Origin of the sequence: Cognatundibacterium rugosum, assembly GCF_014284365.1 — a bacterium.
GTDB classification, from domain to species: domain Bacteria; phylum Pseudomonadota; class Gammaproteobacteria; order Burkholderiales; family Burkholderiaceae_D; genus Undibacterium; species Undibacterium rugosum.
This window is the reverse complement of the sequence record NZ_JACOGG010000017.1, coordinates 1-57,671: the sequence shown is the minus strand read 5'-3', so window position 1 is coordinate 57,671 and position 57,671 is coordinate 1. Positions and strand designations below refer to the sequence as shown.

The 57,671-nt window shown below is 51.2% G+C and carries 49 protein-coding genes (1 of these 49 running past the window's edge); 30 read left to right on the top strand and 19 right to left on the bottom strand.

The genetic code is table 11. From position 1 onward, the window contains the following. Positions 1–187: the beginning of an HlyD family secretion protein gene (locus tag H8K47_RS14835; RefSeq protein WP_186882184.1), read on the bottom strand. It extends 926 nt beyond the left edge of the window; only the first 187 of its 1,113 coding nucleotides appear in the window; it begins with the start codon at positions 185–187; the stop codon falls past the left edge of the window. Between the two features lie 17 nt (positions 188–204). Next, complete coding sequence (locus H8K47_RS14830) at positions 205–1,554, bottom strand: TolC family protein (RefSeq protein WP_186882183.1); 1,350 nt, start codon at positions 1,552–1,554, stop codon at positions 205–207. A gap of 216 nt (positions 1,555–1,770) precedes the next feature. On the opposite strand from H8K47_RS14830, the gene H8K47_RS14825 reads away from it, so the two are divergent. Next, positions 1,771–3,591, top strand: a complete 1,821-nt coding sequence (locus tag H8K47_RS14825; protein WP_186882182.1) for a PHA/PHB synthase family protein — start codon at positions 1,771–1,773, stop codon at positions 3,589–3,591. Between the two features lie 82 nt (positions 3,592–3,673). Here H8K47_RS14825 and H8K47_RS14820 read toward each other — a convergent pair whose 3' ends face one another. From H8K47_RS14820 to dnaE, 7 genes are all read right to left on the bottom strand, one after another. After that, positions 3,674–4,618, bottom strand: coding sequence for a DUF808 domain-containing protein (locus H8K47_RS14820; RefSeq protein WP_186882181.1), 945 nt, complete (start codon positions 4,616–4,618; stop codon positions 3,674–3,676). A 97-nt stretch (positions 4,619–4,715) separates the two neighbouring features. After that, entirely contained in the window at positions 4,716–6,776 is a 2,061-nt protein-coding gene (locus tag H8K47_RS14815) for an ABC transporter substrate-binding protein (protein ID WP_186882180.1), read from the bottom strand. Between the two features lie 143 nt (positions 6,777–6,919). Further along, a complete protein-coding gene (locus tag H8K47_RS14810; RefSeq protein ID WP_186882179.1) occupies positions 6,920–7,513 on the bottom strand; it encodes a Crp/Fnr family transcriptional regulator in 594 nt (197 codons plus the stop codon). Next, positions 7,510–8,559: a lipopolysaccharide heptosyltransferase II gene (waaF, locus tag H8K47_RS14805; protein ID WP_186882178.1), complete on the bottom strand. Its 1,050-nt coding sequence runs from the start codon at positions 8,557–8,559 to the stop codon at positions 7,510–7,512. Before waaF ends, H8K47_RS14810 begins: the two co-directional genes overlap by 4 nt. A 78-nt stretch (positions 8,560–8,637) precedes the next feature. Beyond that, positions 8,638–10,386, bottom strand: a complete 1,749-nt coding sequence (gene msbA / locus H8K47_RS14800) for a lipid A export permease/ATP-binding protein MsbA (RefSeq protein WP_186882177.1) — start codon at positions 10,384–10,386, stop codon at positions 8,638–8,640. A gap of 204 nt (positions 10,387–10,590) precedes the next feature. Continuing rightward, a complete protein-coding gene (locus H8K47_RS14795; protein WP_186882176.1) occupies positions 10,591–11,895 on the bottom strand; it encodes an O-antigen ligase family protein in 1,305 nt (434 codons plus the stop codon). Beyond that, a complete protein-coding gene (gene dnaE, locus H8K47_RS14790) occupies positions 11,888–15,406 on the bottom strand; it encodes a DNA polymerase III subunit alpha (RefSeq protein WP_186882175.1) in 3,519 nt (1,172 codons plus the stop codon). Before dnaE ends, H8K47_RS14795 begins: the two co-directional genes overlap by 8 nt. A 465-nt stretch (positions 15,407–15,871) precedes the next feature. Here dnaE and H8K47_RS14785 point away from each other — a divergent pair, with 465 nt between their 5' ends. Next, a complete protein-coding gene (locus tag H8K47_RS14785; protein WP_186882174.1) occupies positions 15,872–17,617 on the top strand; it encodes a glutamine--tRNA ligase/YqeY domain fusion protein in 1,746 nt (581 codons plus the stop codon). A gap of 77 nt (positions 17,618–17,694) precedes the next feature. Here H8K47_RS14785 and H8K47_RS14780 read toward each other — a convergent pair whose 3' ends face one another. Genes H8K47_RS14780 through H8K47_RS14770 form a run of 3 tightly spaced genes read right to left on the bottom strand, consistent with a single transcriptional unit; the run spans position 17,695 to position 20,689 of the window. Continuing rightward, positions 17,695–18,924, bottom strand: a complete 1,230-nt coding sequence (locus H8K47_RS14780; RefSeq protein WP_186882173.1) for an NAD(P)/FAD-dependent oxidoreductase — start codon at positions 18,922–18,924, stop codon at positions 17,695–17,697. 21 nt (positions 18,925–18,945) lie between these two features. Beyond that, the gene (locus H8K47_RS14775; protein WP_186882172.1) at positions 18,946–20,328 is read right to left on the bottom strand and encodes a cytochrome P450; all 1,383 of its coding nucleotides are present in this window, start codon (positions 20,326–20,328) and stop codon (positions 18,946–18,948) included. Between the two features lie 40 nt (positions 20,329–20,368). After that, positions 20,369–20,689 (bottom strand): 2Fe-2S iron-sulfur cluster-binding protein, encoded by a 321-nt coding sequence (locus H8K47_RS14770; RefSeq protein ID WP_186882171.1) that lies wholly within the window; start codon positions 20,687–20,689, stop codon positions 20,369–20,371. Between the two features lie 211 nt (positions 20,690–20,900). On the opposite strand from H8K47_RS14770, the gene H8K47_RS14765 reads away from it, so the two are divergent. The 10 genes from H8K47_RS14765 (at position 20,901) to H8K47_RS14720 (ending at position 38,577) form a co-directional block, all read left to right on the top strand. Further along, a complete protein-coding gene (locus tag H8K47_RS14765) occupies positions 20,901–21,968 on the top strand; it encodes an AraC family transcriptional regulator (RefSeq protein WP_186882170.1) in 1,068 nt (355 codons plus the stop codon). A gap of 709 nt (positions 21,969–22,677) precedes the next feature. Further along, the gene (locus H8K47_RS14760; protein ID WP_186882169.1) at positions 22,678–26,667 is read left to right on the top strand and encodes an FAD-dependent oxidoreductase; all 3,990 of its coding nucleotides are present in this window, start codon (positions 22,678–22,680) and stop codon (positions 26,665–26,667) included. Between the two features lie 361 nt (positions 26,668–27,028). Then, positions 27,029–29,176, top strand: a complete 2,148-nt coding sequence (locus H8K47_RS14755; protein ID WP_186882168.1) for a multicopper oxidase family protein — start codon at positions 27,029–27,031, stop codon at positions 29,174–29,176. A 118-nt stretch (positions 29,177–29,294) separates the two neighbouring features. Next, the gene (locus tag H8K47_RS14750; protein WP_186882167.1) at positions 29,295–30,950 is read left to right on the top strand and encodes a tyrosinase family protein; all 1,656 of its coding nucleotides are present in this window, start codon (positions 29,295–29,297) and stop codon (positions 30,948–30,950) included. A gap of 84 nt (positions 30,951–31,034) precedes the next feature. Next, positions 31,035–31,325: a hypothetical protein gene (locus tag H8K47_RS14745; RefSeq protein ID WP_186882166.1), complete on the top strand. Its 291-nt coding sequence runs from the start codon at positions 31,035–31,037 to the stop codon at positions 31,323–31,325. A gap of 47 nt (positions 31,326–31,372) precedes the next feature. Then, positions 31,373–33,526: a LodA/GoxA family CTQ-dependent oxidase gene (locus H8K47_RS14740; protein WP_186882165.1), complete on the top strand. Its 2,154-nt coding sequence runs from the start codon at positions 31,373–31,375 to the stop codon at positions 33,524–33,526. A gap of 5 nt (positions 33,527–33,531) precedes the next feature. Then, positions 33,532–34,689 (top strand): tryptophan 7-halogenase, encoded by a 1,158-nt coding sequence (locus H8K47_RS14735; protein WP_186882164.1) that lies wholly within the window; start codon positions 33,532–33,534, stop codon positions 34,687–34,689. A 218-nt stretch (positions 34,690–34,907) separates the two neighbouring features. Further along, positions 34,908–36,257, top strand: a complete 1,350-nt coding sequence (locus tag H8K47_RS14730; RefSeq protein ID WP_230405030.1) for a sulfatase family protein — start codon at positions 34,908–34,910, stop codon at positions 36,255–36,257. A gap of 281 nt (positions 36,258–36,538) precedes the next feature. Further along, positions 36,539–36,874 carry an energy transducer TonB gene (locus tag H8K47_RS14725; protein ID WP_186882162.1) on the top strand — a complete coding sequence of 112 codons (336 nt, stop codon included), beginning with the start codon at positions 36,539–36,541 and terminating at the stop codon, positions 36,872–36,874. Between the two features lie 227 nt (positions 36,875–37,101). Further along, complete coding sequence (locus tag H8K47_RS14720) at positions 37,102–38,577, top strand: aminoacyl-histidine dipeptidase (protein ID WP_222612805.1); 1,476 nt, start codon at positions 37,102–37,104, stop codon at positions 38,575–38,577. Between the two features lie 69 nt (positions 38,578–38,646). Here the strand turns inward: H8K47_RS14720 and H8K47_RS14715 are convergent, their stop codons facing one another. After that, entirely contained in the window at positions 38,647–38,814 is a 168-nt protein-coding gene (locus H8K47_RS14715; RefSeq protein WP_186882161.1) for a hypothetical protein, read from the bottom strand. 135 nt (positions 38,815–38,949) lie between these two features. Here H8K47_RS14715 and H8K47_RS14710 point away from each other — a divergent pair, with 135 nt between their 5' ends. Beyond that, a complete protein-coding gene (locus H8K47_RS14710; protein ID WP_186882160.1) occupies positions 38,950–39,330 on the top strand; it encodes a c-type cytochrome in 381 nt (126 codons plus the stop codon). A 91-nt stretch (positions 39,331–39,421) separates the two neighbouring features. Then, positions 39,422–39,925 (top strand): hypothetical protein, encoded by a 504-nt coding sequence (locus H8K47_RS14705; protein WP_186882159.1) that lies wholly within the window; start codon positions 39,422–39,424, stop codon positions 39,923–39,925. A gap of 90 nt (positions 39,926–40,015) precedes the next feature. Here the strand turns inward: H8K47_RS14705 and H8K47_RS14700 are convergent, their stop codons facing one another. After that, positions 40,016–40,597 carry an outer membrane beta-barrel protein gene (locus H8K47_RS14700; RefSeq protein WP_186882158.1) on the bottom strand — a complete coding sequence of 194 codons (582 nt, stop codon included), beginning with the start codon at positions 40,595–40,597 and terminating at the stop codon, positions 40,016–40,018. 394 nt (positions 40,598–40,991) lie between these two features. Further along, complete coding sequence (locus tag H8K47_RS14695) at positions 40,992–41,579, bottom strand: outer membrane beta-barrel protein (RefSeq protein WP_186882157.1); 588 nt, start codon at positions 41,577–41,579, stop codon at positions 40,992–40,994. A gap of 436 nt (positions 41,580–42,015) precedes the next feature. On the opposite strand from H8K47_RS14695, the gene H8K47_RS14690 reads away from it, so the two are divergent. The 3 genes from H8K47_RS14690 to H8K47_RS14680 all read left to right on the top strand — a co-directional run bounded on the left by H8K47_RS14690 (position 42,016) and on the right by H8K47_RS14680 (position 45,204). Then, entirely contained in the window at positions 42,016–42,768 is a 753-nt protein-coding gene (locus H8K47_RS14690; RefSeq protein WP_186882156.1) for a response regulator, read from the top strand. A gap of 406 nt (positions 42,769–43,174) precedes the next feature. Continuing rightward, positions 43,175–43,696 carry a TonB family protein gene (locus H8K47_RS14685; RefSeq protein ID WP_186882155.1) on the top strand — a complete coding sequence of 174 codons (522 nt, stop codon included), beginning with the start codon at positions 43,175–43,177 and terminating at the stop codon, positions 43,694–43,696. Between the two features lie 245 nt (positions 43,697–43,941). Further along, positions 43,942–45,204, top strand: coding sequence for an MFS transporter (locus H8K47_RS14680; protein WP_186882154.1), 1,263 nt, complete (start codon positions 43,942–43,944; stop codon positions 45,202–45,204). Between the two features lie 91 nt (positions 45,205–45,295). Here H8K47_RS14680 and H8K47_RS14675 read toward each other — a convergent pair whose 3' ends face one another. Further along, the gene (locus H8K47_RS14675) at positions 45,296–45,700 is read right to left on the bottom strand and encodes a PilZ domain-containing protein (RefSeq protein ID WP_186882153.1); all 405 of its coding nucleotides are present in this window, start codon (positions 45,698–45,700) and stop codon (positions 45,296–45,298) included. Positions 45,701–45,890: 190 nt separating this feature from the next. Here H8K47_RS14675 and H8K47_RS14670 point away from each other — a divergent pair, with 190 nt between their 5' ends. Next, positions 45,891–46,337, top strand: a complete 447-nt coding sequence (locus tag H8K47_RS14670) for a hypothetical protein (RefSeq protein WP_186882152.1) — start codon at positions 45,891–45,893, stop codon at positions 46,335–46,337. 5 nt (positions 46,338–46,342) lie between these two features. Here H8K47_RS14670 and H8K47_RS14665 read toward each other — a convergent pair whose 3' ends face one another. Then, positions 46,343–46,708: a nucleotide pyrophosphohydrolase gene (locus H8K47_RS14665; RefSeq protein ID WP_186882151.1), complete on the bottom strand. Its 366-nt coding sequence runs from the start codon at positions 46,706–46,708 to the stop codon at positions 46,343–46,345. Between the two features lie 71 nt (positions 46,709–46,779). On the opposite strand from H8K47_RS14665, the gene H8K47_RS14660 reads away from it, so the two are divergent. The 9 genes from H8K47_RS14660 to H8K47_RS14620 all read left to right on the top strand — a co-directional run bounded on the left by H8K47_RS14660 (position 46,780) and on the right by H8K47_RS14620 (position 53,955). Then, positions 46,780–46,935, top strand: coding sequence for a hypothetical protein (locus tag H8K47_RS14660; protein ID WP_186882150.1), 156 nt, complete (start codon positions 46,780–46,782; stop codon positions 46,933–46,935). A 103-nt stretch (positions 46,936–47,038) separates the two neighbouring features. Further along, the gene (locus H8K47_RS14655) at positions 47,039–48,094 is read left to right on the top strand and encodes a phasin family protein (RefSeq protein ID WP_186882149.1); all 1,056 of its coding nucleotides are present in this window, start codon (positions 47,039–47,041) and stop codon (positions 48,092–48,094) included. Positions 48,095–48,312: 218 nt separating this feature from the next. Continuing rightward, entirely contained in the window at positions 48,313–49,200 is an 888-nt protein-coding gene (locus H8K47_RS14650) for a ParB N-terminal domain-containing protein (RefSeq protein ID WP_186882148.1), read from the top strand. A 6-nt stretch (positions 49,201–49,206) separates the two neighbouring features. Then, complete coding sequence (locus tag H8K47_RS14645; protein ID WP_186882147.1) at positions 49,207–50,136, top strand: fused MFS/spermidine synthase; 930 nt, start codon at positions 49,207–49,209, stop codon at positions 50,134–50,136. A 142-nt stretch (positions 50,137–50,278) separates the two neighbouring features. Then, positions 50,279–50,650, top strand: coding sequence for a hypothetical protein (locus H8K47_RS14640; protein WP_186882146.1), 372 nt, complete (start codon positions 50,279–50,281; stop codon positions 50,648–50,650). Between the two features lie 259 nt (positions 50,651–50,909). After that, positions 50,910–51,266: a LiaF transmembrane domain-containing protein gene (locus H8K47_RS14635; RefSeq protein WP_186882145.1), complete on the top strand. Its 357-nt coding sequence runs from the start codon at positions 50,910–50,912 to the stop codon at positions 51,264–51,266. 60 nt (positions 51,267–51,326) lie between these two features. Beyond that, the gene (locus H8K47_RS14630; RefSeq protein WP_186882144.1) at positions 51,327–52,019 is read left to right on the top strand and encodes a LiaI-LiaF-like domain-containing protein; all 693 of its coding nucleotides are present in this window, start codon (positions 51,327–51,329) and stop codon (positions 52,017–52,019) included. Between the two features lie 195 nt (positions 52,020–52,214). Next, the gene (locus H8K47_RS14625; protein WP_186882143.1) at positions 52,215–53,195 is read left to right on the top strand and encodes a sensor histidine kinase; all 981 of its coding nucleotides are present in this window, start codon (positions 52,215–52,217) and stop codon (positions 53,193–53,195) included. Continuing rightward, positions 53,188–53,955, top strand: coding sequence for a LytR/AlgR family response regulator transcription factor (locus tag H8K47_RS14620; protein ID WP_186882142.1), 768 nt, complete (start codon positions 53,188–53,190; stop codon positions 53,953–53,955). Before H8K47_RS14625 ends, H8K47_RS14620 begins: the two co-directional genes overlap by 8 nt. 39 nt (positions 53,956–53,994) lie before the next feature. Here the strand turns inward: H8K47_RS14620 and H8K47_RS14615 are convergent, their stop codons facing one another. Beyond that, a complete protein-coding gene (locus H8K47_RS14615) occupies positions 53,995–54,846 on the bottom strand; it encodes an HDOD domain-containing protein (RefSeq protein ID WP_186882141.1) in 852 nt (283 codons plus the stop codon). Positions 54,847–55,052: 206 nt separating this feature from the next. Between H8K47_RS14615 and H8K47_RS14610 the strand changes: the two genes are divergently transcribed. Beyond that, complete coding sequence (locus H8K47_RS14610) at positions 55,053–55,328, top strand: hypothetical protein (RefSeq protein ID WP_186882140.1); 276 nt, start codon at positions 55,053–55,055, stop codon at positions 55,326–55,328. Positions 55,329–55,353: 25 nt separating this feature from the next. On the opposite strand, the gene pyrF is transcribed toward H8K47_RS14610, so the two are convergent. Then, a complete protein-coding gene (pyrF, locus tag H8K47_RS14605; RefSeq protein WP_186882139.1) occupies positions 55,354–56,181 on the bottom strand; it encodes an orotidine-5'-phosphate decarboxylase in 828 nt (275 codons plus the stop codon). Between the two features lie 188 nt (positions 56,182–56,369). Between pyrF and H8K47_RS14600 the strand changes: the two genes are divergently transcribed. Both H8K47_RS14600 and H8K47_RS14595 read left to right on the top strand, forming a co-directional pair. Next, positions 56,370–56,831 carry a MarR family winged helix-turn-helix transcriptional regulator gene (locus tag H8K47_RS14600; RefSeq protein WP_212680452.1) on the top strand — a complete coding sequence of 154 codons (462 nt, stop codon included), beginning with the start codon at positions 56,370–56,372 and terminating at the stop codon, positions 56,829–56,831. A gap of 226 nt (positions 56,832–57,057) precedes the next feature. After that, entirely contained in the window at positions 57,058–57,477 is a 420-nt protein-coding gene (locus H8K47_RS14595; protein ID WP_186882138.1) for an organic hydroperoxide resistance protein, read from the top strand. The last annotated feature ends 194 nt before the right edge of the window (positions 57,478–57,671 follow it).

The following is a 57,671-nucleotide window of genomic DNA, read 5'->3' as shown; positions in this document are numbered from 1 at the left end:
CCTTCAGCACCCGGCCAGGATATTTAGCGGCTGCGATGATGCGCTCACCCTCTACCCTGCCACTCGCTACGATTAAACCATCCGGCATCGGCCGGCTGCTGCTGAAGTAATACGCGAGACCGGCTACGATCGCCACGCCAGCCACACCCAGCAAGGCCGGGCCCAGATTTTTTTGTTTGCTTTGCATCGTCGTTCCTTGCAGATTTATTGGTGGTGAGCAGCCAGCAGACCGGCGGCATAGAGCAGTTGCAGGCGTGCCAGTTCATGGTCGTAAATGGCGTTATCGCGGTTGGAATAGGCTTGCAGGCGGCGCGTCTCGGCATCCAGCACATCACTGTTTGGTGCCAGCCCTGAGCGGTAACGTTCACGCGCGAGGCTCAGCACTTCGTCAGCCTGTTCGACCGCAGTGGCCACCAGCCCCAGCCTTTGCCGGGTTTCCTGCTGATTCATCCAGGCCTGTCTGACCTGTAGCTGGATTTTTTCCTGATGGTCCTGCGCCAGTTCAGCCACGGCACGTGACTGCGCAGACAATTGCGAGGATTGCTGGCGTACCTGACCGCCATCGAATAACTCCCACTTCATCACCAGTCCAGCCCACCAGCCCTTGTCCTGTGCCAGATAGCGGTTCTCCAGTTTGTTATAACCCGCACTGACGCCTAACTGCGGCAAGTGACTGGCCTTCACGCTGGCGGCCTGATGTTGTAAAGCCTGCGACTGTTGACGCAGTGCCTGCAATTCAGGACGCTGCTCTTGCGCAGCCAGCAGATAGGCGCTCAAACTCTGATGCAGATCACGCTGCTCATGACCAGGATCAGTGACCAAATCCTGTAATTCGACCTTGTCGTCATAGGCGCGACCCAGCCAGCGGTTGTAGGCGGCACGCGCCAGCGACAAGCCATTCTCTGCCTGTAATTGCCATTGCAAGGCATTAGCCAGCGCGACTTCAGTGGCCAGCACATCATGTCTGGCCACATAACCACGTTCATGCAAAGCCTGCACGTCCGTGCGGTGTTTTTGTACGGCCTGTACATGGCTTTGGCTGACCTGCAGCGCATGCTCAGCGCGTAGCACCTGTACATAGGATTGCGCAATCGCGAGTTTCAGTTCGCTGTAAGTCAGCCGGGTTTGCGCGGCACTGGCCTGCTGTTGTGCCTCCGCAGCTGCCACGCCTTGCGCGATACGGCCACTGGTGAACAAGGGGGCACTGACTGTCACGCCACCGAAATAACTGGCATCCTGCGCAAAGGGCAGCGACGCGCCTTTCAGCATAGGCAGTGCCGGAATACTGATCTTGGCTGCCGGTTCGCTTTCTGTGCGCAAATAACCGGTTTCCAGCGCCAGCTTGGGAAAGTAAGTCGCTTTGGCGGCAGCCAGTTGCGCTTCCGCTGCCTCCTGTCTGGCGGCAGAAGATGCGAGTAAATGGTCGCGCTTTAAGCCCTGTTCCCAGGCTTGTTGCAGGCTTTCAGCTGCGATCGTCAGTGGACTCAGCAACAAGCCATTGATGCAGATCAAACCAGTTACAATTAAGTGAGTAGCACCGCGATGACGCCACATTTCAGCGCAATGACACGGCACAGATCTTTTATGCGGCAGCGCAAAATATTGTCGGATTCTGTCAGCCTGCAGAGTGAAAACGGAATTTTTCATGGGACTATCCAGGAATGTTTTTTACAGTGTATTGCTGCAAATGCACTATCCAATTGATTCGAATCAATCGGGATCACTGCAGGCTTCGCCACAATGAAACCACAGCAAGAAACCGGAGCCACTATGAATCAGTCCACCATAAACCAATCCACTTCAAGCGCGCCACCCACACCAGCTCAGCCTGACAGCATCTGTTATCTGACCCGGGAGGCATCGGTGCATCCGCTAGACCTGGCTTTGCAAAATCAACTTGCACAATGGACTGGTGGCATTTCTCCGGCCAGCGTGATCCTGGCCTGGCTGGACTGGGGCTTACATCTGTCCTTTGCACCTGGCAAGCAAATGGAGTTACAACGCTCGTGGCAGCAGCAGATGGCGGAATGGCCTTTATTCCTGGGTCAGGCGCTACAGAACGGCCTGCCTCAGTCCGAGACAGGCGACGATAAACGCTACACGCATCCGGGCTGGTCGACCTGGCCATATAACGCGTTCGCAAAGAGTTTCTTGCAGACTCAGTCATGGTGGGACAGCGCGACCACCGGTGTACGCGGCGTACAAAGCCATCATGAAAACGTCGTCAGCTTTATGGCGCGCCAGTGGCTGGATATCCTCTCACCGGTGAATTACCCTGCTCTCAATCCTGAAGTGCTGGAAGTGGCACGCAACACCCAGGGCGGCAGTCTGCAGCATGGCATGCAACACTGGATGCATGATGTGACGGAAGCCGTGCAGCAAAAGCTGCACGCAGATGCCAAAGTCAAGGATTTGCCTTACCAGCCAGGGCGGGATGTGGCACTCACGCAAGGTAGTGTGGTCTTCCGCAATCATCTGATAGAACTGATCCATTACCAGCCACTGAGCCCAAATACCTATGCCGAACCGGTGCTGATCGTGCCCTCCTGGATCATGAAGTATTACATTCTTGATCTGTCGCCGCACAACTCCATGGTGCGCTATCTGTTGGAACAGGGGCATCAGGTATTCGTGATTTCCTGGAAAAATCCGGATGCGGCTGACCGTGATCTGGGCATGAATGATTATCTGGAATCTGGCTTGTTTGCAGCCTTACAGCAAGTCAGCGAAATCACCCAGCATGCAGCGATCCATGCCACTGGTTACTGTCTGGGCGGCACCTTGCTCGCCATTGGTGCGGCCGCGCTGGCAAAGCAGCAAACGGACGACAACGCATCTGCCATCCCCAGACTCGCCAGCGTCAGTCTGCTGGCAGCTCAAACTGACTTTAGCGAGCCCGGCGAACTGGGTCTGTTCATCGATGAAAGTCAGCTCGCCATGCTGGATGCGTTAATGTGGAAACAGGGTTATCTGGATGGACAACAGATGGGCGCCTCGTTCCAGCTATTGAATTCACGCGACCTGATCTGGTCACGCATCATGCGTCATTACATGCTGGGCGAAGAAGAATCAGCAAACGATCTGATGTCCTGGAATGCCGATACCACCCGCATGCCCTACCGTATGCACAGCGAGTATCTGCAGCATCTGTTCCTGCACAATGATCTGGCGCAAGGTCGCTATCAATATCAGGGGCAGGCGCTGCATCTGCAGGACATACAAGTGCCACTGTATGTGGTAGGTACGCGCAAAGATCATGTCTCCCCCTGGAAATCTGTGTTTAAAATTCATCAGCTGACCGACACACCAGTAGATTTCATCCTCGCTTCCGGTGGGCATAATGCGGGTATCGTCTCGGAACCCGGACATTCCCATCGCAGCTATCAGCTAGGCACAAGCAGCGTTCCGGGGGAGATAAAACCTGATGCAGAAAGCTGGTTAAACACTGCAGTAACGGTGCAGGGTTCATGGTGGGAGCACTGGCATCTGTGGCTGGCGAAAAATAGCAGCTCAGCAAAGATTGTCGCCCGCCAGCCTGACACGGTCGCCAGCCTGGGTGCCGCGCCTGGCAGCTATGTGATGATGCGTTGACTGCATAATGAGTAAAAAAAGGAGTCACTCAAATGGGGACTCCTTTTTTATTCGAGACACTTGACGAGACGTATAGTCGTCTTCAGGTACGGCTACCACGAATTTTACTCACAACACTGACCCCGGCTAACACTAAGGCACCGGCAATCACACCCAGCACCGTATCAAAACTCATCGGTGTGATCGCCACCAACAGTGGGCCACCAGGCAATCCTTGCGCCAGATGGGTCAGTTCTTCGCTCCAGTGATGCGCAAACGGCAGGCCGTGGGTCAGGATGCCACCGCCGACCATGAACATGGCAACCGTCCCAATCACCGTCAGCGATTTCATTAGCAAAGGAGCGAAGGCCAGCAAGCCGCCACCGATCAGTTTTTGTACACTGCCCAACCCACCGGTAGCAGCATGGCGTTGCAGGTACAAGCCCATGTCGTCGAGCTTCACAATCGCCGCCACCAGTCCATATACACCGACCGTCATCACGACTGCGATCAGCGACAGCACTGTCAGTTGCGACATGAAGGGCGCGGTGGCGACCGTGCCCAGCGTGATGATCATGATCTCCGCACTGAGCACAAAATCGGTACGAATTGCACCTTTAATTTTTTCTTTTTCTAATGCCAGGATATCCAGATCCTCCCTAGCCACAGCCGCCAGCAACTCATCCTGTTCCTGCTGCTCTTCGGCATCGCTATGTAAAAATGAATGTGCAATTTTTTCAAAGCCTTCGTAGCACAGATAAGCGCCGCCTATCATCAGCAAAGGCATCACCGCCCATGGTGCGAGTGCATTGAATAACAAAGCCAGCGGCAACAGGATCAACTTATTCCGTATCGAGCCCACAGCAACGGCCCAGACCACCGGCAATTCACGCGCAGCACGCACTCCAGACACCTGCTCAGCATTCAGCGCCAGGTCATCACCGAGTACACCCGAAGTTTTTTTTGCGGCGATTTTCGTCATGGCAGCGACATCGTCCAGTACGGTCGCAATATCATCAAACAAAGTCAATAAGCTGGCACCAGCCATAAATCACTTTCTGTCATCAATTAAATAATAAATATCAGGCACACTGGAATCACCAGCGATACGCTGATCGCAGCTGGTAGCTATGTGAGGCCTGAAGTCATTGCGGGGACGCGACGGGCAGTATGCGGGTTTCTGTATCAGCCAGCAAATAATTATCCTTCATGTGCGTTTCGAAAACGCGGACTGCGTTACGGCCGCCTGCTTTGGCATGGTACATAGCAATGTCTGCAGCACGCGATAAACTGCGCTCATCTTCGCCATGATAAGGATACAGGGCGACACCAATGCTGGCTGTGATCTCATGCTGTACCCCGGCAAAATCAAACGGAAGGCTAAGGGCATGGCAAATTTTGGTCGCCAGTTGCTCAGCAATGGCAACCGATCCCACATCCATCATCAGGCCGACAAATTCGTCACCGCCTATACGGCCTATCGTGTCGGATTCGCGTAACAACTCAGACATACGACGGGCAGCCTCCTGCAAAATTGCATCACCAACTGCATGGCCGTAATTATCATTGATGGGCTTAAAGCGATCCAGATCGATGAACATCAGTGCCAGCTGACTTTGCTGACGGCGCGCAAGCACCAGACCGTACTGCACACGTTCAAAAAATAACACCCGGTTAGGTAAATTGGTCAGGCTGTCGTGATGCGCCATATGCGCGAGTTTTTCATCAACCCGTTTACGCTCCGTGATATCACGTTTTACCGCGACAAAATGCGTGGTCTCGCCTTGTTGATTACGTACTGGCGCGATCAGTGCTTCTTCCCAATAAATCTGACCTGACTTGCGGCGATTAATTAACTCGCCTGACCATAATTTACCCTGATTCAGATTGGCCCACATAGAAGCATAGGTATGCGGGCTGGTCATGCCAGACTGCAGCAGCTTCGGCGTTTTACCAAAGACCTCATCTGCACTATAGCCGGTCTCCTTGGAAAACTGCGGATTCACATACTCAATACGGGTATCCGGCCCGGTAATCAAGACCGATGCCGGACTGTTTTCAACCGCCATAGAAAGCAGTTTTAAGCGCAGCGACTGATCTTTGAATTCCTGCATACTCTTAGCCAGCCGACGGTTAACGCGGTAGATGTATAGGGCAAGCGTCGCTATCGCAACCGCGATGAGTAAAGTCAGGGATATCCAAACGTATACCAGTTGATTGTTGCGCTCTTGCGGCACCTGGTACAAAAAGCCGTCACTGGTGTAGCCCTCGGGCAGCATGCCTATGCTGGCATAGGTTTCCGCAATATGACGCCAGCGTCCCGGATGCATGTAGCCAATCGCGACTAAGTCTGTCCGCAACAAAGCCTGCATTTGCTGAGCCTCAAACTGGAGTGCAGCCTGTGCCTGAGGGCTAGCAAAACGTTGCGGATAATTACGTAAAATGAGGGCAATGATTTCTGCAGGATGCGCCATCGCGTATTCCCAGCCACGCAGACTGGCTTCCCGAAACGCTTGCACACGCTCAGGATGTTGTTTGATTTCCTGTTCTGTGGTGAACAGATTGTCACCATAAAAATCGATACCCACCGAACGCGGCGTATAGATCTGATAGTCAACATGGGACTGATTCAGATAAAAAGGCTCATTGGTGACATAAGCAGACATCACGTCGACTTTGCCCTCGATAAAATCCTGAGTGGAAAAACTATGCCCGACTGTTTTCATGCTGGCATCGGCCATGCCTATGCTGCGCAGATAGGCAATCAGCTCATCTGACTGTGGCTCCAGCATCAAACGCTTACCACTTAAGTCATGGACGGTTTGTAAATCTGATTTTTTTCTTGCGACCAGGATTTGAGGTGAGTGCTGGAAAATCACCGCCAGCGCTACGACGGGTTTGCCCGCCTTTCTTTCCAATAGCAGGCTGCTGGTACCGACCCCAAACTGGGCACGTCCGCTGACGACTTCGTCAATCACGCTAAAGCCACTAGCCTGCGGATTCACTTCCCGCACGTCGACTTCAAGACCTGCCTGTTGATAATACCCCTGCTGTTGCGCAGCGTAATAGCCTGCAAACTGAAATGCATGCGTCCATTTCAATTGCAAAGCTACTTTTTCCAATGCATGCGCATCTCTGCTTAGCATTGGGGACAGTTGACTGGCTATGCACAAAAAACACAGCAGCACACGAAATTTCAAGCTCATAGCACGTCACCCCAAGCCTGTATAGCTATAGAAAAAAGGTGGAGCAAGTTTCAGAGAGATTAAAAAGGTAATTGAAATTTTATAATGATTATGTCATGCATTGTACAGCAATGTGATCGAAAAAATTCTGAGTTTCATCGTGTTCAGCGATGCAAACGCTTACGTATCCGGCTCAACGCTTCTGGTGTCACTCCCAGATAATGGGCCAGATCACGTAATTGTACGCGTGCAGCAATCTCAGGATAATGTTGCAAAAATGACAGATAGCGTGCATCCGGCGTCATGGTCAGCAATTCGCGCTCGCGTTGTTCTTTTCTGACGATGTGGGACTCCAGCAAACCGCGTATCGCTTTTTGCCATTCAGGATGCATCTCCGCCAGGTTTTTTAGCAGCGCATAATCAACTTGCTCGATCTGACTGTCCTCAATCGCTGTCACGAAAAAATCTGTTTTCAAGCCGCTGATAAGCACATTCGGGCAGGCAAAAAAGCCCGCCTCACCGATAAAGGACTTAATCCACTCCTGCCCGCTTTCAGACAGATAAGTCAGTTTAAAAATGCCTTTTCTGACCACATACACATAGGGCTGCCATTCACCGGCAGCAAATACTTGCTGGCCTTTCTGGATTTTTCTAAGGCTGACCGCCTGTTGCAACTGTGCGCCAGCCGGTAAGGCGCAACCTGCCGCCTGTTCCATCAGCCACAATAGCTGACCTTTCTCCTGCAAGGCTTCAGTCATGCGGTCTCCCTTGCCTGCAGTATCTGCTGCAAAGGCTGCCAGAGCTGATCTGGCAACAGCTTTTGCATGCAATCCTGATGACCGAGCGGACAAACGCGCTGACGGCAAGGTGCGCAATCCAGACGCAGAGAGAAAGAATGCGCCACGCTGGAAAATGGCGGCGCGTGATCGGGATCGGTTGGGCCGTAGATCGCGAGTACCGGCCGGTTAAACGCAGAAGCGATATGCAGCAAGCCGGAATCATTACTCACCACCGCCGTTGCCGCCGCGATCAGCGCGACTGCCTGATACAGGCTGGTTTTACCCGCCAGTTGTGTCACCTGCGGTGCCAGCGCTGCGATGCTATCGCAGACTTCAACATCTTTGCCGGAACCCAGCAATACGACCTGAACCTCCTTGTCGCTTTGCTGTATCTGCTGCGCCAGCGTCGCGAAATGTTGTTCCGGCCAGCGCTTGGCCGGGCCAAATTCGGCACCGGGTGCCATCACGACCAATGGCTTACCGGCGTCCAGCTTAAGCTCAGCCAGTACTGCAGCGATACTCGCGGCATCCAGCGTCAGCTGAGGTTGAGGCGGCTGTGCTGGCAATTCCCGAGAGGGTGAAAAAGCCAGAGCAGCATAAAACGGCACCATGGGACGCGGCGCCGATTTATCGTCATAGTGCATGCGGTTGATCAGGCCATAACGGCTTTCACCACGATAACCGACGCGCAGCGGAATACCCGCCATCCAGGGAATCAGCGCAAATTTAATCGTATTTGGTAAAACATAGGCGGCGCTATAGCTACGCGCGCGCAACTGCTGCGCAAAACGCCAGCGCTCTTTCAGCTGTAGAGCCCCATGCTGGAACGGGGTCTGTATGATCTCATTAATTTCCGCCATGGCGCGCAACACCGGAGCGACCCAGGCTGGTGCCAGCACATCGATGATGGCGTCCGGCTGCTGCTGCCTGAGTAGCTGCAATAAGGGCTGCGCCATCACGGCATCGCCTATCCAGTTCGGTGCGATCACCAGCAGGCGCGGGGCAAGGCTATGTTTCTGTTTCATGCGGCTGCATACCGGATGCGCATCGCCAAAGACTGCATATAGGCGATGGGCATCCTGATCTCCTGTTGAGTAATCTTGTCAGGCTGCAAATTGTAAGCGATGCAGATTCGCATATACAGCTTCTTTTTTCAGTAACTCTGCGTGAGTACCTACTTCAACAATCTGCCCTTCCACCATCACCGCGATGCGGCTTGCACGTTCTATCGTCGACAGACGGTGAGCAATCACTAAGGTAGTACGACCCTGCATCAGCTCATCCAGCGCAGCCTGTACGGCGCGCTCAGATTCGTTGTCCAACGCAGACGTGGCTTCATCCAAAATCAGGATAGGCGCGTCTTTGTAAATCGCGCGCGCGATCGCCAGACGCTGACGCTGCCCACCGGACAAGCGCATGCCGTTATCGCCGATGCGGGTCTGCAAACCTTCAGGCAATTCCGCCACCACTTCAGTCAAATGCGCAGCCCTGACAGCATTGTCGATTCTGGCCTGATCCGGTGCTGTATCGCCGTACGCAATATTGGCAGCGATGCTGTCATCAAACAGCACCACATTCTGACTGACCATGGCAATCTGGCTACGCAGACTATCGAGCGCGATATCCGATAAGGCGACGCCATCGAGCAGTATGCGGCCCTGGGTCGGCGCATAAAACCGCGGCACCAGATTGACCAGCGAGGTTTTACCACCGCCTGACATGCCGACCAGGGCAATGGTTTCGCCCGCCTGCACCTCCAGATCAATATGCTTTAAGGCTTCCTGCTCTTGCCCTGCATAGCTGAAACCAACTTGCTCGAAACGCAGCGCGCCCTGCGCACGCTGTGGTAAGCGCTGTCCTGCCAAGTCTTCACCCGCAGTATCGACCATGCCAAATACCGATTCCGCAGCCGCCATGCCACGCTGCATAGGACCATTCAAATCAGCCAGCTTCTTTAAAGGCGTCAACAACATCAGCATCGCGGTAATGAATTCCACAAAATCACCCACCGTCGTCACATCTGCCCGACTTTGTATCAGGGCCAGTACGATCACGATAGAAATCGCGACCGATGCCAGCAACTGCGTCAGTGGTGTAGTAAATGCGACCGCCACCGTAGTTTTCAGCGCATAGTTACCGAGCTTGTTGTTTTTCTCTTCAAAGCGCTGCTGTTCATAGGCTTGTCCGCCGAAGATGCGTATCACCTGATGGGCGCGGGTACTTTCTTCTATCACCTGCGTCAGTTCGCCATTCAGATCCAGCTGCTGCTGGTTCAGACGGCGTAAGCGTTTACTGACTGAACGCACCAGCACAGAAATACCGGGTATCAGGATCAGCGTGACCAGGGTCAGCTTCCAGTTCAGCCAAATCAGATAAGACATCAGCGCCAGCACCGTGAGCGAGTCACGGAACAGCGTAGTGATCGAGACCTTGATCATCTCCACGATTTGCTGCGCTTCGAACATGATGGTATTGATGATGCGGCCGCTGGATTCTTTGTGATAAAACCCGACCGGCACCAGCATCAGCTTACGAAATACCTGAGCGCGCAAATCATTGAGCAGATTGATCGCAATGCGACTCATCAGATAACTGGTGATAAAAGTACAGATACCACGAAACAAAAAAATCCCGATTAAACCGACCGGCACATACCAGATCTGGAATTCCTTTGCCGGTACGTCTGCACGCGTATGAAAGCCATTATCCAGCAAATAACCTAACCCGCGTGGCAGCGCAACCTCAGTCAGTGCCGTGCCTATCATCGTCAGCACGGTCAGGAACAAATAGGCCTTGTACTGCCACAGCGCTTGCCACAGGCGGTTGGTGATCGATTGATTGAGTGTTGCCATAATGTGTAAATCCTGAGAAGGCTGTTATCCAGCACGATCCGGACGGCAAGAGAAGCACAAACATCTGCTTCACCCATACGTCACAGGATAGCGTGCACCGCAGCCCTCCTGAAAAAATAAAAGACGGGGCGCTGCCCCGTCACCTGAATCCCGTTTTAAACTACGCTGCGCTCTGACCGCCTGAGTTGATACTGGCGCTCAGCCTCAAACCCTGCGCCTGGCACCGGCCAACAACACTGCCAGCAAGATCAGGAAAGCCATCGCAAACACACCATCGCGCAGGATCGCATTAAACGCTGCACCACAAACCATACTTAAGCTCAGCATCGCCAGTGGCATCGCAAGCCTACGCTGATCCTCAGCGGAACTGCGGCTGAACTGCCAAGCTAAGCGCGCTTGCTGCGCATAAATCAGCAACAAGGCCAACAGGCCCAGCACGCCGGTTTCTGTCAGATACAATAAATAGTCGCTATGCGGCGTCGTCATCGTCGCGCTGGACAAGCCCTGCGCACGTTCACGATACAAGGGCATCCAACTGCCGATGCCGTGGCCGCTCCACGGTGCTTCCGCAATCAAACCTGAGGTCACCCGATACAGCTCAGTACGCATCCCGTCGTCGTCACCAGTACGTCTGCCTTCCGAAAAATCCCTTACCTGCTGCAAAGTACAGACGCCACGCAAACGCACTTTTTCCCAAGGAGCAGCCTGCACCGCATTCACGACACAGCTGGGTGGACGTGGCTGGCTGAGCGCATATTGCCACAGACCAATAGCCGCCAGCAATGGTAAAGCCGCGATCGCCAAGCTACGCCAATTCCAGCGCAGCCTGCTCAGCATCATCAATAACAGCATCATCACCCAGATCACCAGCGCGGTGCGGGTTTTGGACAGCAAGAGCATCACTGCCGTGATAAACAAAAACTGCAGCCACTGTGCTGCGCTATTTTTTTCTCTGGCCACCAGTCCACATAACAGCCAGCCACTGGCAACCGCCAGCAACATGCCAAGCAGGATAGATTTATTGCCGAGGTAGACGACATAGCTGCGGAACAGCGTTACATCCGGCAGCAGATGCAGACTGGAGAGTACAAACAAAAAAGCCGCCAGCGTGGCGCCACCAAAAAACACGCTCAATGCCCTGTTCTGCCAGGCACCGGCTTGCAAAGTCAGGAAGGGCAACAGAAACAGGTAGGTCTGGTAATGGCCAAATGCAGGCCAGAATTCCTGTTGGGCCCCGTCTGGTTTCCCATGCAGCGCAGCCACCAAGGCCGTCACCACCGACAGGCCCAGGATAGGGATCAGCATGGGATGTTGGCGCAGCCGCTGCCATTTCTGTTGCCAATTTCCCGCTATCAGCAGGCTGACATAAAACAACACCACACCAGTGTACATCCAGGCCACAGGGAAAAACAGCGTCAGCGGTAACCATACCGCAACTTGCTCAGGCCAATCGCTGCGCGCTGTCATTGGCGTAGTGGTACTGGCAGCGCTATGGATAGTGTCATGCATAATCAATATTCACGTTTTTCGCCGACAGCCACTCTGCCAGATTCGCGCGCAGCGTGTCATCCGGATTCACGCGCCACTGGTCAGACAGATACAACTCTGCGCTGGCTTGCGCATTTTGGTAATTCACCACGACAGGACAACCATCGGGATTCAGATGCGGCTTAAGCAGTTCCTGTAATTTTTTAGTATCCGTGCTGGCATCCAGATTCAAGCGTAAGCCTTGCGAGAACTGCACACGTGCACGGCCTATGTCCATCAGCTTTTCTGCCGAGATACGCATACCACCAGAAAAACGGTCTTCCGATACCTTGCCCAATACCGCTAAAAACTCATCTTCTTTCAGCAGCGACTTAAATTCTTCCATCAGTTCGCTGTAAACCGTGACTTCCACCACCGCGGTGCTGTCATCCAGCGTCACCACCATCAGCTTGCCGCGCTGGGTCATCTGGGTACGTACGCCGGTGATGATGCCGCAGATCATACGCAAATCGCGCGAAGGTTCAACTTTGGCGAGTGTGGTCTTGATGAACTGACGCACTTCCGGCGCATAGGAATCAAACAAATGCCCCGACAAATAAAAGCCCAGCGCCAGCTTCTCTTCAGTCAGCCGTTTTTTATCGGTCCAATGTGGCACACTGATGTATTCCGGTGGCGGGATCAGATCATCGTCATCACCAAACAGACTGACCTGATTGGCGGCTGCATCGGCCTGCTCTGCCGCCTCTATCGCTAGGGACACCGTAGCCAGCAACACCGCGCGGTCTTTGCCCAGACTATCCATCGCACCCGCACGTATCAGCGACTCTATGGTACGGCGGTTGACCTGGCGCTTATCGACGCGTTTGCAGAAATCGAATAAATCCTTGAATGGTCCGTCGGCCTCACGTGCAGCAACGATGTTTTCAATTGCGTTTTGGCCAGACCCCTTGACTGCGCCCAGACCATAGCGGATCTGAGTCGCTTTTTTGCCTGGCTCGCCAACCGGCATAAAGCGGTAGTCAGACTGATTGATATCCGGCGGCAGCATCTTGAGCTTGCAGATATCCATCGCGTCTTCAACCAGGATTTTGACCTTATCGGTATCATCCATCGCGAGCGACATATTGGCTGCCATGAACGCGGCCGGGTGATGAGCTTTCAGATAAGCGGTGTGGTAAGACAGCAGCGCGTAAGCTGCCGCATGGGATTTGTTGAAGCCGTAACCCGCGAATTTTTCCATCAAATCGAAAATCTCGTCGGCTTTTTGCTCAGACAAACCGCCCTTGGCCGCACCTTCACGGAAAATCTTACGGTGCTCCGCCATTTCCTCGGCTTTTTTCTTACCCATAGCACGACGCAGTAAGTCAGCGCCACCCAGCGAGTAGCCACCAACCACCTGCGCCATCTGCATGACCTGCTCCTGATACACCATGATGCCGTAGGTTTCAGACAAAATGCCCTCAGTACGCGGATCAGGATAATCGAATTTTTCACCGTGCTTACGTTTGCAGAAGTCAGGAATCAGATCCATAGGACCCGGACGATACAAAGCCACCAGCGCGATAATGTCTTCAAAGCGATCTGGGCGCGCATCTTTCAGCATGCCCTGCATGCCGCGGCTTTCCAGCTGGAATACAGCTACAGTTTTGGCCTTGGTCAGTAAGTCATAGGATGCGCGGTCATCCAGCGGCAGCTTAGCCAGATCAAAGTCTTGCAGCGCCGGGTCCAGCATTTTGATGTAACGCACCGCGCGATCCAGTATCGTCAGTGTAGTCAGACCCAAAAAGTCGAACTTGACCAGACCGACCGCTTCCACGTCGTCTTTATCATATTGCGAGACCACACCGGAATCGCCACCCTGGGTATATAGCGGGCAAAAATCCGTCAGCTTACCGGGCGCAATCAACACACCACCCGCATGCATACCGATGTTACGGGTGATGCCTTCTACCTGCTGCGCCAGATCGAGCAAGGTTTTCACCTCTTCCTCGTTTTCCTGACGCTCAGCCAGCAAAGGCTCTTCGACGATCGCCTCAGCAATCGTGACCTGTTTGCCCGGTTTAAACGGAATCAGCTTAGACACGCCATCGCAGAACATGTAGCCAAAATCCAGCACCCGCCCCACGTCACGGATTGCGCCTTTGGCCGCCATGGTACCGAAGGTCGCAATCTGCGACACGGCGTCCTTGCCGTAGCGGTCTTTCACATACTGAATCACGCGGTCTCGGCCTTCTTGACAAAAATCGATATCGAAGTCGGGCATGGAAACGCGTTCAGGATTCAGGAAACGTTCGAACAGCAAATTGTATTGCAGCGGATCGAGGTCGGTAATCAACAGCGAATACGCGACCAGCGAGCCCGCACCGGAACCACGGCCTGGCCCCACCGGTACGCCATTATTTTTGGCCCATTGAATAAAGTCCGCCACGATCAGGAAGTAACCGGGGAAGCCCATCTTGATGATGGTATCGGTTTCAAACTTGAGACGCGCTTCATAGCGTGGCCGCTCTTTTTCGCGTTTTTCTTCATTCGGGAACAAATGCTGCAGACGGAATTCCAGCCCGCGCTGCGCTTCAAACATCAGAAAATCATTCAGGCTCATTCCGTCCGGCGTTGGGAAATCCGGCAGCTTAGGCTTACCCAGTTCCAGCGTCAGATTACAGCGCTTGGCGATCTCTACCGAATTTTTCAATGCTACCGGCAAATCCGCAAACAAGGTCTGCATCTCTTGCTGGGTTTTAAAACATTGCTGTTCATTGAAGCGGCGCACCCGGCGGCCATTGGCGAGCATATCGCCTTCCGCGATACAGACCCGCGCCTCATGCGCAGTGAAATCGTCTTTACTCAGGAATTGCACCGGATGGGTGGCCACCACCGGCAGGCGCAAACGGCCCGCCAGTGCCACCGCAGCACGCACATGGTTGTCCATATTCGGCTGACCAGCCCGTTGTATCTCGATATAAAAGTGGCGCGGGAAGATGCTTTCCCATTGAAGCGCTAATTGCTCGGCCAGCGCGATATTGCCATTATCAATCGCGGTACCGACATCACCAAAATGCGCGCCGGATAAAGCGATCAGATTGCCGCCGGCACCGCTGTCCTGTAATTGCTTCAGCCATTCAATACGCAGCTCAGCGCGGCCACGATGCTGATTGGTCAGCCAGGCCATCGCCAGCAATTCACACAACTGCAAATAGCCCTGGCGGTTTTTCACCAACAGCAGCATGCGGGTAGGCTTATCGCGGTCATTGTCATTGCTGATCCAGACATCGCAGCCGGCGATAGGCTTCATGCCCTTGCCACGCGCGGCTTTATAAAACTTCACCATCCCAAACAAATTGGCCAGATCGGTCACCGCCAGCGCAGGCTGCTTGTCCTTGACTGCGGCCTTGATCACATCGTCGATGCGCACCAAACCATCCACGATAGAATATTCTGAGTGGACACGTAAGTGCACAAATTGGGGATCGCGCGGGCCGCTGGCCTCAGGCGTCACGGTCTGGTCGGGAGAAATTATCAATTCTGTAGTCATCCCGCTATTCTACCGCGCCAAGCCGCAGTTACAGTAGTCCGGCGCAGATTTCGGCCAGCTTTCCTGAACATCGCCCGGCAATCGCAGTCGCAATCTGAGGAAGGCTGATTTTGCACCTGTCTTGTGCGGCGGCCCTGATGAGCAAAAACTTGGCTTTTCAATAAAATGATGAGCGCTCCGTGCTGTGACTAGCCTGCCAGACGCGGCTTTACTGCGCATTTCCCCGCCAGAAGCGCAAACAAACGCGCTTTCTGTGCTGCGCTACGGTAAAATACTTGACATCCCACTATGGATGCTTACGCCTCGCAGCGCTGGTCAGATGAGCAAAGCGCGGTCTGGGTGTGCCTCCATGTACATACGGGCGCGGCAAAACAGCTTGCTGTCACCCCCTTAAAAAAACACCGTATTAAATTTTTTTAATATTTAATACATAAATAATCACGTATCGTCCTGAATGGCCAGACTATGAGCAACGACAACAAAAATAAAACAGCGGCAGCCGAAGCCGCACCGGTATCTAACTTTTTACGCGCCATCATCGATAACGACCAGGCCGCAGGTACTTACCAACGCGATGGCATGCCTAGCGTGATCACCCGCTTCCCGCCTGAACCTAACGGCTACCTGCATATCGGCCACGCTAAATCGATCTGCCTGAACTTTGGTCTGGCACGCGACTATGATGGCCGCTGCCATCTGCGTTTTGATGACACCAATCCAGAAAAAGAAGATCAGGAATACGTCGATTCCATCATGGACAGCGTGAAATGGCTGGGCTTCGACTGGCAACAGCCTGCAGAAAACGGCGGCGGCAATCACCTGTATTTCGCGAGCGATTATTTCGACAAATTCTATGCCATCGCTGAACACCTGATTACATCCGGTCACGCCTATGTAGACAGCCAGTCGGCAGAAGACATGGCAGCCAATCGCGGTGACTTTTCCAAGCCAGGTGTGAACTCGCCTTTCCGTGAGCGCAGCGCCGCTGAATCGCTGGATCTGTTCCGTCGTATGAAAGCCGGTGAATTCAAAGACGGCGAGCACATCCTGCGTGCCAAAATCGACATGGCTTCGCCGAACATGAATATGCGCGATCCGGCCATCTACCGTATCCGCCATGCGCATCACCACCGCACCGGTGACGCCTGGTGCATCTACCCGATGTACGATTACGCACATCCGCTGGAAGACGCGATAGAAAATATCTCGCACTCTATCTGCACCCTGGAATTCCAGGATCACCGTCCTTTCTACGACTGGATTATCGAACGCGCCGCAGAAGGCGGTTTTGTACAACGTCCGGTACCGCGCCAGTATGAATTCGCGCGTCTGAACCTAACCTATGTCGTGACCAGTAAGCGTAAATTGCGCAAGCTGGTTGAAGACGGCATCGTCAGTGGCTGGGATGATCCGCGCATGCCGACTGTAGTCGGTATCCGTCGCCGTGGTTATACGCCAGAATCGATCCAGGCCTTCTGCGAACGCATAGGCGTGACCCGCTCCGACGGCTGGATCGATTACAGCACGCTGGAAGGCTGCCTGCGCGAAGATCTCGACCCGAAAGCGGCACGCGCCACCGCCGTACTGCGCCCGCTGAAACTGATCATCGATAACTTCCCTGAAGCAGAAAACATCGCCTGCAGCGCGCCTGTGCATCCGCATCATCCTGAACGCGGCAACCGCGAATTCACCATTGGTAAAGAACTGTGGATAGAACAGGAAGACTTCATGGAAGAGCCAGTCAAAGGCTATTTCCGTCTGTTCCCTGGCAATAAAGTCCGTTTGCGTTATGGCTATGTGGTCGAATGCACAGGCTGCGATAAAGATGAAAACGGCAAGGTGATCGCGGTACATTGTAACTACTTCGCTGACAGTAAATCCGGCACCGAAGGCAGCGCCAATTACAAAGTCAAAGGTAACATCCACTGGGTCAATGCCGCCGACGCAATGGAAGTGGAAGTACGCCTCTACGACCGCCTGTTCACCGATGCCAACCCGGACGCTGGTGGCAAAGACTTCATGACCCTGCTCAACCCGGCATCCTTAGAAACCCTGCGCGCCTACGTCGAACCCGGCTTACACAACATCGCCCCCGACACCCGCCTGCAATTCGAACGCCACGGCTATTTCGTGACCGACCGCGTTGACAGTACAGTCGGCAAACCGGTGTTTAACCGGATTACCACTTTGAAGGATTCGTTTGGGAAGTAATCAAGCTATTTATAAAAACGCATAAATTAACGAGTAATCTTTTTAAAGATTACTCGGATGTCGTTTTTTTATACCATTTAGATAAGTTCTAGCATCAGTGCATTGAGCGGGATACTCTCGTCCACGAGCCGCACCACATCGACCTGCAATTGCTCCGAGATTAGTTTTTTACTCAACAGGAAATCTTGGGGGCGGTTCACGCAATCGGCCGCGATCAAACGGCCACTCCGTAAATAGAAACAAGTGAAACTACGTCCTATGCGGTGATCGCCACGAATGACTACGGTGTCATGACCAACATTCAGGCCGGCAATCTGCAATTTGACATTAAACTGATTCGACCAGAACCATGGCAACGCGTCGATGTTATCGAACTTGCCGCAGAGGGCGGCTGCACACACTTTGGCTAGCTCTCCTGCGTTGGGTACAGACTCGAGGCGAAGCCGACACCCGTATCGTGTACTGAAGTAGTTAGCGCAGTCACCTGCGGCGACAATGTTTGGATCGTTGGTAAAGCCGTGTCCGTCGATTAGTATCCCGTTGCCTACAGACAGTCCGGCAGCCTCTGCCAATTCTGTGTTGGGAAGTACACCGATACCAACGATGATCAGATCCGCGGCGATTAGCTCCCCATCGGCGCAGCGTACTCCTTGCGCGCGCCCGTCCCCCTCAATTGCGGAAAGCACACAGCCAGTGCGTAACTGCACGCCGTTTTCGATGTGCAAGCGAGCGTAAAATTCGGAAACCTGTGGCGCAGTGACTCGTTGTAGAACGCGTGTTGCAGTTTCCAGTACAGTGACGGCAAGTCCTAAATTCGTTAGCGAGGCCGCCGTTTCAAGACCAGTATAACCACCGCCAATGACGACGACTTTGCGTTTGCCGTCCAGCTCCGCTCTTATTGCCTCAATATCGCTGAGTGTACGCAAGTAGTGTACTCCAGCAAGCCCAGCGCCGGGTATGGAGAGCTTCCTGGCGCGTGCGCCAAGACACAGAGCCAACTTGTCATAGCTGACTTTGCTGCCATCGCACAAGGTAAGCTGGTGAGCTTGTCGGTCAATAGAGCTAACTTGACCGAAACGGCGAGTAATGCACTGTTTCTCGTAAAAGCTCGGCGAACGAATCAGCAGATCGGTCATTTTAGCTTGGCCAGAAAGGTAGTCCTTTGACAATAGTGGACGATGATATGGTAGCGCGGGTTCGTCACTGATCATCAAGATTTCGCCAATCCAACCACTCTGACGCAAGCTTGCGCACAACTGAGCACCAGCATGACCACCACCAACGATAACAGCCTGTAGATTTTGCATAGTGTTCCTATCCTTCGGCGCTCAGGCCTTCCTGGCAATCTGTACCATCAACTTTGAGTAGCCTTTAACAAAATTAGACTGTACGATTTCCGGCTCGCCAAGTACTGATATTGCTTCAAAACGCTCGATCAACTCCTCCCAGAGTATGCGCAGTTGCAGCTCTGCCAACCGGTTTCCCATACAGCGGTGAACACCAAAACCGAAAGACAGGTGACTGCGGGCGTTTGAACGGTCGATGATCAGATCGTCAGGGCGTTCAAACACATTCTCATCACGGTTGCCAGAGGCATACCACATGATTACCTTGTCCCCCTTGCGTATGAGCTGGCCGTTCAGCACCGTGTCCCTCGTAGCGATACGCCGCATATATGCGAGAGGAGTCTGCCAACGAATGATCTCGGACACCATATTTGGAATCAGCGAGGTATTTGCTTTGAGTTTTGCGAACTCGCCAGGAAATTGGCTCAGCGCGACCACACCACCAGTCATGGAATTACGAGTAGTGTCATTACCACCCACGATCAGCAAGGTAAGGTTGCCGAGGAATTCCATAGGGCGTTTTATCAAATCTCTGGTTGCCTCATGCGATTGCAACAAGCTAATCAGATCGTAGCCAGGCGCCTCTCCACCAGCGATCCGTGCCGCCTTGTCATACCAGAGCGCAGAGAAATGACGAGCCATATCGGCAACTCCCAGAAAAGTATCGTTCAGAGTGCCCACGCCCCCTGTGGTTTCCGGGCTGGCAGCCGCCAGATCCGACCAGTAAACCAGCTTGTGCCGCTGCTCATAGGGAAAGTCGAGCAGGGTAGCAAGCATGCGGGAAGTCAACTCGATAGAAACCTGGCTTACCCAATCAAAGGGTTGATCAACAGGTAAGTTGTCAAGTACATCTCTCACACGCAAGCGAATCAGCGCCTCCATTTCCTTCAAGTTTTTAGGTGCAACAACGCCCTGGACAGCCTGGCGCTGGATATCGTGCTTAGGTGGATCCATAGCAATAAACATTTCAATGCTTAATCCTGCAGGTGGATCGCCCATGACAATGAAGGGTTCTGCAGAGAACAGCTCATGGTTCTTATCAACCGTAAGTATGTCCTCGTAGCGGGTTACTGACCAGAATGGGCCGAAGGGACTATTTGCCTGGTAGTGTACGGGAGCCTCCTCACGCAGTCTTTTGAAGTAAGACTTCCAGCGGTTCTGACGGAACAAAAACGGGGAACTAAAGTCGATTTTTTCCAAAGACACTTCATCCACATCAGGCAACCTCAACTCTTGAAAGACTGGTGAGGTGGCACCTTTGAACAGCCACAACCTTACCTTATGATAACAATGTGCTCCCTGTATCTGTAGATCGATAGGAATTGTCGCTCGCACCTTGCTGATGAATTGATCGAGTATTTTCATGGATAATCCTATCGTGTGCTGAATGTGTGAACGATCGTGGTCACATCTGGAATTCAGGTAACTGTACGATCATACCTCCCATCTCGGCCGACACTTTAATCTGGCAAGCCAGACGGGAGCTCGTTTGCCTCTCGGGGAACATGCTCAGCATCTGGTCCTCCTCCGCATTATGTGAACCTAGTTTAGTCAGCCAACGGCTATCGAGAATGACATGACAAGTCCCGCAAGCGCAAACACCCCCGCAGTCACCATCAATACCTGGCACACCATTATCGATAGCGAGCTGCATAAGTGACTTACCTTCAACAAGGTCCGTTTCATGCAGCTTACCGTCATGCATTGCAAAAATGATCTTGCTCATACTTGTTTCCTGTCAAAAGAGGTCTTGAACCATGTAGAACATTGCTGGTTTCACACGTTTTGGCCAAATCCAAGCCCTTGTCGGATAGATTCGTCCAAAAACTGTGAAGGGATTGTTGCGCAGACACGCGATTAAAACTTGTCATTTATTGACATTCAATTGTCATTTACAGACAATTTAAATATGCGCTGAAGGGGTTGAAATGAGGGCAATGACAGAACAGGTGGCAGATATTCCAGCACGCTACTACGCACGCATGGGAGAAGTACTACTTAGAGCTGGCGTCGATCTTTTCAGCGTGCTGGAGAAGGTTGGCATCGATCCCCAGTTACTCGCACAGCCCGATGCCATGCTGCGTATCGATCAGATAGAAGCTTTTGTTATGGCTGCTCTACAAGTATCCGGTCGCCAGGATCTTGCGCTCGATACCGGTTACGCGCTGCACATCACTTCTCATAGTAGTGTTGGCTACGCAATGCTAAGCAGCCCCACTGCAGGGCAAGGCATGCGCCTGCTCGCCCGTTATTTCCGCCTCGTCATGCCTGCGTTCAGCATTCGTTACCGGCATGACGCAGAGCACATTGAGTTGGTGTTCGAGCCGGCCAGATTAATGTCAAAGGCATGTCTCATGTTTCACCTTGAGGCCATAGTAGCGGCAACTTATATTGCATTAGGGGATCTGCTGGGCGAACATCTGCAAGCCTACGACGTTTTTCTGTCTATGCCTAAGCCCGCACACATCGCACGTTATGCAGAAATGCGTCACGTTCGCCTCCATTTTATGGAGTGGTGGACAGCACCAGGCATACGTATGCGCTTTGCGCCCGAGATCATGGACCGCCGCCCTGTCCTGGCAGACCCCGACGCTTTTCGCAGGGCGGAAGAACGCTGCCGCATGCTTGCCGTGAACGTTTTAGCCAGTGGTAAGGTAGCTGGCTGGGTAGCGATGATGCTGCGAGAATCCACTGATGGCATTCCCACACTGACCGAACTGGCGCAGACCTTAAATCTCTCGACCCGCACCCTAGATAGATATCTCACAATGGAGCAAACCAGCTTTCGCAAGCTTTACCACCAAGTGCGTCACGTGCGAGCCAAAGAATTGCTGGCGAACAGCCACCTAACCGTTACGCAGGTAGCTTATGAGCTCGGTTACACAGATCTTGCTAACTTTACGAGAGCATTTCGTAAACAGGAGGGAAAAAGTCCTGCAGAATACAAACATGTAGCGAGAAAAAATGATCGGCTCACCCGACTTGAGAGCATGGTCACCACCTAAAAATGCTTTTGCCCACTGTAAGGTAAATAAAGTTAAAAGCCCTGGATGTATGTACATCCACGTAAAAACCGACACAACACCAAGCGCACCAAGATACTTTGGCTTTTTCAAATAGAGACGTTCCACATTGACTTGGCGAGTAATTTGATGCTGACACAACATATCAAATCACTACGACCTTTGGTTGCTATGAATGCGTTTACGGAAAGGTCATTCGAGCAGAATTTTTACATAAAGTCAATCGATATCACAGTAACAACACGGTATATAAAAAGTAGGTTGAATAATAAAATTTACATTTTTGACATGTCATCGCTCAAAATAACACGTAGATATCATGTAAAAAATCATCTGCAAGACAACTTTGGTTTTGACATGCGCATCTCCACCACCATTATCAAACACAAAAGCTGCTGAGTACTTCCCCCTCCTCCACACTAAAAACAATGGCATGTAATTTGCTGACTGCAAGTTTGTGCTGATCTGTCTCTACATTTGGACTCACTGCGCTAAGCAGGCGTACAGCCACAGACAGCACGCTGGTCAGGCCGCTCATCGCAACCAGGTCAGCGCAAGGTTACTTTCTCATTGTTTTTCTGTTGTTACGCTAACCGGCCCTAAAGCTGTAATGCCATAGTCTTACCCCGATTTTGCCTTACCAAGCGCGAGTCTTCTTCTATTTTCTGAAACACTCAATCTGGATGACATCATGAGCTATCTCTCTTTTAAAGCGACTACTGCGGCAGCGCCCTCTACAGCAGGCACTTTACGTGGCGCATTCTCACAATGGTTATTGACGAACCACGGTGCGAATTACCGACTCAGCTTACAGCAACAACGATCGCGCAAACAGGCGCAGCGCTTTAAAGCGGAGATGGAATCGAGTACGCATGACAATCCCAGTCATATCCCTATGGTGGGTATCGTTGGTGGCGGTTTCGCTGGTTTGTTTTCCGGATTAATTCTGCAATCGCTGGGGATAGAGTGTGAAGTGTTTGAAAGTTCGGAACGGGTAGGAGGTCGCATACGCACCTGGTATTCGACGAATTATCACAGCGACGAGCGCAATCAACAGGGCTTGTATGGCGAAATTGGTGGCATGCGTCTGCCACAGTTTTCCGCTGATATGCTGCCGGTTCAACAATTAGCCCTGGCGGTCAATACCGTGTTAGCCCGCAATGGTCGCGAACACGAGCAAGTCAACTGGCGCAAATTTTATTACAGCTCGCCCGAGCAAAGACTGCGTTTCAATAATATGCCGGAAGCGATTACCAATACGCCGGAATATGCTTTGAATGATCTCAATTTTGGTCAGCGTAACGGCGGTGATATACCTGACTTCTGGGTCACACCACAAAACGACGCCAACGGTAATGCGTATTTACCCGTGAATATGGTACTGGATCAGGTGAATGGCCCATTCCTGAAGGCATTTGACCAATCGTTCGCCAATGGTTTCGAACTCTTGATGCAGTTTGATCAGTATTCGATGTGGGATTACCTCACCACGCAATTCACACTGGGTGATATGGGTGAGTACTACAACCCTGCGATGGGTCCTAAAAACGCTTTACTGCCGTGGTCTATCGCGAGCTATCTAGAAACCACCAATGTCGGCAGCGGTATGTATGCGGTCTCCTTTGTCGAAATGGTGATTGCCGTGTATGACTGGGGCGGCAGTAAAGATCCGTATCGCCCGAACGATCCTGGCGTGTATATGCTGACAGTCGATAAAGGCATGCAGCATTTTCCGGATGCCTGTCGTGCCGTCCTGGATTTGGAAAAAGGCGTAAGGCTCAAAGATGGTGTGATCGCACAAATCCAGGTTGGTATGCTGCCGTCACCAGACACCGGCACCTATATTTACAACCCACCCAATCTCACCGATGATGCGCGCCCCTTACCACCGACGGTATCAGCCAATTCAGCGTCTGCGTCGACACCCAAAGCTGATACTCAGGCGGAGCGTTCGCGTGAAAAACGCCGTGTCCATTTAAAACATAAAGCCATAGAACTCAAACATGACAGCAGTTTGTTCGATGGTCATGGTGGCATGCGCCTGAAGTTGCAGCATCATGACGAACATGGGCATGAAAGACTGATCGATAAGGTTTATCCCTATGTCATCACCACGCTGCCTATGGGCGCTTATCTCAATGGTGCGGATAAACTGAATTTACTCAACGATATTTCATTCTCGAAAGCGCAAGCTATCCGTGAATGTAATTACATGTCGTCGTTCAAAGCCTTTCTGACTTTTAAGACGCAGTTCTGGACCAAAGTAGGCGAACGCCAGGAAGGTGGTTATGGCGCGGCCACCACCGACAGGCCGAATCGCCAGATTATTTATCCTTCTTATGGCTACGACAGCAAACCCGGTGTGTTACAAGTCTATTGCTGGGCTGGTGATGCACGTAAGCTGGGCGCGTTAGGTGATAAAGAACGGATAGAGGAATGCCTCAAGGGCATACAATATCTGTATCCGGATGTCGATATTTACCAGGAATTTGCCGGATACCACGATGGTAAAACCACCAAGACCTGGTTCTGGGATGAACATGCCGGTGGCGGCGCATTTGCGCTGTTTAATCCAGGCCAGTTCAATAATCTGTACCCGACCCTGCTGACGCCGGAATTTGATGGCTGCTTAAATTTTGCGGGTGAATGCTGCTCGGTGCATCATGGCTGGATCGTTGGCGCACTCGATTCTGCCTACAATGCCGTACTCAATATTTTGCAACAGGCTGGTGCGACAAAAAAAATTCAACAAATGCGCGCAACCTGGGGCAGCTTTACTTCACCCGATGTGGAAGGCGACCCGGCCACAGCGAATCAATTAAGCTATGCGTACCTTTACAATCAAGTAGATCGCGAAGCGGCCGCAATTCCCGCCAATGCCAGCGCCAGTATTTACGGTGATTCCACGTATGTGTTTGAGGGTAATGTACCCGCCTTTATCGCCGATTACAGCAAAGTGCCGCAAGCAATGAAAGCTGTTGAGCAAGATAAGCAGGTACTGCAGATGCTCAATAATCAGTGGAATGACAATGTCGCACAGCGTGCTAAATTGCCCCCGGTTGAAGTAGATATGAGCAACGCAGTCGCGATGCTGGAATCGATTTACTACGGTAATAATTTCCAAACCGTACCCGCCCCCGCGTATTGGTTAAAAGACGATGATGAATTTGCCCGTCAGCAGTTAGCAGGCTTTATGCCCAACCTGCTCAGCAGCGTGAATCAAAGTAAGTTAAAGGATGTCTTAGCAGCCGCTGGTCTGGCAAGCCATAGCAAACTCAATCAACTGGATATTCGTTATGTCGCTGACTATCGCCAGTACTTACAAGCTTGTACCGTGATTCCAAGTGGCTATTATTTAGCGCAACCTATCGTCTTTTTCACGGTCAGTGCGCAAAACGAATTACTGCCGGTTGCCATTCAATTGGAGCAGGACGGTGAAGTGTTCACACCAGATATGGCGAATGCGGAAAACGCCTGGTTACTCGCGAAAATGCAAACCAATTGCGCCGGACAGACCTTGCATGACGTAGGCTTCCATCAGTTGTTGACGCATCAGATAGGTGCGATGGTATCCATCGCTTTGTTCTCGGAAGAGGTGTTCAATCCAGCCACCGAGCCACGCAGCACGACGCCATTTCAACAGCATCCTGTTTTTAAATTACTGAGCCCACACCTGAGCAAAACGGTGGAATTCCAGCAGACGATTTACGACAGCAGCTACCATCCTTATGCACAGAGTTTTCCAGCCAGCCGCGAGGTGAATGGCAAGCCCGGTGTGTACAACATCGGCTTCATTTACGATTTGATTTTTTCTTGCGGCCGGATTGGTAACTACCAATTGCAGGACAAGATGTACAACGACGACGGCAAGTTCCGTTTCCTCGATTTGGCGATTCCTAAAGATGCACAAAAACGTGGTGTGAGCCATACGCCCTTCTCTTACCCCTATGTGCATGATGCGACTTTGTGGTACGAGGCCATGCAAAGCTTCATCAGTCAGTTCGTCGATACCTGTTATCCGAATGGCGACAGCGATGTAGCGCACGATGTGCAATTACAGCGCTTCTTCAACAAATTGATACCCGCATTTAATTATGTGGATGGCGTCGAACAGGCACAACGTTTCCCCGCCAGCGTGACCACGGCGGCGCTATTGAAAGAGGTGTTAACCATGTTTGTCTGGCAGTTCTCAGTGCAGCATACTGTGATCAATGACGGTGCTTATAATCAGGCCGCCTTTGTTCCAAACGCCTCAACACTGATGTATGCACCACCGGCGGATACACCATCGAGCCAGTGGACACCTGCCGACATACTGGCCTGCCTGCCATCACAAACACAGACCTATCCCGACGTCGGTGGCATGAATTTCCTGGACATTCAGCTCAACGCTTCCGTCACGGGCCAGGGTCCCTACCCTGAAACCGTGTTTGGACGTGGCGTACTGGAGCCGTCGATTGACTACTTGCAGGACACTTATAGCTTTACCGACCTTGCCTTACGTACGGTGGTAGATCAGTACTACCAGGACGTACGCAAAATCGCACAAGCGATACAACTGCGTCAGGCTAAAGACATCGCTAACTATTTTAATTTGCATCCGCATAGCGATGCTGTGCCTGCGACGGTGTTGTTTGATTTGATTACACCGGTCAATGTCATGAACACGATACAGACCTAGTCGGTCAATGAGTTAGGGCAATCAGGCTGGCGTCGCAATCACATCGAGGCACAGCCTGTTTTCCCCCATTGATGTCCCCTGCGCCAATGGCAAAAGCGCAGGATCGTGGACTTGTCGGGATTGAGACAAACTTCTGCAACACATTGCCCCAATAAATTAATTGCCGTAATGGAATTGTGCTATCGTTGTCTTTGTGGAATGTAAATTTAATAATTTATACCATTAATAAAACGAGAATCAATCAGCACGAATGAATGCTTCAAGCGGAAAGAAGCACCGTTGTAAGGTAGAGAAGCGTTACGCCGCTGGAGCAATTTTGCACAATCCCTCAATCATTGTTATTAATGAAGGATAAACAGTAATGTCACACCAAACTAAATGCCTGCATCGCCACTCCATGCTTTGGCTCGCCGCGATGAGCCTGTGCAGCTCTACTGCTTTTGCCTACGATACGACAAACGCTAACGCGTTGGCTAAGCTTAACCAACGCGTGTTACAAGTGCCGCCATTACTGACGCCAAATGCCTTTCCTGCAAATCACACACCTGGCCCCAGAGATCAGTTTGAGAAGTCCTACGATCTGTTTATTCGCTATACCGACGGCAGTATTTACAATCCGGTGACAGGCACGGCAGATAAAGTCCGGCTGCGCGCTTATCAGCAAAGAAAAGATAAATCATGGGATGCAAACACACTCGGTGCCGCGCGCTTTCAGGCTCCCACAGTGATGATGGTGCCTGGTCAAACCGTACGTTTTAAGTTGCATAACCAATTGCCTGAGCAGGTTGAGAAACTCTCAGCACACACGGATCAAACCGAAATTCAGTGTGCGCCCACGGAATTGAATGCGCCTGCCAGCCCTGGCTGTTTTAATATCACCAATCTGCATTCGCACGGCTTGTGGATTTCGCCCAGCGGAAATAGCGATAATGTATTGCTGTCCATAGAGCCCAATGTCAGTTTTGAGTATGAATACAATGTTCCTGTCGATCACCCGGCAGGAACGTTTTGGTACCATCCACATGTGCACGGCTCGACTGCGATGCAAGTCGCCAGTGGCATGACGGGCGCATTGATCGTCAAGGGCGAACGCTACCCTAACCCGGCAAAAAATGGTGATCTGGATACCTTGCTCAAAAAATTCGAACCTAAAATAGGCGGCGGCAGTGCTGAAGTGATGATGCTGCAGCAAGTGCCATATGCCTGTTTCAAAAACACGCCGGGCAAGCCCTATTCCAGCTATCACAGTGTGTACGATAAAAATGGTAAAGAAATCGGCCCGTGGACGTGTGCTGAGGGTGAAGTCGGCATGGTGGAGAATTTTGATCAGGTAGAAAAACCTGACAGTTGGCGAGCTTCAGGGCGCTACACCATGATCAATGGCCAGGTACACCCTAAAATTGTAATGGCCCACAATACCGTGCATCGCTGGCGTTTGATTGATGCAGGCTTTCAAGATACGGTGAAATTGCGCATCAAACAGGTCAGCAAGCCTGAGGAAGTTGAAGCCTTATTGAGTGGCAAAAAATCGATAGAAGACGTATGCAATGGCAGCGATGTGTGGCAATTTGAGGTCGCCAGCGATGGCTTGACGCATGCCAAAGCGATTTCAAAAATCACGAATTATCTGCAACCCGGTTATCGCAGCGATATTCTCTTTGCACTTCCCAATGCAGGTAAATATTGCGTCTACGATGACAAGGCAAGTGCCGCGCTCAATAGTGATCAGGCTAAAAATGCGCGCTTGCTGGCTGTGATTGATGCAGGCAAATCAGGACAAACTTCTGCTAACACCACGCGGGTAAGTGATGAAGCCAGCCAAACGCAATTCATGACTCAGCAATTGTTAGTCGCAGCGAATGCCCAACCTGCCCTTGTGCGAGAAAAAATCAAAGCGGATTTAAAGAACGGCTTACAGCTCAATAAATTTGTTCCACATAAGAGCTTTACGCCTGAAACAATCGCGAAACTGAATAGCCAGACGAAAGAATACGTTACCTTTGATATCGCACCAGTCAGCGACAAAACCCGTTTTATGGTTGAAGGGAAATTCAACCCTAATCTGCAACCTAGTCTTGAATATACCTATAAGCCAGAGCGTATAGACCATACGCTGATTTTGGGAACTGAACAGATTTGGACACTCAGATCCAAAGTAGGCAGTCATCCCTTCCATATTCACGTCAACCCTTTTCAAATTATAGGAATCAAATGGGTAGGCAAAGACCCGGAAGATAAAACTACGGACTTCTATCAGCAGTACCGGAATCTGGTCGGTACGTGGAAAGATACCTTGTTAGTTGCACCAAACTACGAGATCGAGGTGGCAACCCGCTATCAACGCTACATCGGTGAATACGTCTTACATTGCCATATCCTTGAACATGAGGACCAGGGCATGATGCAAAACGTTAAGGTGGTTGTGCCAAACAGCAAAGGCGGTGCTTCTGCTGGCGCACATGGTGGACATGGTGCACCGGCTAAGCAGAATGAGCGCGCAGGGCACTGAGTCACATTACATCACGCACTTATGCAAACGAAAAACCTCTGCCTCACCACTTGCTCAGGTATTTGAGCAGAGGTTTTTTTTCGCTCAATGACGAAGTGCATACCAAAGGAAACTACCAATGAAACACTCGCTCTGTCGATTGCTGGGAGCCGTCCTCTGTCTGGGCATGAGTGGTCAGCTTGCCCTCGCACAAAAAGCGGATCTGCCTGCACAAAAAACGATTGTCCCATTCACGGAAAATACAAATCAGCAAGTCAGGTATAGAAAGAACATCGATGACTTAAGCCCCGCAGAACTCGCAGCCTATGAACATGCGGTCAAAATGATGAAGCGAAAAAGCGAACAAAATGTATTTGATCGCACAGGTTTTCTGTGGCAGGCATGGGTGCACAATTGTGGGGCCTTGGATGTGTTCGATCAGCGCACAGCATCACTATCAGAAGTAAAGCTGACAAAACTATTGGCTAACCCCAAGCTCGATAGCTGCAATGTGCGCAACTTCCTCAATGTCCCCAACAATACCAGAATGCACACTGAACATCCTGGTGAATGCGAACATCAAAAAAACACCTTCCTGCATTGGCATCGTGCCGAACTGTATTTTTATGAACTCAGCTTGCAAGCGGCAGATCCTGAAGGTTTGTTCGGGCCAAGTACCAGGAATGTCACGCTGCCATATTGGAACTTCACAAAAAAGCCCAGTGGTGTGCGCTATCCCAAAGCATTCGAAAATACCGAATCACCTCTGTTTGACTTTACCCGGACTACTGATCCATTGGTTCAAAATTTGCCGCAAACCTCACCTTATTTAATGGCGTATCAGATTTTTTATTTAGACTGGAGTGGCTTTGGCGGCGGTCAATTAGGAACAACGATAGGCGGTAAATTAGAAACCCAGATCCACAACAAAATGCATTCTGGCTATGTGAATGGCAACATGGGTAATAACACGACTGCCGGCTTAGATCCCATTTTTTATGTCTTCCATAATTTCCTTGATTACAGCCTGGACAAATGGATACAGGAACATGGCACGGAACAAATGAGTAGCAGTAGTCTTAGCACCTATTTGCGTGGTGAGCAGGACGACAGTTTGCGTAAGCCGCCTGGCTTCAATACCGGTAGCGGAGCTGAAAAACGCACAGACTCCGGAGCCTATACAGAAAATATGGGGCCAGCAGGCATTTACTTAAATACGATCAAACTGGGCTATGGTTTTCAATCTCAGAATGGCGACGAATTTATACGCAGAGATGAGATTCAGGCATTGATAGATGGGCACGCTCAAGCCGGTTATGTTTTTGGCGATAATCAGATCAGTCTGTTTTCTGCCCTGCTAAACCATAGTACCAGCGAAGCCATTGCGAATCCTCAGATTAAGCGCACCGGCAAGTACACGATACCCGGAACAACAATCACTGGCTCCAGTTTTGCGAACCTCATTTTTTCACGAATTGATCATAGCAAGGACTACAGCTTTCAGGCGGATGTTTATTTGTATCCTGGCGATGTGGCAGAAGCTATCGCAGATAAGAATTTCAGAGACCGCTATCTGATTACCAGCACGGCATACTGGGCCTTGCATGGTCATCATGCGCATGACAATGTTGAGTTCAAAGAGCAGATTACCGGCATTATTAACAGCCTGGTGAGTCAAAAACAAGGACAGGAATGGCGAGTGACAGTTGCGATCAGTGCTGCTCCTGGTGCACCGGTTGAACAAAGCGATTTTAGTGTGCCAACGATAGAGCTTGGCATAAAAAGTGCCAAATAGTTACCGGAATAACGGGGTAAAAAAATGAATAAACTCAGCTTTAAAGACGATATTAAATGCCTCTTCTCAAAATATGCGATGGCAATGAGCAGAGAAAAACTGGCTACTGAAAGTGGCACGAGCGTATTACAACTCGGTGATTACGAAAGCGTGAAATTTTTTTATTACCAGATACAAGTGGCGATTCATGGCTATGACTACAATCTGAGAACTGGTGAGTGGCTGGTAAAACCTGAAGAACGTCTGCCTGTCAGGGGTGGCCAGCCTGGTGAATTCGTTAAAGAGGTGGCGCATCCCATGCCGCCCGATGGCAAGCTGCCTCAGGAAGCGATCAATCTCTACGATCAGTGGGTCAGAGACGGTATGCATCCTTAATTTTTCTCATTATGAATCAGGTCGCATCGACACATCAGGAGCGCAAGATGGCAAGGACGAGTTTACGCATCCATCCGGTAATCGGTATCGCCCGCGTGGGCAACAGTGAAGAATATTATCTGGGCCCTGAAAGCATGGCAGGGATGGATATTCCAGGACAAACGATGAAAGGTGGTTTGCCCATTCAACCCGGAACTGAACACAGCACGATCATGAGCAGTGACTTGCGCGATGCCAGCGGCAAGCTAAAGCGTCAGGCTGCGCGCTTCAGAATCTATCACTATGATTTTCCAGATCAGCACGGTATTGAAACCTACCCCAATGGTGGTGGCCATGAAATTCAGATAGGCAGTAAGGTAGATGGGAAGCGCGTGAAAGATATCGTGTGGACAGTCCACCTGGCGAATAAAAAAGCCAACAGCTGGTTAGGTGGCCAGGGGATTCGCCCGTTCGAGCATGGTGAGCTTCCCAAATTACGCAATGCCGGATTCGGAAACAAAACGGATCCGGCTGACCCTCTCCGTCTCAAAAAACTGGTGATCGATGCAGGACCTCGCGCCTTGTTTGCTGCGAACGGTGCAGACATCCATTTCGACACATTGACGCTACCCTGCTACGGTCAGGCGGGTAGCGGAGAAATTATCCGTCTGCCAGACTACCCGACCTCATTTCCAGCCAATGGAAACACACATGCAGAACCGGACTTGTATAGCCGCAGGATAGCAACACTGGGCACCTTGAGTTCTGAAAGCAATGGACGCCTGCTGGTATTGGGTGGCTATGGTTTGGCTTGTGGTTTCGATGACGAAGGCAATTACTCAGCAACTGCGAGCCTGAATCAAAACGTCAATAATGACCATTGGCTGGACGATACAGCCGACGGCCCAGTAAGTGCATTTTTACTGTTTGAAGATGGCAGCACACGCGCCGTCGAGGGCAGCGCATGGGTCATCTCTACCGATCCTGCCTATGCGCCACAAACCACTAACGTCGTCACCTTGTGGGACGAGCTATACACCACCTGGTTAGAAAAATTTGCCTTGCAACCCGCGGTATATAGTGATCAACAATATCAACCGGGTTTTAAACCCAATTATGTGCAGGATGTATTCCCTGTTTTGCGCGCAGCGTCTTTACAGAAATGGAATGTCAGCTTGCCGGGACATGCCGTGTATATGCACGATTTGCTGTGGAATATGCCTGCAGATGGCTTGAATTTTCCTATCATGAACTATATTCGCGATCCGAATAATTCCGATAGTTCGCAACTGGGTTCGCCGCTGATGCCGCTTTCTCTGGGTGATGAAGGAAAAAGCTTTTTAAGCCTGACCACCAGTCAATACTTTTTTATGTCGCAGTGGGCTAATGATATTTATCAGCGCCCTGGCGATACACCATCAGCGTCCCTGGGACCAGGTGAACTCCTTGATAAAACCATCCTGTTCAATTGTCTGGGCGGACGCTTTGGACCTGGAATAGAAATGGGATTTAATGTTCGCGACCCGCATCTCTATCAGGCGAATTGGTCTGCACCTGGCAGCGCGGGGCCATTTCGCATTAACATGGACGTGCTGGATTACAGCAAAGCGAACAAGAATAGCCCGTTCTTGGGTGTCGGATATACACCGCTACGCGATACACCTGTACAACCGGGAGATTTTTGCAAATTCATGGCACTGCCCTGGCATACCGATTACAACTCGTGCGCAACCCACCTTCCTGACCCAAATCCCGGCGGTGAATTGTCGAATCAAAATATCGACACAATCACAAATTTGTATCCAACCCAACGCAACACCTTCACCTACGCATCCTGGCCAGCACAAAGGCCGGTGGCGGTATATACCTATCGCGATGTGGTTGCAAACGGTGGTGAGATTACTGAGGATGCGAGCGTACAGCGTTTTTCTGTACGCGGCTCAGGTACCACGGCGGAGCAGCTTGTAGGCGGAGAGTTTGATCGCGCAGCGATGAATGTCGGACGTTATCAGGACCGTAAGGAGTTCTTATTAAACTGGAGCCGGATCGGCATCATCATGCAAAGCCCAGCCATTGTGCAAGAGGCTGGCGATCCCAAGCTGAAATCTGAGAATTACTTTTTAGAGGTCAGTAGCCAATTCGATAGCGATGAGAGCAATCTGGTTGAATATTGGCCCAATACGGTGATCGACAAACTCTATGCGCCTGCACCTGAGAAGTAACACAAGTGTCGCCAGAAAAATCGTCTCACTTCCGGGTCGCCATTATTGGTGCAGGCCCCGCTGGTAGTGCCTGCGCGCTGGCTTTGGTACAACGTGGCGTGTCGAATATTGTGCTGATTGAAGCAAGTGATTTCAGCCAGTTTTGTATCGGTGAGAACATTCCACCGGAAAGCCTGCGTCTGTTTCAATCACTCGAAATTGATCAGGCATTTCTGCGTGAAGGGCATGCTCCTTGCTATGGCAGTTGTTCCTATTGGGGGAGTGAGAAGCGCGGCTATAACGATCATTTATTGAACCCGCTCGGACATGGCTGGCATTTAGACAGACGCAAATTCAATCAGTTTTTAGCAAGGCAGGCACAAATGCGTGGCGTAGATTTGCGCATCAATACTATGCTCAAAGAGGTGGTAACTACAGCATCCTCAGCTTATGAACTGCATTTAGCAACGCACACTGCTGGTATATCTGGTCACAGCCAGATCTATGCTGATTTTGTGATTGATGCGAGTGGATCACGCGCCGTGTTCGTGCGCAAATGCGGTATTCAGAAACTTAGGGCAGAGGCGTTGATTTGCTTAGCAAGGCGGTTTGCCATCAAGGATGCACAGCTTGAAAAAAATGGCCTGACACATCTCGAAGCTGTGCAGCATGGCTGGTGGTATGCTGCAAATTTGCCAGATAAAACCCTGCTGCTGGCCTTGTATAGCGATGCCGAAACAGTCAAGCGTCTGCAATTACAACAAGTCCACGCTTGGGAGGCGCAATTAGCCCTAGCACCACATACGCATCAACTGGCTCGAAGTGGCAAGCCCTTGTCCACACACATACTCAGTTATCCCGCACCCGTTTATTGCCTGGATCAACTCCATGGCGCAAACTGGCTCGCAATCGGTGATGCTGCTTCAGCCTGCGACCCACTCACCTCGCAAGGTATTTATAAAGCCATCAGTAATGCCATTGCAGCAGCGGATGTCATCGTGAATAAGCGAGAAGTACACGAATTTAGCCATTCAATACGAACGCAGTACCAGCAATATTTAGCGACATGCCAGCATTATTACCGGCTAGAACAACGCTGGCCCGAAGCCCCATTTTGGCAAAAATATCATGCCAGCGTCGCACCTATGCAGACGCCACTCCTGCCACATGCACGGCCCGTTTAGATTTCATTGAATGCGTCACTCTTACCGTAGCGACAAGCACGCCTGTTCAGCAGCAATAGATGACGGCAGATATGAATTTATAAAAAAAAAATCTAGCCTGCAGATGGAGGGTGAGCACTGCTTACCGTTAGAATTCAGTTTCCGATTGCCTACCTGCACGCACTATGGCACCCATCTCACGTCGTCAGTTTTTAGGAAGCTCAGCCCTGGCTGCCAGTATGTTATCCGGGCTGGTTCAGGCCAAGCCGCAGCAGGCGCGGCCGAATATTCTGTTTATCATGGCGGATGATCTGGGTTGGGCGGATCTGGGCTGTTATGGCATGCGGGATTTTGCCACGCCGGTGCTGGATCAACTGGCGAGCGAGGGCGTACGGCTGACGCATGCGTATGCAAATTCGCCGGTCTGTTCCGCCTCGCGCACTGCCATTATCACCGGACGTTACCAATACCGTTTGCGCGTCGGCCTGGAAGAACCAATCCCAGACGCCAAATCCATGCATGGCTTATCGCCTGCGCATCCTACGCTGCCTTCACTATTAGGGAAATCCGGTTACCGCACTGCGTTGCTGGGTAAATGGCATCTGGGCGCAGCGCCTGAGTTTGGTCCGCTGAAAAGTGGCTACCAGTATTTTTTTGGGAATATGCAGGGTGGGATTGATTATTTCACGCATAAGGCCGGGGTGGGTGCGAACGAGCCGGTGGACTTATGGGAAGGCGAGCAACTGGTGCATGAGCATGGTTATTACACCGATATCCTGAGCCAGCATGCAGAGCAGTATGTGCGGGCGCAGGCCAACGAAGCCGCGCCTTTTCTGCTCAGCCTGCATTACACGGCGCCGCACTGGCCTTGGGAAGGCCCTATGGATGAAGCGGTGGCGGGTACTTTAAAAAAACTGATTCACGGCGATGGCGGCAGTCTGGAAACCTATGGAAAAATGGTGACCGCAATGGATAGTGGCATAGGCAAAGTCTTGCAGGCGCTCAAAGAAACCGGTCAGGCAGACAATACCATCGTGATTTTTACCAGTGACAATGGCGGTGAACGTTTTTCTCATACCTGGCCTTTGTCGGGCCAAAAGACTAAGTTACTGGAAGGCGGAATACGGGTACCGGCCATCATACGCTGGCCCGCTGCACTCAAGCCTGCGGTATCCGATCAGATTTGCATAGGCATGGACTGGCTACCGACTTTGCTGGCGGCCGCCGGCGTCGCGCCCGACCCGGCTTTTCCCAGTGACGGAGTGAATCTGTTGCCGGTACTGAAGCAACAAGAAAAAGCGATTCCACGCACGCTGTACTGGCGTTATAAGTCGTTTCAACAGCGCGCTGTCATCGATAACTATCTGAAGTATTTAAAAATTGGCAATAACGAATTTTTATTCGATTTGCGGCAGGACCCGCGTGAACGCGCCAATCTGGCTGCACACTACCCAGCACAATTTCAGCGGCTGAAACAGCAATGGCAACAATGGGATGCGACCATGCTGCCTATCACGAAAGAGGTGTACAGCCACCGGGTGCCAGGACAGCGTCAGGCGGATCACTATGCGGTTGGACTGGACGACTAGGGTGTCTGAAGCATGGGCGTTATGCACCGCGTTACAATGCCATCTCAAATGCCACTTCAAATGCCAGTAGCAATGCGAGCAATACCAGTTTCAGTCAAGCCGCACTATTTCCGTGCAAAATTTGCTTTACTATGGAATAAATCGACAATTTTTTTTCAAAATGAATTGCCACTGAGAAAGTAAATACGTAAAATCCCGCATGTTTATTGCGCTGCACAAATTTGCGCGCTGGCTCGGATTCTTGATTTATTTTTACTTTTGTCTGTATTGAGCATTTTCCCATGAAAAAAATTCTATTAGCTACTGCGTTGCTGGCTGTGGTATCCAGCGTCTCTGCCAACGAAATCGCTCCTGTGATGGATAAAAACACTTGCGAAAAAGTGGTTTATCCAAAAGCGGCGCTGATCAATGAGGAAACGGGCTCTGTCACGCTGGCAGTATTGGTCGGCGCAGATGGCAACGTGATGGATTCTAAAATCGAAAAATCCAGCGGTTCTAAAACCTTGGATAAGGCAACTGCCAAGATTTTCTCGTCCTGCAAATTCAAACCAGGCAGCAAAGACGGTAAAACACAGCAAGTCTGGACGAAGCTGGAATACGTCTGGAGCCTGTCTTAATCCAGTCTGCGCACTGGGATAGCCAACAAGGATGACCGTGTGTCATCCTTTTTTATTGCCTTCATTGCTAAGTCGTGCCGCCATCACAGCCAGTACAGCGACAGACACTTAGCCGTATGCCCACTATGGTAAACTGCGGGTCTTCTTTCCTCACCGGCCGGGCTACCCGCCTTGCTGCGCATGGCCAGCGGCTTACGCAGGCGCGACGTTTTTACAGGATATTTATTGTGACCACCACTACCGAACTGAATCAGCTTTTCCCACGCCCTTTGTGGCACTGGTTTGAACAAATCTGCGCAGTCCCCCATCCTTCCAAGCACGAAGCCGCGCTGAGCCAGCTGATCCAGGACTGGGCGAAACAACGCGGCCTGCCGGTGGTGGTCGATCAGGTGGGCAATCTGATCATCCGCAAACCAGCCACGGCCGGCATGGAAGACCGCAAAACGGTAGTGATACAGGCGCATATTGATATGGTGCCGCAAAAAAATGCCGATAAGGTGCATGACTTCGTGACCGATCCTATCCAGCCACGCATAGATGGTGACTGGGTCAAGGCGACCGGCACCACGCTGGGTGCCGACAATGGTATCGGTATGGCATCCGCACTGGCAATACTGGGCGCGGATGATATCCGTCATGGTCCGCTGGAGGTGCTGCTGACAGTTGATGAAGAAGCCGGCATGACAGGCGCATTCGGGCTGCAGCCTGGCATGCTGGATGCAGAAATTCTGATCAATACCGACTCCGAGCAAGAAGGCGAAATTTACATGGGCTGCGCCGGTGGCGTGGATGCTGAAATTTCGGTACCCGTCCGCTGGCAAACTGCAGCCGCGGATCAGCAGGCGTATACCCTGAGTTTGTCGGGCTTAAAAGGTGGTCACTCGGGGGTGAATATCCATCTGGGCCGTGGCAATGCAAACAAACTGATCGCACGCTTTTTAGCAGGTCATGCGGCTGAACTGGGCTTGGCGCTGTCAGAGATCAAAGGTGGCTCGCTGCGCAATGCAATCCCGCGTGAAGCCCAATGCAGCTTTACTGTGCCAGCCGCACAGACAGGCTTACTGGAGCAGCGCGTGGCACAATATCAAGCCATACTGCAAGCCGAACTGGCGAGTGCAGAACCTGCATTGAAACTGCAATTAGTCGCCAGTGCGGCTCCGGCACAAACCCTGCAGGCGGACTGTCAGCGCACGCTGATCAATCTGATCAACAGCTGCCCTAACGGTGTGATCCGCATGAGTGACGAAATCGCCGGTGTCACCGAAAGTTCGCTGAATGTCGGTGTGATCAGCACCAGCAGCGATCAAGTCACGATTCTGTGCCTGATACGCTCACTGATCGACAGTGGCCGTGAAAACATAGAAAGCAGTCTGCAAAGTCTGAGCGATTTGGCAGGCGCGCAGATCGCTTTTTCCGGTTGCTATCCGGGCTGGAAACCTGATACCAGCTCTCCAGTGATGGCGATTGTGCGTCAAACTTATGAGAGCATTTATCACAAAGAACCCGTGATCATGGTGATCCATGCGGGTCTGGAATGCGGCCTGTTCAAAAAACATTATCCGGATCTGGACATGGTATCGATAGGCCCGACTATCCGTTATCCACATGGCCCGGACGAGATGGTCAACATCGAAACTGTCGGTCAATACTGGACGCTGTTGCTGGCGGTGCTGGAGCGGATACCGGCTAAGGTAGCAAACTAATTTGCCAGACCACGGCTTGTGTTAAGCAAGCGCAGACAGCGGCACACCTGAGCGGTGCGCCGCTGTTTTTTATTTGGCTTTCGCTGATTTCAGTGACCGAGGCGCAGCAGCTTTGTCATCAGCAGGTTCGCGCGCCACCAGCGTCTGCGGCACACGGGTTTTCTGTTGCTGTTGCACCTGTAAAGTCGCGACTTCTTTACGTGGCCGCACTGGCTGTGGATGATGTAATACAAACATACGTAGGCTCCTGATAAGTCAGGTAATAGTGGCTGCGAATGCTGGGAATACAAGGGCCGCGATGCAGACTTTGTGATTCTGTCGCACAATAGACAAATGATCCGCTCACACCCAATTGCCATGTATAAGGCTACGATGAAATGCCTGCTTCCCGGCGCGCTACTGGTATTGGCCTGTTTTGCACTGCCAGCCTGTGCGGCTTTGCCTGCGGGTGATGCCAAAGCGGGTAAAGTCAGTTTCCGTATTTGTATTTCCTGTCATCAGACGGGGCCTGCTGCACGCGCCGGATTTGGCCCGCCGCTGTATCAGGTAGTGGGACGCAAAGCCGGATCGGTGCCGGACTTTGCCTATTCCAGCGCCATGAAAAATGCAGGCTTTGTGTGGACAGACGAGAAGCTGGTCGCTTTTTTACGCGCTCCGGGTGAGGTAGTACCGGGGAATAAGATGCGCTTTTACGGCATCAGCAATGAGCAGCAACTGGCCAATATTCTGGCTTACCTGCGCCAGCAAGACTGAGTGCCTACACCTGAGGCGCCGAACAGTGTAGGATGGCGCCTTCGCAAAATTCGCCACGGCTAATTTGCTGCAGCCCTGAAAGAGAATCAACTTGTCACACGCATCCATCAACGCCAACTCCGGCGACATTCCTGAGACCATACAAGAAGCACGATTGTGGCGCGATAAAGGCTGGACCGCCCGTGTCATCAAAAATGAAGATGACGATGGCTGGGCAGTTGCCATGATCAAGGATGGCGAACCGGAACCCGCGCTGGTCGGCCCCTGGACCATGGGCAGGGATAAAAAAAATCCTAAACCGCTGGATGGCAACGCGTTCCGCACGCTGGTGAAAACGGCCTGCGAAGTGATACGCCGGCACGAGCAGCAATTACATGCGCAATTGCATAAAAGTGTACAACTCAGCCATGCTGACAGTGATTACACCGTGCGTTTGCAAATCATCCCGGATGAATATGAACCGTATGCAGAACTGAGCGCAGCCAACCAGTTCGGCGAAGAAATCGCACGCGTGCGGGTAGCTCCACATTTCAAACTGAACCGTCAAAGTGCGCTGCACTGGATAGAACAGGATTTCCGCCGGCCGGCAGATTAAATAAAACAGTCCCGTGCTACCTGATGGCAGCACGGGACTGGATGCTATAAGAGTGCAGTATGTTCAACACTGCACTGTACAACCGGGAAATCAGAATGCGTATTGCAGACCGACTGATAAGTTACTGACGGACTTGCTGCCATACTTCACTTTGCGTGTTTCCAGCTCACCACGTAAAGACAATTCTTTACTCAGCTTGTAAGTCAGGCCCAGCCCAAGCACAGGTTGTGTCGAATTTTGGCTGAAGGTCCCGGCACTGCGGCCAAACCCAAGGTAAGTATTATCAACAGCGTTTTCTTCTTTGATCGTTGCAACACCGAGCTTTGCAAAACCTGTCAGTTCATTCGTCAAGTCATACTTAGCAATACCAGACAATTCGAAGGCACTTGCCTTCAACTTGTGATAATACGAACCAAATTGATTTTGAACGCTTCGCTCCGTAGCGCCCAAAGAATAGTAGCTGCCTTCCAGAGCGAAAGTGCTGTTAATGTTATAGCCACCAAACACCTTATAGGTATCGGAAGTATTACTGCACATCGAAGTGCCGTTGCAATCGTTACGCCATTGCGACTTACCCACGGTTGCACCGACATACACCTGGGCGGAGGCCGCCGCACTCATCAACAATCCTGCTGCCACGCAGACCGCACGTAAGAGTTTATTGTTCAACATAGTCTTATCCTTAATCATAGTAATTTGTGTTATCGACTGAATTTGCAGGCATAGCCACAACGAGAGATTACTGATTGCCTGCTTGCTTCATCGTCAACACAGTGTGACAGACTGTTAACACAAAGAAAATTTAAGCAACTAAAGTGCAAATAAATTACATCAATAGTATTAAATTTCAATACTTTTTTATTGATTAAGCAATTAAAATGTTAACCATTAACAATTGGGAATTAAGTATCAATATTGCATTTTCAACGAATTGAATCGCAAAGAACACGGTGGGAAAGCGTATCGCACGATGGAATGTGATCAGCCCCGGACCACCAGATGGCAGTGCGGGGCTGAGTGTTAAAGTGGTGCAGCGTCATCAACACTGCACTGTACAACCGAGAAATCAGAATGCGTATTGCAGACCGACCGACAAGTTGTTCACAGCAGATTTGTCATCACCAAACTTGACTTTACGTGTTTCGAACTCACCACGCAGTGCCAGTTCTTTAGTCAGTTTATAAGTCAGACCCAGACCAAACACAGGTTGCGTTGAGGTGGTGGAGCCTGAACCTGCGAAACTACCCAAACCAGCAACATTAGCACTTGCGCTACCTTCTGCTTTAACGCTGGCGACGCCCAGTTTGGCAAAGCCAGTCAACTCATTCGTGAAGTCGTATTTAGCGATACCAGCCAGTTCAAAGGCTTTCGCTTTCAGACTGCCAGTAGCACTGGTCGTCGCATCGCGGTAAGACGCGTCTATCGTACCCAGCGAGTAGTAACTGCCTTCTACTGCAAACGTGTTATTGATGTTGTAGCCACCCAATAATTTGTAGGTATTGGCGTTTGTGCTGCAAGTGCTAGTACCGCTGCAATCGTTATTCCATTTTGCTTTACCAACTGTGCCGCCCACATAGACCTGGGCAGACGCCGCTGCACTCAACAAAAGACCAGCTGCTACCAGGCCTGCACTGATTAATTTATTTTTCAACATAGTCGTATCCTTAGTCATTGTGTATAGAGTCTTCGACTGAATCCACAGGCGCTACGCATATTTGCGTTGGTATTGCCCCTGTTTGCTTCACCGTGAACACAGTTTGACAGCCCACATCCCGGAAGGAAATCAATTATCTAAAAGTGCATCTTAACTAGAAGAAAGGTACTTAAATTTAATACTAAAATATATATTTAACATATTTAAGAGTATTATTTTTGAACTTTCCGCCTTGTACAAGGACATTCACACGATATCATTCACGAACGTTCGTGCGATTATTTTTGCAACATTTTTTGAGGGAAACTTGCCTTTTTCAAGCACCGGAATTGACGCGATGAAAAGCTGCGCTCAAACTGGAGCAAGAGACACATCAACGCCAGACAGAATGCGTCACGGACACTGACCTATACTAAAAAATACAGGCTCTCCCCCTATGAATAAGGCTCAAGCAATGCTAGATGCATTGCGCGTACACTACCTCAATGACCTGCCTTCCCAACTTGATGAACTGGAAAATCTGATTCTGCATATGGATGCCCACTCCTTTAATCTGGAGACATGCAGAGAGTTATACCGGCGCATCCATAGCCTGAAAGGCAGTGGTGGTACCTATGGCATGCATATTGTGTCTGACGTTTGCCACCCGTTTGAAGACCTGATTTCTGCTTTGATCGAACAACCAGGCTTGTTACGTGATCGTTTTACGCCAACGGCACTGGAATACCTGGATCTGTTGCGACGTGTCATCCAGCAATATCAGCAGCAGCAAATACCTGGCGAAGAAATTCGCGCACAATTGAGCCAAATCCGGCTGCGGACGGCACAATGCAGCTATTCTGCACTGATCGTAGAGAGTTCTGACGTGATCATCAGCGTGGTACGCGATATCCTGATTCCTTACCGCTTCCGGGTAGAAGTCGTCAATGATGGCTATCAGGCTCTGGGACGTATTTTGTCTGAACCGTTTGACCTGGTCGTGACCGGCCTGGAAACACCACGTTTGAATGGGCTCGCTTTAATCAGCGCGATGCAAAAGTCCAGTCCCAAACACAGGCACACACAAAGTGTATTGGTGACCGCATCAGAGCTCAAGCATGATAAAGAATTACCTGACGCAATACTCAAAAAAGACGCGCATTTCAAAGAGAGTTTCAGCCAGTTTGTACATCATCTCATCCAGTCCTGAGCACCTCGCCGTGATGCAGGATACGCGAACGAAAGTGCAGGCTCCATCGGTGCAACAAACATTCAACGACATCGGGAATTTTTCAGGCTGGCTTGCTATTCATGCAAGTAAATCATGCTATGATCAGTGAACTTGCTTGATTGCAATCATTCGCTCAGCAATGATTTTCCGCTGCTAGTGCAAGTTTCCAAGCCAGATCCATAACATCACTGACGCGATTTTGCGCCGGCTCTATTTTTCTTCTGATTGAAAGTACTTCACTATGCGCAGTTTGCTTATCTTTGCTTTTCTCCTCAGTCTTAGCAACCCAATGTGCTACGCGAATGAACCCGAGTCAGTCAAGCAGCCCGAACAGCCAGCAACGGCTGATATAAAGCTAAAAAAAATCAATATTCTCGACCACTGCATGGCAGCCAAATATCCAAAAGCCGCGCTGCGAAACCGGTTTCATGGTAATGCCAAAGTTTTACTGAAAATTGATCCTAGCGGAAAAATCAATGCCGTTGATTTTTTACGTAGCAGTGGCTGGTGGATATTGGATCAGACTTTGGCGAAGTCCGTGATCGGTTGCAAAATCCTGGATGAAGCACCGGGTAAGGAATTGAACGCAGCGGTCAACTATATCTTCCGGCTGGATGAAGAACTGCGCTTCGATATGGATCCGGAACTGATCGCAGACAGTTGTGACAAATCCGACAGCGTCAGGATTACGGATCCCACAGAAAATGGCTTAGGCATCGTGGTCGGCAGCCTGGTGAGTAAAACTGGCGAAGTACAGCGCACCTCGCTGGAATGGGCCAGCGGCGATGAAGCATTGGACCGTGAAAGTATTCGCCTGGTCAAAAGCTGTAAATTCAAACCAGCAACAACAGCCGGCAAACAGTACAACGCGCCCTACTCAGTACGCTTACTACCAGTCAGCAAGTAATCGCTAAGCGCTCAAGCAGTCTATACGCTGTTCAGCACCACACCTGACCGCCATCACCAAGCTGATGCGGTCAGCTTCAAGCAGTGACAGTTGCGGAAAAAATTAGCTGCAATTTGTGCGACATCCAACTCCTAACGACGGGTAAAATAGTTGCTGTCCATTCTACAATCGGCGTGGCAGCAGCCAGCGATGCCAGCTTCCCGCTATGGGAGGCATGGTGTTCCAGTCTGCCGGCCACTTGCTCCATGCATAAACAAACTCTGAATTCCCGCCTGAATGCTTATCTGATTTATCTGGGCGTTGCCATTGCTTCGGGTGGTGTGGCCTTGTACACGCCATTGATCGTCTCTGAAACCGGGATCAAATTTTCCGGATTCTGGGCGGCGTCTATCTTGTGCGGACTCAACCTGGGACGCGTGATCGGGTCCTGGTTAGGCAGCCGATTTCCGGCAACAGCTAATCACCCGCTGGCGGTGTCCGGCAATATTTTGCTGGAAGGGATAGCGCTGTATTGCATGGCGTTTCTGGAACAAGCCTGGGCCCTGGCTGTTTTTGCTGTGCTGGCCGGGCTGGGCAGCGGCTTGTCATTTCCTGGTCTGAAATTTTATTTGCTGAAATTACGGGACCTGGATCAGACTTCTTTATTCAGCCGCTTATCCTTCGCCATCAGGATAGGTCTGGTCGCAGGTTATCTGCTGGCGGGCTGGATTCCACATCACACCATGAAGCTGGTGTTCCTGATTGTGCTGATTACCTTTATCAGCTACGGCTTATTGATGTTGGCAGCCATGCGGGCTATCGTAGGTCACGAAAGCGGCTTACTCAAACAGCAGTACGAGCTGGAACAGCAACAAAAACTTGCCTGCGATCTGGTGGCTGGCAATGACAAACTCAGTCATGAACGTAGCCTACAGTCAGAACTGCCTTTGCTGTTTTATTTATCCAATGCTGTGTTCTGGTGCTTTGCGGTACAACCTACCATAGGCTTCAGTCTGCATATCCCAAAGTTCACGCCGGATTTATCTGTCTCTACCCCATTTTGGGTCGCCGCCGTGGTGATCATTGCGTTTCAAATTCCGGTATCCAAACAGGCTGTGCGGAATAAAGACCATTTCCGTTTCCTGCAATTCGGTTACCTGAGCCTGTTTCTGAGTTTCCTGTGCATGTTGGCGTTCCCGACTTATGCTGCCACGGTCATCATTGCGTCAGTGCTGCTGTCTTTTGCCCAGATTTTTTATGGTCCTTCGCTGGACGTACTGACCGCACGCTATGCGGACCGGGTCTCAGCCGATACCGGCCAGCTGATGTCACGCCAGATGCTGTATCAAAGCATGGGAAATATGACGGGCAGCCTGGCCGGTGGCTTGCTGTTTGACCTTGCGCAACGCTGGAACATCCCTGCCGTTAACTGGGGCTTACTGGCAGCAGGCAGTCTGGTGATGGTGATACTGAGTCAGAATAAAATCCCATCCCTTTACCGCCATGCCACACGTCGCCCTCAGTCTTGAGCCAACAGCGCCGGCGTGTAGCTGATGAACCGTTGAGCCTTGTTTGGCCTGCTCTTGGCCTGCTCTTAACCTGTGGATGAACCTCTTACACCTATTGTGCAGCTGACAAACTGCAGCGTATGAAGGCCGCGGGATTTCTGTGCATTTTGTCCTGCATCAGATCCAGCGTCAGTCTGTCGACCGCATCGAGCCTGAATCCGGTACGGACATATAATCCCTGCTCATGGGTCGACCAAATGCGTTCCACCTGCATGGCAGGAATATCCAGGGTATTCCCCTCATCCCCCAGGAAATGCAGAAAATAACGGCTTGCTTCCGGTTTTTCCTCGGTACTGGTCAACACTTGCATACCGTTTTCACTCATGTCGACAACCAAAGCGGCAATACTGCTGCCCGGTGACACGCTATTAAACACCCAGACCGGTATCAAATCCTGATCTTTAACTAATCGGAAAAATTGTATGCGCTGGTATTGACGTTTTTCTGGCTGACTCATACGAACTCAAAAAAGGGAGCAAAAAGGAGCGTGGATCGCGGTGTAAGGGTGTAGAAAAGATATAGAAAAATTATGACGCGTCAGTGACGCCGATCACGTGACATCGTTGCCACAAACCAACTGTTTTCACTTGTTTTGGCTGGGAAACACTGCCAGACTACGGACTGATAAAGTGAGTCGGGAAAGTAACATGAATATCCACGGTCAGTGGCAGATTGACCTGGTCGGCGATGTGCTGGTCAGAACTTTTGGAGGTAGTTTTAATCAGCAGGGAACCGAAGCCATATTCGCAGAATTGCAAACCAAGGCACCGAAGGACAGGCCCTGGGCCGGACTAGCACACGGTGCTATGTGGGAAATGTCGACGCAGGATTCCTTGCAGTCGTACAACAGCATGAGTGACTGGGTTTTCGCCAATGGCTGTGTTTGTGTTGCGTTTATTCTGCCCAGCAAATTGCATCTCGATGTAATGCGCCGCCAGGCAGGACTGACAGAAAACCATCGCTACCAATCCTGTGTCAGTCTGGAGCAAGCCTGCACATGGCTGAGCCAACGCGGCTTTGCAATCACGCCAGACCAGTATCCTCACCTGGCATTTTTAAATCAGCTCGAACAACGCCAGCATCAATGTGCCTGATTGTGTCAGGAATCTGGCTGAGCGGGCTGATCGTATTTATCAGATTTTCCAGCAAACCTGGCAACCGGGTACTTCAAGGCATTTAAGCCGATTTTTTCTTGTGTAACGGCGAATAAATCAATTTCCAAGCGGTCCGCCGCCATCAGCAAGTAGCACAACACATCAGCCATTTCATGGCCAGCAGCCTGGTACTGCGCTGGGCTCAGTGTGTCTTTTTCACCGCTGGGCAACCATTGAAAAATTTCCAGCAATTCAGCGGCTTCTACCGTCAAGGCAGCAGCCAGATTTTTCGGTGTGTGAAATTGTGCCCAGTCGCGTTCAGCCGCAAACGCTCTGAGTGCCTGTTGTAAAGTGCCAAAACTATCCTGCATTTTTTCTTTCCTATATTGATCTGTTCATTCATTCACAACGATACGGCTTAGGCCGATTTACCCCACAATGCATGGCGACGCAGGCAGCACTGGCAGTGCTACTCGCTGCCATGCACGCTGCAATTCACGCTGCCAGAGAAGTTGGCGTACCTCCTATCGCCTGGTCCGGCAAGCTGTCTATGCAAAAACGCCAGAAGCACATGCAAAATATTTTGCTGACTTTTTAAGCAGTCCCAGAGTAAAATCAGGATTGCTGCAATGCGTCAATTATCCAATTCTGGCCCGACGCAGCCCGCCTGAACCGTCTTACCTATTCTGAAGGAGAGTTTCATGCCGTTGCCCCACCCCGATGTCACCGCTGCTGCTGCACAAGAGCAGCTCAGCCAACAATTTACACTACTGCAAGGATACTCGGCATTTGCCTTTCAGAGTTTCGAGCAGATTCTTGCATTGCAATTTCAATATGCACGCCAGTCACTGGATGACTACAGCCAGACCACGCAGCAACTGCTGCAGGCAAAAGATGCGCAGGAATGGATAGCGCTGAGCCAACAACGCACGCAAACCCGCGCTGAGCATCTGCAGGCACATCAACAAGCGTTGCAGGCGTACAGTGTGCAGACTCGGGATCATTGGCTGCAACAATGGCAGCAAGCAGGTCAGCAATGGAAGCATCAGCTTGAACAACAATTCAGCGATCAGGGTCATGGTTTGAGCTTTCATAGCAATACTGTGCTGAATGTGCCAGCCAGTCTGATCCCGGATACGCTTAGTATCACCGTCAGCAATCCGCTGAACACCCAGGTGCAGGCCACCACGACACTGGTGCCAATCGCAGAAGAACGTGTGACTGAAATAGACATCACTCCTACAACTGCTGCGCCAGCGCCAGTCAGTCAGTTATCTCTGCTGACGGCAGAATCTAACCAGGCAAACCAAACTGCAGTCACCCCAAAAACGGCGCCGCCAAAAGTACTCGCCAAAACAGTAAAGCCTGCCAATACAACAACCGCTTCAAAAAAAACCGCAGCCTCACCACAAAGCGCAAGTCACGCAGCCAAAGCGCCTAAAGGAGTAACCACGGGCAAAGCGAACACCAGCGCAGAATCCAAGCTGAAATCCGCTGAGGCGCCCCAAGCTAAGACAGCGCCCACAGCAAAGGCTGTTACACCAGTGACCAAAGGCGTCAGCGCGCAACCTGCAGCGACTAAGCCAGCCGTCGCAAAGCCTGTCGTGCCAGAGCCCAGCACGACCGCCATACCTGCGGCAACGGCCAGCAATGCATCCGGCACACCGAAGCCTGCACAGAAGTTCCCCTTCCCTACGGCTAAACTGCAGGTAAAAACCACCCCTGCCGCGAAGAAAACCAGAACCACCAAGTCTTGATACGGCGTACCTGCACGTCGGCGCTTAGCCCTCCCCCATTTTTTTAGGCGTGGGCTAAGCGCTTCATTCCCCAGGCAGCTGACCGCACTCCGCGTCGCGACCACAAGCTATGCCGTTCTCGGCTACAATGCGGCCTTCCGCTTTTCTCATTGCGCTGCCCCACACATGAACAGTGGATGGCGCATGCTGCCAACTACGAATTTGCCGCAAGGATTTTTATGAGCATCGTCATCCACGACGCATTACGCGCCTACATTGATCCACTGACAGAGCACGAATATGAAGCACTGGAACGCAGCCTGTTGACCGAAGGCTGCCGCGATGCACTGGTATGCTGGGGAGAGGTGCTCATCGATGGACACAATCGCTATGCAATTTGCCAGAAGCACCAGCTGCCCTACAAAGTAGTCCAAAACGATCACTTTGCGAATATTGAGGAAGTCCAGTTATGGATGATCGATAACCATCTGGCGCGCCGTAGCGTGTCTGATTTCCAGCGTGGTATGCTAGCCTTGCGCAAAAAAGAAATTCTGAGCACCAGAAATCAGCAACAGCAGTCCACCAGTACCGAGCCTGCACTGCAGGAAAGCGAACAGGCTGTCCCTGTGATCAAACCGACTCAGAGCCGCCAGGAAATCGCACGTGTAGCGGGTATCAGCAGCCATGCCGTGGTACAGATAGAGAAAATCCAGCGTGCTGCGTCACCGGAGTTAGTCAGAGCGGTACGTGATGGCAGCATCTCTATCAGTGCAGCTGCCGCCATCGCCAGCCTGCCGACAACAGAGCAACAAGCAGCGGTCGCTGGTGGACGTAAGGAATTGCAGGAAGTAGCGCGGCAAGTACGTGAAAAGAACCGGGTACAGCGCCAGCAAGCTAAGCCTAAGCCAGAAACGACCGTATCCGACGCAGAGTCGCCGCCGTGGGAAACAGCAGCAACAGAGGACACGGCAGAGCCAGACGTAACTACAGGCTACCCTGCGATAAGGCAGCAAGACGTGCAGCAACGTCTGTACGAGCTGGAGACTGAAAACCAGCGCCTGAAAGATGAAATTGAGCGGTTGCGCACTGCATTACAACAAGCACAGGCATCAAGCAAACCGGAATGAACAGCGATGGCTAACCGCAGACCGAGTTTAAGTCAGTTATTTTTAAACAGTTCGCCTGATCCGGCTGAGCAAGCCCATCAGAAACGTCTGCGCACGCTGGCCAAAGCCAGTGACGGTAGGGCCTTTGTGCTGGATGACGCGCCGCTCAGGATGATGTACCTGACACCCAAATGCATGCAAAGCGTGATGCATATGGAGCAGCCAGATGCATTGCTGTGCGCATATTCGCAGTGGATGATGGGATTTCGCTTGTTTCAGGAACAAGCGCGCGATTTTTTACTGATAGGTCTGGGTGGCGGCTCGCTGGTCAAGCATATCCTGACTCATCTGCCGGAATCGCATATCACTGCACTGGAAATCAACCCGGATGTGATTGCATTGCGTGACGCCTTTGCATTGCCTGCCAATGACAAGCGTTTGCAAGTGATACTAGCCGATGGCGCAAGCTATCTACCTGCCATGGCCCAACAAGTGGATGTCATTTTCCTGGATGCCTACGACAAACAAGGCCTGGTACCGGCGCTGAATACAGCGGGTTTTTACCGCAGTTGCCAGCAGCACTTGCGTCCACAAGGTGTGTTGGTCGCCAATGTCTGGGGCAAACCCAGCAATATCGCGCAGATGCTGCACAGCTTACGCGGCCAGTTTAGCGAGGTCTGCTGGGCCCGTTCGCCCGACAGCTATAACCTGATCGTGTTCGCCAGTCAGCAAGCACTTGAGCAAACAGTACTGCAACAGCGGGCCAGTCATTTACAGCAAGTGCAGCCGGAACTGCCTTGGCCGCGCATCGCCGCATCATTCGACCGCTTGCCCGGCCCCGCCACTCAGCAAGACCTGGAGATACTGACCGAAAAAATGCGTCAGCTGCTCGTGATGGATCAAAATGTGCCGACCACCTATGCAGCCTGGAGAACGCTGGTACTGAACAGACCCTAGACAAGTAACCTGCAGCAAACTGTGGTGCTTTGCGCAGGCGGATTGTCAGCCGGGCGTATTTCTGGCAAGCTTGCCGCATCATTGTTTCAGCGCCTGACCATCTCCGTCTAAGGTGCACAGAAACAGGCAAAGGGATCAGACTATGTACGATAAAAACGACTTCACAGCAGTTTCTAAATTTCTTAAACTCGGCGTCAAAATTACCTTCAAAAACCCCATGGGGCAGAACCCGAGTTTTGATACCAGCTTTCCAAATCCCAAAGGCGGCATGGTGACAATACAAGAAAAAAGTCTTTACGATGTGGAACGCAAACTTAGGGCTTTGATCGGTGACGATACACCAGTCAAAACAAAACTGGCACCGTTCACCTATCTGGGTACTAATTTCCGTGGCTTGTTATATTGCACCCGCGGCTCCAACGATTTCATCGTGCAGGAAACGCATAACGCATTTGGCGTGGAAACCAAACGTACGGTGCGTCAGGCCGATGAATTTGTCTTACTGCTCAGCTAAGTTTCCAATTCCTACTTTTGCTGTACTCATAACGCAAAATAACCGCTGATTCGTGCTGTCTACGGGTCAGCCTGCCCTTGCCCGATCTCGTCCACATCTCTGCTTTCACAGCAAAAATCGATCCCCTTTCTGCCGCCCGGCGTCATTCACCGACCTGTTGCCGTCATTCGCCGATCAGCACAAGACAAGCACAGCCGCCTGCTCTATTCTGAACCTGTCAGCAAGACCAACAAGCACATCTGATATGAAGGAGATCAACATGGATACGCAACAAGTCAATACTAAGCCTGGTAACAAATCGAATAGCCTGATGATCGGTCTGGCCATGATCATCATTGGCAGCCTGTTTTTGCTTGACCGCATGGATATGATCAACGCGCTCGAATGGTGGTATATCGCACCAGCGATGATTGCCTTAGCTGGCATCATCAATCTGTTTTCCCGCGAAAATCCCGAGGATCGTGCCAATGGCGTATTTCAAATCGTTTTAGCGTTCTGGCTGTTCGCTTCCGCTGAACAGTTGTGGGGCTGGACTTTCCGCACCAGTTGGCCAGTGCTGATTATGGGTGCAGGACTGCGTCATCTGGTGATTGCGATGTCAGCCCCCCGCCAGTAATCGCAGGCTTAACTCATTCTTTATTTCTGACTGATTTTTATCTTCGACAGGAGTCGCATCATGCGCCAACGTAACCCACAGAACCGCCTGGTATTCGGTGCCATACTGATGATCTTCGGCGCCTTAGCCTTGCTCGATAATCTGAACATTTTCAACACATTCAATATTTTCCACTTCTGGCCTATGGTCTTCATTGCAGTCGGTGCCTTGAAAATTTCACGCAGTGATACCGTTTCCGGACACTTAATCGGCGGTATGTTTATCGCCGTAGGAGCAGCAATGACTTTACAGCACATGGGGATTATTGACTTCCGTATGCGTCACTGGTGGCCGATTTTCCTGATCGCCGGTGGTCTGGCTGTGATCTTTAAAGACCGCTTAATCACGGAAAACAATCTGAACCAGCTCAACTCCGGTGAGTTACCACATAGCGTCTGCAATGTGTCTGCGATGATGAGCGGCGCCAAAATCAATAATGCATCACCAGACTTCAAAGGCGGTGAACTGACTGCGGTGATGGGCGGGATAGAACTGGACATGCGCGGGGCCTCGATACAAACTGAGGCAGTACTGAATGTGTTTGCGATGTGGGGTGGAATTACCGTACGTGTACCAAATGACTGGACTGTCATCTCTCAAGGGGTGCCACTGTTGGGTGGCATCGAAGATAAAACCGTACCGCCTATGGATAAAAGTAAGAAACTCTACATCCAGGGATATGCCATCATGGGTGGAGTAGAAATCACTAACTGAGGTAAGCGCCAGGCAGTGCCATCATCCTCCACACGGCAGATGATGGCATTTTCTGCCATTCCGTTGCCACGGTTCCGCTTTGCATCTCATTCACTTATTATTTTGCGCACCATGCATCCACTCTTGTCCGACACCAGACGTTTTCTGTGGTACGCCATCCTTTGGCTGTTACTCACGCTATTGCTTGCGAAACTGATGGTGACAATGGCATATGCTAACTGGTCTCAAGCCTTGCTGTTCCTGATGCCGGTGACCGTGGTGTATAGTTTTCTGTCTACCTCGGCCTACTATATTTGCCGCATCTTTCCACACCACAAACGCGCTGTCTATCTGGCCTTCCTGATCTTTGTCAGTGCCGCTTTTCTGTCGGCGCTTGCGTGTGTGCTGATCAGCAGTCTGTGGTTACAAATCCTGCATAGCCTGTATGAAGACGCATTCGCGGTCAGTCTGGATGAGCACGTTACCCTGATTATTTTTGGTATCGCATTCGCACTGTATTTGCTGAATTTGTTTGCCTACGATGTGTTCATCGCCCTCGACCATATGCATGCGGCGGAACGCCGTGAGGCCGACGCGAGGCTGCTGGCACGCGATGCAGAACTACAAGTATTACGTTCACAGATAGATCCACATTTCCTGTTCAATAGCCTGAATTCCATCAGCGCCCTGACCGCTATCGATCCGGCAGCAGCGCGCGAGATGACAATAGCCCTGGCTGACTTTTTCCGGCTAACGCTAAGTCTGTCTGAAAAAGAGAAAATCACGGTGCAGCAAGAGACTGAGTTATGCGAACAATTTCTGGCCGTAGAAAAAATTCGCTTTGGTCATAAACTGCAAAGCAATATACAGGTTGATGAACTGGCACAAGTCGCACTGATCCCTCCCATGATCCTGCAACCTTTGCTGGAGAATGCCATCAAGCACGGCATACGGAATTTACGTCAGGGTGGAGAAATTCAGGTCAGGATACAGGCCCAGTCTGGCTGGCTGCATCTGCAGGTTATCAATCCAGTGGCTCTGCAAGACCTGCCCGGTAAAGGAAATGGTTTAGGTTTACAGAATCTGAAGCAGCGCTTTCACGCACTGTATGCGGATCAGGCCAGAGTCAGCTGGAACCGCACTGAAACAGAATTTTTAATCGAAATTGCTTTACCGCTGGAGTTAGCGCATGAATGAACCCTTACGTGTCGTGATTGCCGATGATGAAGATCTGGCTCGTCGCCTGATTACTGAATACCTGAAACCGCACAGCGGTCTTCATATCGTCGCAGAATGTGAAACCGGAACCGAAGCGGTGGACGCCATAGCCAAGCTGCAGCCGGATTTGGTGTTTCTTGATATACAGATGCCGGAACTGACCGGACTCGAAGTGCTGGAAACCACGGGCCGCCAGCATGGCGTCATTTTCACGACGGCTTACGACCACTACGCATTGCGCGCATTTGACTTGCATGCGGTGGATTACCTGCTTAAACCGTACTCGCAACAACGCTTCAATGAGGCGCTGAGCAAAGCCAGAAAACTGGTTCGCATACCCAGCGACACAGCAGAAAAAGGCATGCACGAGGCAAGAACAGGTTTACCGGGCATACTGGCAGCGCAGACCGCACAGACGCAACGCCTGTTGATACGCGACCGTGGACAAACCCATGTAGTGCCTATGGCAGACATTGATTTTATTGAAGCGCAGGACGATTACATTCTGGTCCACGCTGGCCAAAAATCCTGGATGAAAACGCAAAGCCTGTCCGATCTGGAAGCGCAGTTAGACCCGGCTCAGTTCATACGGATACACCGCTCTTATCTGCTGCACCTGCCTGCACTGCTCAGTCTGGAAAAAATCAGCAAAGACAGTCAGCTGGCGGTGCTGCGGAATGGCCACAAAATCCCGGTCAGCCGGTCAGGATTAGAGCGCATTAAGCCCAGTCTGCTCTAAGCCAAACTGACCTGGCAGGCAGTGTTAGGTGAAGCAGCTTTATTGAATTGCATGCAGCACGATGCTGAGCTCCGTTTTCGTTTCCAGCATGAGCGCAGGCAGATTCTCAGCATCAATGTGGAGCCGCTGTAAGCTGGCCGGAACCTGGCTCCAGTCCAACTGTTCCGGCTGATTATGCACAAATACCGCATCCAGAAAATCGGCCGTTGTGAGTACATCGGTCAGACTGATTTTATGTTGAGGGACGGCCTGATAATGTTTGAAATTCACGACCGCATCACGGATTTCGTCGGGCACTTCCCAGTCTTCGAGTATGGCAGCACCGATGCTGGCATTCCAGTCATCGATTAAATTCCATAGCAGCGCTTCTGAAGTAAAAATATGCTGATAATGGTGGGCCCGGTTAAGGATGTAGAATTTGCCGATATCATGCAGCAAGCCAGCGAGCATGGCCTTATCCGGGCTCATACAGGTCTTGTTTCTGGCGACGACCATCGCCAGCGCGGCTACCCGCAGGCTGCGCCGCCACAAGCCATCCATCTGTACCGAAAAGCCGCCTTTGTATTTGTTTTCGGCAAGCTGTTTCATGCCAATAGAAATCGCGATATTTCTTACGGCTGCAAACCCCAGTAATAAAGTAGCTGAGCGCAAATCCGTGACCTGACGGCCGGAAGGATTGAAACTGGCGGTATTACTCAGATGTAAAACCTTAGCCGACAACACCGGTTCAGCACCAATAATCCTGGCGACCTGATCATTGGAAATGTCTGGCTGGCTGAGTGCCTTGCGTATTTTCATGGTGGCGCCGAGCGAAGTCGGGAAAACCAGCTTTTTTGCCGACAATTCAGCCGTAAAATCTTCCAGAAAAGTGAATTCTGCGTTTTTATCCATGATGCGCTTTCCTTACCCGGCAATGAGAGGCATCCGTCGCAGCAGATGACGCTTTAGTTGGCATTTTCAACCATTGATCGCAAACCGCTGGTGCCAGCTCACGAATGACCATAAGCTAACAACTAAAGAACGCGAACCAAACTAAGTTTGTTCAACAAAGCGTTCTGCATGTTTTATGTATCTTAACGGTTTCCGGGGAGAAAATCATGACTACAAACAATAGCAACAACATCTATCTGTTCTTCAAGCAATGCTTGGAAGAGTTTGCTTATCTGATACGCAGCGGCCTGCGTTCTCTGGAGCGCACTCCATTACCACATCTGCTGGTCACCTGCCTGGCGCTGGCGATTTTCATCAGCGTGTTGCCATTGGCATTAAGCTTGTTTGTGTTGTTTGTTTTGCTCAAACTGTTAGGTGCACTGACGCTATTCAATGTCAGAAAAAACCGCCAGGCACCTGCGCGTTTGAAACAATCCGACTAAGGCCGCTTAACAGGCCCTAAGCAAATTAAACGGAAACCCGATGCAAATTAATCGTGTCGCGCGTTTCCAGAGCTACCCGGCGTGCTGCAGCGGCAAAACCTTCATCAGCGACGGGGTTGGCGTACAGGATGGCGCGCGATGAGTTAATCATCATGCCGCCGCCATTCGCGGTTTGCCCGGCTTTAACAGTCGCAGCGATATCTCCGCCCTGGGCGCCGATACCAGGAACCAGTAAAGGCATATCGCCGACGATTTTGCGGACTTCTGCCAGCTCATTCGGGAAGGTCGCGCCAACCACCAGCGCCGCCTGTCCATTCAGATTCCAGCGATCTGCAACCAATTGCGCCACATGTTGGTACAAAGGTCTGCCGTTCACTTCAAGGAATTGCAGGTCTGAGCCGCCAACATTGGAAGTACGGCACAAAACGATAGTCCCTCTATCTTTCCATTCCATGTAAGGTGCGACTGAATCAAAACCCATGTAAGGATTCACGGTCACAGCATCGGCACCGTAGCGCTCGAACGCTTCACGCGCATATTGCTCTGCAGTTGCACCGATATCTCCGCGTTTCGCATCCAGGATCACCGGAATATGGGGGTAAGTCTGGCGGATATAGCGGCAAATATCCAGTAGCTGATCTTCTGCCGATAAGGCAGCAAAGTAGGCGATCTGTGGCTTAAATGAACAAGCCAGATCTGCGGTGGCATCGATAATGGCTTTGGAAAACTGGAAAATTGCATCCGGCTTACCGGCAAATTCCGCAGGAAAGCGACTGATGTCCGGGTCCAGGCCTACGCACAGTAAGGAGTTATTTTGTTGCCATGCGGCGTTAAGATTTGCAATAAAAGTCACGGTCTGCCCCGGTAAAATTAATCTGTATCCCGCCATTATACCGCGCCGCGCCAGTGCTCAATTTCACGACGGGCAGGACATCCCCGGGATTATTGATTATTATCTGCTGTAAAGGCTGCCTCAGCCTGACAAGCGCGGCTGCGAAAGCACCCACCCTCCAATTTTTCAGCCTTACCACTCAGACTGATATGAACGACATGATGGATACCAGCCAGGACTTACTGGCACTCGACAAGCAATTTTGCTTTGCACTGTACTCAGCCTCGCTCGCACTGACCAAAACTTATAAACCTTTGCTTGATGAGATAGGCCTGACTTATCCGCAGTATCTCGTCATGCTGGTACTGTGGGAAAAGGATCACATTTTAGTCAAAGACATAGGGCATGCGCTGTTCCTGGATTCGGGCACGCTGACGCCATTGTTAAAACGACTGGAAACCGCTGGCCTGTTACTGCGCCAGCGTGACAAAGAAGATGAACGCCAGGTCAGAATCTTACTGACGCAGGATGGCAAGGCATTACGTAAGCTTGCACGCAGCATACCGGAAAAAATCATGTGTGCCAGTGGGCAAAATCTGGCCAGTCTGATGGCGCTCAGACAGCAGTTAAGCAGTTTGCGCGATGAATTACATACGCAACAGGACGTATAGCCAGAGCAAGTGAGCATATTTTTATTTGCCAGCGGCAGGCGCTGCAGGCAAATAGCACCATCTTGAGCAAGAAAACTATCGTCATCATAGGAATATGCAATAAATATTTATATTGCGCGCAATTTAATTGCTCGCTATAATTTATTCATTGGAGCGATCGACGGCACAAGGAACAATAGCAGATCGGCACTCCAGTTCTCCCCTAACCTTACTGAGGAAACTGATCATGCAAATTCTTTACACAGCAAATGCAACTGCAACCGGTGGTCGTGATGGCCGCGCTACTTCTGACGACCAGCACCTGAATGTGCAACTGACGACGCCAAAAGAGCTGGGTGGCGCTGGCGGTGCCGGCACAAATCCTGAACAATTATTTGCAGCTGGCTATTCCGCCTGCTTTATCGGTGCCATGAAATTCGTTGCAGCCAGCCAGAAAAAAGCATTACCAGCGGATGTCTCCGTCAATGGTCTTGTTGGCATAGGCCCCAATGGCAAAGGCGGCTTTGGTATCGCCGTCACGCTGAATATTTCCTTGCCTGGTATGGACACAGAAGCCGCAGAAGCATTGATACACCAGGCACATGAAGTCTGCCCATACTCCAACGCGACGCGTGGTAATGTGGAAGTGAGTCTGAATCTGGTGTAAGTGAGGCACGGGTCGCCACTGAGCGAGCGCATACCGACCCTGAAATAAAAAAAGGAGCTGTGCGTACGTGAACTGCACCCCAAAAGTTGGACACCCGTCCATACTTTTGGGGTGTTTTCATGAGTAAATATACAAAGCAATTCAAAGTACAGGTTGTTGAGTACTATCTGCAGGAGAACGCTGGCTGCGCTCTG

What these genes read in the sequence shown, in the direction of transcription:
- H8K47_RS14830 (WP_186882183.1), bottom strand. Translation starts at nt 1,554, where the DNA reads ATGTGGCGTCATCGCGGTGCTACTCACTTAATTGTAACTGGTTTGATC.
- H8K47_RS14825 (WP_186882182.1), top strand. Translation starts at nt 1,771, where the DNA reads ATGAATCAGTCCACCATAAACCAATCCACTTCAAGCGCGCCACCCACA.
- H8K47_RS14820 (WP_186882181.1), bottom strand. Translation starts at nt 4,618, where the DNA reads ATGGCTGGTGCCAGCTTATTGACTTTGTTTGATGATATTGCGACCGTA.
- H8K47_RS14815 (WP_186882180.1), bottom strand. Translation starts at nt 6,776, where the DNA reads ATGAGCTTGAAATTTCGTGTGCTGCTGTGTTTTTTGTGCATAGCCAGT.
- H8K47_RS14810 (WP_186882179.1), bottom strand. Translation starts at nt 7,513, where the DNA reads ATGACTGAAGCCTTGCAGGAGAAAGGTCAGCTATTGTGGCTGATGGAA.
- waaF (WP_186882178.1), bottom strand. Translation starts at nt 8,559, where the DNA reads ATGAAACAGAAACATAGCCTTGCCCCGCGCCTGCTGGTGATCGCACCG.
- msbA (WP_186882177.1), bottom strand. Translation starts at nt 10,386, where the DNA reads ATGGCAACACTCAATCAATCGATCACCAACCGCCTGTGGCAAGCGCTG.
- H8K47_RS14795 (WP_186882176.1), bottom strand. Translation starts at nt 11,895, where the DNA reads ATGCATGACACTATCCATAGCGCTGCCAGTACCACTACGCCAATGACA.
- dnaE (WP_186882175.1), bottom strand. Translation starts at nt 15,406, where the DNA reads ATGACTACAGAATTGATAATTTCTCCCGACCAGACCGTGACGCCTGAG.
- H8K47_RS14785 (WP_186882174.1), top strand. Translation starts at nt 15,872, where the DNA reads ATGAGCAACGACAACAAAAATAAAACAGCGGCAGCCGAAGCCGCACCG.
- H8K47_RS14780 (WP_186882173.1), bottom strand. Translation starts at nt 18,924, where the DNA reads ATGCAAAATCTACAGGCTGTTATCGTTGGTGGTGGTCATGCTGGTGCT.
- H8K47_RS14775 (WP_186882172.1), bottom strand. Translation starts at nt 20,328, where the DNA reads ATGAAAATACTCGATCAATTCATCAGCAAGGTGCGAGCGACAATTCCT.
- H8K47_RS14770 (WP_186882171.1), bottom strand. Translation starts at nt 20,689, where the DNA reads ATGAGCAAGATCATTTTTGCAATGCATGACGGTAAGCTGCATGAAACG.
- H8K47_RS14765 (WP_186882170.1), top strand. Translation starts at nt 20,901, where the DNA reads ATGACAGAACAGGTGGCAGATATTCCAGCACGCTACTACGCACGCATG.
- H8K47_RS14760 (WP_186882169.1), top strand. Translation starts at nt 22,678, where the DNA reads ATGAGCTATCTCTCTTTTAAAGCGACTACTGCGGCAGCGCCCTCTACA.
- H8K47_RS14755 (WP_186882168.1), top strand. Translation starts at nt 27,029, where the DNA reads ATGTCACACCAAACTAAATGCCTGCATCGCCACTCCATGCTTTGGCTC.
- H8K47_RS14750 (WP_186882167.1), top strand. Translation starts at nt 29,295, where the DNA reads ATGAAACACTCGCTCTGTCGATTGCTGGGAGCCGTCCTCTGTCTGGGC.
- H8K47_RS14745 (WP_186882166.1), top strand. Translation starts at nt 31,035, where the DNA reads ATGAGCAGAGAAAAACTGGCTACTGAAAGTGGCACGAGCGTATTACAA.
- H8K47_RS14740 (WP_186882165.1), top strand. Translation starts at nt 31,373, where the DNA reads ATGGCAAGGACGAGTTTACGCATCCATCCGGTAATCGGTATCGCCCGC.
- H8K47_RS14730 (WP_230405030.1), top strand. Translation starts at nt 34,908, where the DNA reads ATGTTATCCGGGCTGGTTCAGGCCAAGCCGCAGCAGGCGCGGCCGAAT.
- H8K47_RS14725 (WP_186882162.1), top strand. Translation starts at nt 36,539, where the DNA reads ATGAAAAAAATTCTATTAGCTACTGCGTTGCTGGCTGTGGTATCCAGC.
- H8K47_RS14715 (WP_186882161.1), bottom strand. Translation starts at nt 38,814, where the DNA reads ATGTTTGTATTACATCATCCACAGCCAGTGCGGCCACGTAAAGAAGTC.
- H8K47_RS14710 (WP_186882160.1), top strand. Translation starts at nt 38,950, where the DNA reads ATGAAATGCCTGCTTCCCGGCGCGCTACTGGTATTGGCCTGTTTTGCA.
- H8K47_RS14700 (WP_186882158.1), bottom strand. Translation starts at nt 40,597, where the DNA reads ATGTTGAACAATAAACTCTTACGTGCGGTCTGCGTGGCAGCAGGATTG.
- H8K47_RS14695 (WP_186882157.1), bottom strand. Translation starts at nt 41,579, where the DNA reads ATGTTGAAAAATAAATTAATCAGTGCAGGCCTGGTAGCAGCTGGTCTT.
- H8K47_RS14690 (WP_186882156.1), top strand. Translation starts at nt 42,016, where the DNA reads ATGAATAAGGCTCAAGCAATGCTAGATGCATTGCGCGTACACTACCTC.
- H8K47_RS14685 (WP_186882155.1), top strand. Translation starts at nt 43,175, where the DNA reads ATGGCAGCCAAATATCCAAAAGCCGCGCTGCGAAACCGGTTTCATGGT.
- H8K47_RS14680 (WP_186882154.1), top strand. Translation starts at nt 43,942, where the DNA reads ATGCATAAACAAACTCTGAATTCCCGCCTGAATGCTTATCTGATTTAT.
- H8K47_RS14675 (WP_186882153.1), bottom strand. Translation starts at nt 45,700, where the DNA reads ATGAGTCAGCCAGAAAAACGTCAATACCAGCGCATACAATTTTTCCGA.
- H8K47_RS14670 (WP_186882152.1), top strand. Translation starts at nt 45,891, where the DNA reads ATGAATATCCACGGTCAGTGGCAGATTGACCTGGTCGGCGATGTGCTG.
- H8K47_RS14665 (WP_186882151.1), bottom strand. Translation starts at nt 46,708, where the DNA reads ATGCAGGATAGTTTTGGCACTTTACAACAGGCACTCAGAGCGTTTGCG.
- H8K47_RS14660 (WP_186882150.1), top strand. Translation starts at nt 46,780, where the DNA reads ATGGCGACGCAGGCAGCACTGGCAGTGCTACTCGCTGCCATGCACGCT.
- H8K47_RS14655 (WP_186882149.1), top strand. Translation starts at nt 47,039, where the DNA reads ATGCCGTTGCCCCACCCCGATGTCACCGCTGCTGCTGCACAAGAGCAG.
- H8K47_RS14650 (WP_186882148.1), top strand. Translation starts at nt 48,313, where the DNA reads ATGAGCATCGTCATCCACGACGCATTACGCGCCTACATTGATCCACTG.
- H8K47_RS14645 (WP_186882147.1), top strand. Translation starts at nt 49,207, where the DNA reads ATGGCTAACCGCAGACCGAGTTTAAGTCAGTTATTTTTAAACAGTTCG.
- H8K47_RS14640 (WP_186882146.1), top strand. Translation starts at nt 50,279, where the DNA reads ATGTACGATAAAAACGACTTCACAGCAGTTTCTAAATTTCTTAAACTC.
- H8K47_RS14635 (WP_186882145.1), top strand. Translation starts at nt 50,910, where the DNA reads ATGGATACGCAACAAGTCAATACTAAGCCTGGTAACAAATCGAATAGC.
- H8K47_RS14630 (WP_186882144.1), top strand. Translation starts at nt 51,327, where the DNA reads ATGCGCCAACGTAACCCACAGAACCGCCTGGTATTCGGTGCCATACTG.
- H8K47_RS14625 (WP_186882143.1), top strand. Translation starts at nt 52,215, where the DNA reads ATGGTGACAATGGCATATGCTAACTGGTCTCAAGCCTTGCTGTTCCTG.
- H8K47_RS14620 (WP_186882142.1), top strand. Translation starts at nt 53,188, where the DNA reads ATGAATGAACCCTTACGTGTCGTGATTGCCGATGATGAAGATCTGGCT.
- H8K47_RS14615 (WP_186882141.1), bottom strand. Translation starts at nt 54,846, where the DNA reads ATGGATAAAAACGCAGAATTCACTTTTCTGGAAGATTTTACGGCTGAA.
- H8K47_RS14610 (WP_186882140.1), top strand. Translation starts at nt 55,053, where the DNA reads ATGACTACAAACAATAGCAACAACATCTATCTGTTCTTCAAGCAATGC.
- H8K47_RS14600 (WP_212680452.1), top strand. Translation starts at nt 56,370, where the DNA reads ATGAACGACATGATGGATACCAGCCAGGACTTACTGGCACTCGACAAG.
- H8K47_RS14595 (WP_186882138.1), top strand. Translation starts at nt 57,058, where the DNA reads ATGCAAATTCTTTACACAGCAAATGCAACTGCAACCGGTGGTCGTGAT.